The sequence below is a fragment of the Variovorax sp. MSC1_012 genome, assembly GCF_023667525.1.
GTDB lineage: Bacteria > Pseudomonadota > Gammaproteobacteria > Burkholderiales > Burkholderiaceae_C > Variovorax > Variovorax beijingensis_B.
The window spans coordinates 1,352,123-1,407,304 of record NZ_CM174443.1 but is presented as its reverse complement, the minus strand read 5'-3'; the positions used below and the strand labels follow the sequence as shown (position 1 = coordinate 1,407,304).

The 55,182-nt window shown below is 67.7% G+C and carries 55 protein-coding genes and 2 tRNA genes (3 of these 57 cut by a window edge); 15 read left to right on the top strand and 42 right to left on the bottom strand.

Translation table 11 applies throughout. The annotated features are described in order from the left end of the window. From ispC to rpsB, 7 genes are all read right to left on the bottom strand, one after another. Positions 1-276, bottom strand: partial view of a 1-deoxy-D-xylulose-5-phosphate reductoisomerase gene (gene ispC, locus L1081_RS06585; RefSeq protein WP_489415722.1) — the 5' end (the start) only. It extends 912 nt beyond the left edge of the window; the window shows 276 of its 1,188 coding nt (coding positions 1-276); the start codon lies at positions 274-276; its stop codon lies off the left edge, out of view. After that, positions 273-1,118 (bottom strand): phosphatidate cytidylyltransferase, encoded by an 846-nt coding sequence (locus tag L1081_RS06580; RefSeq protein ID WP_489415721.1) that lies wholly within the window; start codon positions 1,116-1,118, stop codon positions 273-275. Before L1081_RS06580 ends, ispC begins: the two co-directional genes overlap by 4 nt. Before the next feature lie 36 nt (positions 1,119-1,154). After that, positions 1,155-1,898, bottom strand: a complete 744-nt coding sequence (uppS, locus tag L1081_RS06575; protein ID WP_489415720.1) for a polyprenyl diphosphate synthase — start codon at positions 1,896-1,898, stop codon at positions 1,155-1,157. Between the two features lie 8 nt (positions 1,899-1,906). Beyond that, positions 1,907-2,476: a ribosome recycling factor gene (frr, locus tag L1081_RS06570; protein ID WP_012747710.1), complete on the bottom strand. Its 570-nt coding sequence runs from the start codon at positions 2,474-2,476 to the stop codon at positions 1,907-1,909. 13 nt (positions 2,477-2,489) lie between these two features. Then, positions 2,490-3,212: a UMP kinase gene (gene pyrH / locus L1081_RS06565; RefSeq protein ID WP_018905021.1), complete on the bottom strand. Its 723-nt coding sequence runs from the start codon at positions 3,210-3,212 to the stop codon at positions 2,490-2,492. 102 nt (positions 3,213-3,314) lie between these two features. Then, on the bottom strand, positions 3,315-4,238 hold the full coding sequence (tsf, locus tag L1081_RS06560; RefSeq protein ID WP_319426236.1) for a translation elongation factor Ts: 924 nt from the start codon (positions 4,236-4,238) through the stop codon (positions 3,315-3,317). 80 nt (positions 4,239-4,318) lie between these two features. Beyond that, positions 4,319-5,071 (bottom strand): 30S ribosomal protein S2, encoded by a 753-nt coding sequence (gene rpsB, locus L1081_RS06555; RefSeq protein WP_489415719.1) that lies wholly within the window; start codon positions 5,069-5,071, stop codon positions 4,319-4,321. A 222-nt stretch (positions 5,072-5,293) separates the two neighbouring features. Between rpsB and L1081_RS06550 the strand changes: the two genes are divergently transcribed. The 3 genes from L1081_RS06550 to L1081_RS06540 are packed head-to-tail and all read left to right on the top strand — an operon-like array spanning position 5,294 to position 9,427. Beyond that, a complete protein-coding gene (locus tag L1081_RS06550) occupies positions 5,294-6,619 on the top strand; it encodes an amidase (RefSeq protein WP_489415718.1) in 1,326 nt (441 codons plus the stop codon). 52 nt (positions 6,620-6,671) lie between these two features. Beyond that, a complete protein-coding gene (locus tag L1081_RS06545; RefSeq protein WP_489415717.1) occupies positions 6,672-7,925 on the top strand; it encodes a D-amino acid dehydrogenase in 1,254 nt (417 codons plus the stop codon). A 44-nt stretch (positions 7,926-7,969) separates the two neighbouring features. Further along, positions 7,970-9,427 (top strand): NAD(P)H-hydrate dehydratase, encoded by a 1,458-nt coding sequence (locus tag L1081_RS06540; protein WP_489415716.1) that lies wholly within the window; start codon positions 7,970-7,972, stop codon positions 9,425-9,427. A 6-nt stretch (positions 9,428-9,433) separates the two neighbouring features. On the opposite strand, the gene L1081_RS06535 is transcribed toward L1081_RS06540, so the two are convergent. After that, a complete protein-coding gene (locus L1081_RS06535) occupies positions 9,434-10,198 on the bottom strand; it encodes an SDR family oxidoreductase (RefSeq protein ID WP_018905025.1) in 765 nt (254 codons plus the stop codon). A 58-nt stretch (positions 10,199-10,256) separates the two neighbouring features. Beyond that, on the bottom strand, positions 10,257-12,524 hold the full coding sequence (gene rnr / locus L1081_RS06530; RefSeq protein WP_049808409.1) for a ribonuclease R: 2,268 nt from the start codon (positions 12,522-12,524) through the stop codon (positions 10,257-10,259). A gap of 80 nt (positions 12,525-12,604) precedes the next feature. Between rnr and L1081_RS06525 the strand changes: the two genes are divergently transcribed. The 3 genes from L1081_RS06525 (at position 12,605) to L1081_RS06515 (ending at position 13,963) form a co-directional block, all read left to right on the top strand. Beyond that, positions 12,605-12,689 (top strand) — tRNA-Leu (locus tag L1081_RS06525). A 504-nt stretch (positions 12,690-13,193) separates the two neighbouring features. After that, positions 13,194-13,586: a DUF1232 domain-containing protein gene (locus L1081_RS06520; protein ID WP_489415715.1), complete on the top strand. Its 393-nt coding sequence runs from the start codon at positions 13,194-13,196 to the stop codon at positions 13,584-13,586. Positions 13,587-13,666: 80 nt separating this feature from the next. After that, positions 13,667-13,963, top strand: coding sequence for a hypothetical protein (locus L1081_RS06515; RefSeq protein WP_489415714.1), 297 nt, complete (start codon positions 13,667-13,669; stop codon positions 13,961-13,963). 269 nt (positions 13,964-14,232) lie between these two features. Here L1081_RS06515 and L1081_RS06510 read toward each other — a convergent pair whose 3' ends face one another. The 7 genes from L1081_RS06510 to L1081_RS06480 form a co-directional block, all read right to left on the bottom strand. Then, a complete protein-coding gene (locus L1081_RS06510) occupies positions 14,233-14,514 on the bottom strand; it encodes a hypothetical protein (protein ID WP_489415713.1) in 282 nt (93 codons plus the stop codon). A 150-nt stretch (positions 14,515-14,664) separates the two neighbouring features. After that, the gene (gene rimO, locus L1081_RS06505; protein WP_124960532.1) at positions 14,665-16,071 is read right to left on the bottom strand and encodes a 30S ribosomal protein S12 methylthiotransferase RimO; all 1,407 of its coding nucleotides are present in this window, start codon (positions 16,069-16,071) and stop codon (positions 14,665-14,667) included. Positions 16,072-16,112: 41 nt separating this feature from the next. Next, positions 16,113-16,673, bottom strand: coding sequence for a polyhydroxyalkanoate synthesis repressor PhaR (gene phaR / locus L1081_RS06500; RefSeq protein ID WP_041946121.1), 561 nt, complete (start codon positions 16,671-16,673; stop codon positions 16,113-16,115). Between the two features lie 72 nt (positions 16,674-16,745). Beyond that, positions 16,746-17,114, bottom strand: a complete 369-nt coding sequence (locus L1081_RS06495; RefSeq protein ID WP_319426243.1) for a hypothetical protein — start codon at positions 17,112-17,114, stop codon at positions 16,746-16,748. A gap of 170 nt (positions 17,115-17,284) precedes the next feature. Continuing rightward, positions 17,285-17,361 (bottom strand) — tRNA-Val (locus L1081_RS06490). 48 nt (positions 17,362-17,409) lie between these two features. Beyond that, positions 17,410-19,554 carry a RelA/SpoT family protein gene (locus L1081_RS06485; RefSeq protein WP_489416744.1) on the bottom strand — a complete coding sequence of 715 codons (2,145 nt, stop codon included), beginning with the start codon at positions 19,552-19,554 and terminating at the stop codon, positions 17,410-17,412. A gap of 106 nt (positions 19,555-19,660) precedes the next feature. Continuing rightward, a complete protein-coding gene (locus tag L1081_RS06480; RefSeq protein ID WP_489415712.1) occupies positions 19,661-20,620 on the bottom strand; it encodes an alpha/beta fold hydrolase in 960 nt (319 codons plus the stop codon). Between the two features lie 68 nt (positions 20,621-20,688). Here L1081_RS06480 and L1081_RS06475 point away from each other — a divergent pair, with 68 nt between their 5' ends. Continuing rightward, positions 20,689-21,459, top strand: coding sequence for a 3-hydroxybutyrate dehydrogenase (locus tag L1081_RS06475; protein WP_489415711.1), 771 nt, complete (start codon positions 20,689-20,691; stop codon positions 21,457-21,459). Positions 21,460-21,465: 6 nt separating this feature from the next. Here the strand turns inward: L1081_RS06475 and L1081_RS06470 are convergent, their stop codons facing one another. After that, positions 21,466-22,176 (bottom strand): SIMPL domain-containing protein, encoded by a 711-nt coding sequence (locus L1081_RS06470; RefSeq protein WP_489415710.1) that lies wholly within the window; start codon positions 22,174-22,176, stop codon positions 21,466-21,468. A 61-nt stretch (positions 22,177-22,237) separates the two neighbouring features. Continuing rightward, on the bottom strand, positions 22,238-22,594 hold the full coding sequence (locus tag L1081_RS06465) for a hypothetical protein (RefSeq protein ID WP_489415709.1): 357 nt from the start codon (positions 22,592-22,594) through the stop codon (positions 22,238-22,240). A gap of 173 nt (positions 22,595-22,767) precedes the next feature. Here L1081_RS06465 and ompR point away from each other — a divergent pair, with 173 nt between their 5' ends. Together ompR and L1081_RS06455 are read left to right on the top strand one after the other, a co-directional pair. Beyond that, positions 22,768-23,499 (top strand): osmolarity response regulator transcription factor OmpR, encoded by a 732-nt coding sequence (gene ompR, locus L1081_RS06460; RefSeq protein ID WP_012747691.1) that lies wholly within the window; start codon positions 22,768-22,770, stop codon positions 23,497-23,499. Between the two features lie 76 nt (positions 23,500-23,575). Then, the gene (locus L1081_RS06455) at positions 23,576-24,985 is read left to right on the top strand and encodes a sensor histidine kinase family protein (RefSeq protein ID WP_319426248.1); all 1,410 of its coding nucleotides are present in this window, start codon (positions 23,576-23,578) and stop codon (positions 24,983-24,985) included. 1 nt (position 24,986) lies between these two features. Here L1081_RS06455 and ispF read toward each other — a convergent pair whose 3' ends face one another. Together ispF and ispD are read right to left on the bottom strand one after the other, a co-directional pair. Continuing rightward, positions 24,987-25,481: a 2-C-methyl-D-erythritol 2,4-cyclodiphosphate synthase gene (gene ispF, locus L1081_RS06450; RefSeq protein WP_124960525.1), complete on the bottom strand. Its 495-nt coding sequence runs from the start codon at positions 25,479-25,481 to the stop codon at positions 24,987-24,989. Continuing rightward, positions 25,478-26,191, bottom strand: a complete 714-nt coding sequence (ispD, locus tag L1081_RS06445; protein ID WP_489415708.1) for a 2-C-methyl-D-erythritol 4-phosphate cytidylyltransferase — start codon at positions 26,189-26,191, stop codon at positions 25,478-25,480. The genes ispF and ispD overlap by 4 nt, the downstream gene beginning before the upstream one ends. 115 nt (positions 26,192-26,306) lie before the next feature. On the opposite strand from ispD, the gene mfd reads away from it, so the two are divergent. From mfd to L1081_RS06430, 3 genes are read left to right on the top strand one after another with little or no spacing between them, the layout of a single operon-like run. Beyond that, entirely contained in the window at positions 26,307-29,789 is a 3,483-nt protein-coding gene (gene mfd, locus L1081_RS06440) for a transcription-repair coupling factor (protein WP_489415707.1), read from the top strand. Continuing rightward, complete coding sequence (gene serB / locus L1081_RS06435; RefSeq protein ID WP_489415706.1) at positions 29,786-30,499, top strand: phosphoserine phosphatase SerB; 714 nt, start codon at positions 29,786-29,788, stop codon at positions 30,497-30,499. Before mfd ends, serB begins: the two co-directional genes overlap by 4 nt. Continuing rightward, positions 30,496-31,563 (top strand): Ldh family oxidoreductase, encoded by a 1,068-nt coding sequence (locus L1081_RS06430; RefSeq protein ID WP_489415705.1) that lies wholly within the window; start codon positions 30,496-30,498, stop codon positions 31,561-31,563. The genes serB and L1081_RS06430 overlap by 4 nt, the downstream gene beginning before the upstream one ends. Positions 31,564-31,570: 7 nt before the next feature. Here L1081_RS06430 and L1081_RS06425 read toward each other — a convergent pair whose 3' ends face one another. Beyond that, complete coding sequence (locus tag L1081_RS06425) at positions 31,571-31,897, bottom strand: DUF6172 family protein (RefSeq protein ID WP_489415704.1); 327 nt, start codon at positions 31,895-31,897, stop codon at positions 31,571-31,573. Between the two features lie 63 nt (positions 31,898-31,960). Between L1081_RS06425 and L1081_RS06420 the strand changes: the two genes are divergently transcribed. Further along, positions 31,961-32,188, top strand: a complete 228-nt coding sequence (locus L1081_RS06420; protein WP_012747682.1) for a hypothetical protein — start codon at positions 31,961-31,963, stop codon at positions 32,186-32,188. 9 nt (positions 32,189-32,197) lie between these two features. On the opposite strand, the gene L1081_RS06415 is transcribed toward L1081_RS06420, so the two are convergent. Beyond that, a complete protein-coding gene (locus L1081_RS06415; RefSeq protein ID WP_489415703.1) occupies positions 32,198-33,385 on the bottom strand; it encodes an aminotransferase class I/II-fold pyridoxal phosphate-dependent enzyme in 1,188 nt (395 codons plus the stop codon). A 105-nt stretch (positions 33,386-33,490) separates the two neighbouring features. Between L1081_RS06415 and nth the strand changes: the two genes are divergently transcribed. Then, on the top strand, positions 33,491-34,138 hold the full coding sequence (gene nth, locus L1081_RS06410; protein WP_489415702.1) for an endonuclease III: 648 nt from the start codon (positions 33,491-33,493) through the stop codon (positions 34,136-34,138). A gap of 13 nt (positions 34,139-34,151) precedes the next feature. On the opposite strand, the gene L1081_RS06405 is transcribed toward nth, so the two are convergent. The 10 genes from L1081_RS06405 to L1081_RS06360 all read right to left on the bottom strand — a co-directional run bounded on the left by L1081_RS06405 (position 34,152) and on the right by L1081_RS06360 (position 47,149). After that, positions 34,152-35,048 (bottom strand): SDR family NAD(P)-dependent oxidoreductase, encoded by an 897-nt coding sequence (locus L1081_RS06405; RefSeq protein WP_489415701.1) that lies wholly within the window; start codon positions 35,046-35,048, stop codon positions 34,152-34,154. A 48-nt stretch (positions 35,049-35,096) separates the two neighbouring features. Then, the gene (locus L1081_RS06400; protein ID WP_489415700.1) at positions 35,097-35,981 is read right to left on the bottom strand and encodes a helix-turn-helix domain-containing protein; all 885 of its coding nucleotides are present in this window, start codon (positions 35,979-35,981) and stop codon (positions 35,097-35,099) included. Positions 35,982-36,025: 44 nt separating this feature from the next. After that, a complete protein-coding gene (locus tag L1081_RS06395) occupies positions 36,026-36,577 on the bottom strand; it encodes a histidine phosphatase family protein (RefSeq protein WP_489415699.1) in 552 nt (183 codons plus the stop codon). Beyond that, positions 36,574-37,368 carry an adenosylcobinamide-GDP ribazoletransferase gene (locus L1081_RS06390; protein ID WP_489415698.1) on the bottom strand — a complete coding sequence of 265 codons (795 nt, stop codon included), beginning with the start codon at positions 37,366-37,368 and terminating at the stop codon, positions 36,574-36,576. The genes L1081_RS06395 and L1081_RS06390 overlap by 4 nt, the downstream gene beginning before the upstream one ends. A gap of 4 nt (positions 37,369-37,372) precedes the next feature. Then, on the bottom strand, positions 37,373-38,422 hold the full coding sequence (gene cobT, locus L1081_RS06385) for a nicotinate-nucleotide--dimethylbenzimidazole phosphoribosyltransferase (RefSeq protein WP_489415697.1): 1,050 nt from the start codon (positions 38,420-38,422) through the stop codon (positions 37,373-37,375). After that, positions 38,419-39,924 (bottom strand): cobyric acid synthase, encoded by a 1,506-nt coding sequence (locus L1081_RS06380; protein WP_489416743.1) that lies wholly within the window; start codon positions 39,922-39,924, stop codon positions 38,419-38,421. Before L1081_RS06380 ends, cobT begins: the two co-directional genes overlap by 4 nt. Positions 39,925-40,029: 105 nt before the next feature. Further along, a complete protein-coding gene (locus L1081_RS06375; RefSeq protein ID WP_489415696.1) occupies positions 40,030-41,517 on the bottom strand; it encodes an efflux transporter outer membrane subunit in 1,488 nt (495 codons plus the stop codon). A gap of 33 nt (positions 41,518-41,550) precedes the next feature. Further along, on the bottom strand, positions 41,551-44,826 hold the full coding sequence (locus tag L1081_RS06370) for a multidrug efflux RND transporter permease subunit (protein WP_489415695.1): 3,276 nt from the start codon (positions 44,824-44,826) through the stop codon (positions 41,551-41,553). Positions 44,827-44,866: 40 nt separating this feature from the next. Further along, positions 44,867-46,117 carry an efflux RND transporter periplasmic adaptor subunit gene (locus L1081_RS06365; RefSeq protein WP_489415694.1) on the bottom strand — a complete coding sequence of 417 codons (1,251 nt, stop codon included), beginning with the start codon at positions 46,115-46,117 and terminating at the stop codon, positions 44,867-44,869. A gap of 150 nt (positions 46,118-46,267) precedes the next feature. Next, positions 46,268-47,149 (bottom strand): alpha/beta hydrolase fold domain-containing protein, encoded by an 882-nt coding sequence (locus L1081_RS06360; RefSeq protein ID WP_489415693.1) that lies wholly within the window; start codon positions 47,147-47,149, stop codon positions 46,268-46,270. 183 nt (positions 47,150-47,332) lie between these two features. On the opposite strand from L1081_RS06360, the gene L1081_RS06355 reads away from it, so the two are divergent. After that, a complete protein-coding gene (locus L1081_RS06355) occupies positions 47,333-48,247 on the top strand; it encodes a LysR substrate-binding domain-containing protein (RefSeq protein WP_489415692.1) in 915 nt (304 codons plus the stop codon). Between the two features lie 17 nt (positions 48,248-48,264). Here the strand turns inward: L1081_RS06355 and L1081_RS06350 are convergent, their stop codons facing one another. Continuing rightward, positions 48,265-48,741: an OsmC family protein gene (locus L1081_RS06350; protein WP_489415691.1), complete on the bottom strand. Its 477-nt coding sequence runs from the start codon at positions 48,739-48,741 to the stop codon at positions 48,265-48,267. Positions 48,742-48,782: 41 nt separating this feature from the next. Continuing rightward, positions 48,783-49,514 (bottom strand): LrgB family protein, encoded by a 732-nt coding sequence (locus L1081_RS06345; RefSeq protein ID WP_489415690.1) that lies wholly within the window; start codon positions 49,512-49,514, stop codon positions 48,783-48,785. A gap of 63 nt (positions 49,515-49,577) precedes the next feature. Then, positions 49,578-49,931, bottom strand: coding sequence for a CidA/LrgA family protein (locus L1081_RS06340; RefSeq protein ID WP_012747666.1), 354 nt, complete (start codon positions 49,929-49,931; stop codon positions 49,578-49,580). A gap of 16 nt (positions 49,932-49,947) precedes the next feature. Beyond that, a complete protein-coding gene (locus L1081_RS06335) occupies positions 49,948-50,973 on the bottom strand; it encodes an aminotransferase class I/II-fold pyridoxal phosphate-dependent enzyme (protein WP_489415689.1) in 1,026 nt (341 codons plus the stop codon). Continuing rightward, positions 50,970-51,914 carry an adenosylcobinamide-phosphate synthase CbiB gene (gene cbiB, locus L1081_RS06330; RefSeq protein WP_489415688.1) on the bottom strand — a complete coding sequence of 315 codons (945 nt, stop codon included), beginning with the start codon at positions 51,912-51,914 and terminating at the stop codon, positions 50,970-50,972. Before cbiB ends, L1081_RS06335 begins: the two co-directional genes overlap by 4 nt. Positions 51,915-51,918: 4 nt before the next feature. Then, complete coding sequence (gene cobO, locus L1081_RS06325; RefSeq protein ID WP_489415687.1) at positions 51,919-52,488, bottom strand: cob(I)yrinic acid a,c-diamide adenosyltransferase; 570 nt, start codon at positions 52,486-52,488, stop codon at positions 51,919-51,921. Positions 52,489-52,512: 24 nt separating this feature from the next. Next, positions 52,513-53,292: an ATP-binding cassette domain-containing protein gene (locus tag L1081_RS06320; protein ID WP_489415686.1), complete on the bottom strand. Its 780-nt coding sequence runs from the start codon at positions 53,290-53,292 to the stop codon at positions 52,513-52,515. Continuing rightward, positions 53,289-54,299: an iron chelate uptake ABC transporter family permease subunit gene (locus tag L1081_RS06315; protein ID WP_489415685.1), complete on the bottom strand. Its 1,011-nt coding sequence runs from the start codon at positions 54,297-54,299 to the stop codon at positions 53,289-53,291. The genes L1081_RS06320 and L1081_RS06315 overlap by 4 nt, the downstream gene beginning before the upstream one ends. A gap of 15 nt (positions 54,300-54,314) precedes the next feature. Further along, positions 54,315-55,182 carry the 3' portion of a helical backbone metal receptor gene (locus tag L1081_RS06310; RefSeq protein WP_489415684.1) on the bottom strand. It continues 2 nt past the right edge of the window, so the window shows 868 of its 870 coding nt (coding positions 3-870); its start codon straddles the right edge of the window (only 1 of its three bases is visible, at position 55,182); its stop codon occupies positions 54,315-54,317. Then, positions 55,181-55,182, bottom strand: a 2-nt sliver of a protein-coding gene (locus L1081_RS06305; RefSeq protein ID WP_489415683.1) for a bifunctional adenosylcobinamide kinase/adenosylcobinamide-phosphate guanylyltransferase. 574 nt of this gene lie beyond the right edge of the window; only 2 of the gene's 576 nt are visible here; the start codon falls outside the window, past its right edge; its stop codon straddles the right edge of the window (only 2 of its three bases are visible, at positions 55,181-55,182). Before L1081_RS06305 ends, L1081_RS06310 begins: the two co-directional genes overlap by 4 nt.

Sequence of the window (55,182 nt, the reverse complement as noted above, 5' to 3'; positions counted from 1 at the left end):
TATTTTTTCAATAGCATCGCCGCCACTCAGCACGGTGGTCTTGAGATTGTTCTGTTCTAACTTTTCCGCCAGCAGCGCCGCATGCGGCGCGCTCGCCATGACCGCATAGCGCGGCGAAAACCGCGCGCATTGCGCCAGCAGCTCGTCGACCTTGGTCGATGCGGAAAGCGCGAAGACCTCGAAGCGCTCCGGGTGCCGCGAAATGACATCGAGCGTGCTGACGCCGACCGAACCGGTCGAGCCCAGCACCGTGATGCGTTGTTTGGGTGTGTTCACAGGAAAGCCAGCATCATTGCAATGGGAAGTGCCGGCAAGAGGGCATCCACGCGGTCGAGCACGCCGCCGTGGCCCGGCAGCAGGCTGCTGCTGTCCTTGGCGCCGGCACTGCGCTTGATCAGCGATTCGACCAGGTCGCCAACGACGCTGATGGCGGCGAGAAACAGCACCCCGACCAGCAGCAGCCACCAGCCGCGCTCGTACAGCCGTGTGTAGAGGCTGGCCACCGTCGCGCCGGCAGCCCTGTCGGCCCACACCCACGCAAAAGCCAGCACCACGACGCCCGCCATGCCGCCCCATACGCCTTCCCAGCTCTTGCCGGGACTGATGGCGGGCGCGAGCTTGCTGCGCGTGAACTTGAGGCCGAAGGCGCGGCCCGCGAAATACGCGAAGACGTCCGCCACCCAGACGAGCACGAGGATCGAAAGCAAAAAGTTGATGCCGACCATGCGTGCCTGCACGGCCGCGAGCCACGCCACCCAGAGTGCCAGCAACCCGCCGACCAGCCGCAGCCCGCGGGGAATACGGGGCCAGCCCGGCACGGCCACCCGCAGCAGCGCGGCACCGCCGAGTACCCAGGCCGCACCGGCCAGCAGCCACATGAGCAGCAGCGACCGATCGAGCAGCCCGAGCCACCAGGAGAGCGCACACAGCGCCACGGTTTCCACGCCGAGGAAGACCGACAGCCGCTGGCCATAGCCGTTGAGGCGGCCCCACTCCCATGCGCCGGCGCCGATCAGCACCAGCATCACGCAGGCGAAGGGAACGTGCGACGGGTAGAAGAGCGCCGGCAGCAGGATCGCCAACAGGACGATGGCCGTAAGGATGCGTTGTTTGAGCATGCGGCTGGGCGGCTGGAGGGGCGGGCCGTGAAGCCCTCAGGCCAGCTGGCGATCGGGTGCGGAGCCGCTGCCGGCCGTGACTTGCGCCGAGGTCTTGCCGAAGCGGCGCTCGCGCGCCTGAAATGCGGCAATTCCCGCATCGAGTTCGGCCTGGTCGAACTCGGGCCAGAGCTTGTCGCTGAAGAAAAGCTCCGCGTAGGCGCTTTGCCACAGCAGGAAGTTCGACAGCCGCTGCTCGCCGCCGGTGCGGATGAGAAGGTCGGGGTCGGGCACGTGCGCGAGGGCCATCGCGCGGTCGAGATTCGCTTCGGTGAGCGCCTCGCCCTGCTCGGCCAGCTTGGCCGCGGCGCGGGCAATGTCCCAGCGGCCGCCGTAGTTGAAGCACACGTTCAGGACCAGCTTGGTGTTCTGCGCGGTGGCGGTCTCGGCGTCGACCAGGCCTTGCACCATTTTCTTGGAGAGCCCGGCGCGCTCGCCGACGAAATGCAGTTGTACGCCGTCCCGGCTCAGCTTGGGCACTTCGCGCGCGAGTGCGCCCACCATGATTTCCATGAGGCCCGAAACTTCTTCGGGTGGACGGTTCCAGTTCTCCGACGAAAAAGCGAAGACCGTGAGAATGCCCACGCCGCGGTCGACACACGCCTTGACGCAGCGCCTGAGCGACTCGACGCCCTGCTTGTGTCCTGCCACGCGAGGCAGGAATCGCCGCGTGGCCCAGCGTCCGTTGCCATCCATGACGATGGCAATGTGGTGGGGAATCTGCAGCGAAGACGAGGCCATGCGCAGCCTCAAACGGCCATGATCTCCGCTTCCTTGGCCGCGACCAGGCGGTCGATTTCCGCGATGTGGCGGTCCGTGACCTTCTGGATCTCGGCTTCGGCGCGCTTCTGGTCGTCTTCGGAGGCGAGCTTTTCCTTCACCAGCTTCTTGACCGACTCGTTCGCATCGCGGCGCAGGTTGCGCGTGGCGATCTTGGCGCTTTCGCCTTCGTTGCGGACCAGCTTGGTCATTTCCTTGCGGCGCTCCTCGCTCATCGCGGGAAGCGGCACGCGGATCAGGTCGCCCATCGAGGCCGGGTTCAGGCCCAGGTCGCTTTCGCGGATGGCTTTCTCGATCTTGGCGCCCATGCCCTTTTCCCAGGGCTGGACGCTGATCGTGCGCGAGTCGAGCACCGACACGTTCGCCACCTGGCTCAGCGGAACCTGCGAGCCGTAGTACTCGACGTGGATCGAGTCGAGCAACGCGGAGTTGGCGCGGCCGGTACGGATCTTGGTGAGGTTGTTCTGGAACGCAGCAAGCGACTGGTTCATCTTGGCGTCGGTCGCGCTGCGGATTTCTGCAATGGTGGGGGTCGTCATCTCAAATTACTCCTCAGGCATGCACCAGCGTGCCTTCGTCCTCGCCCATGACGACGCGCTTGAGCGCGCCGTTCTTGAAGATCGAGAACACCTTGATCGGCAGCTTCTGGTCGCGGCACAGCGCGAAGGCCGTGGCGTCCATGATGCCGAGATTCTGCGCGATAGCCTCGTCGAAAGTGAGCGACGAATAGCGCGTTGCATCGGGATGGGTCTTCGGATCGGCGGAATAGACGCCGTCGACCTTGGTGGCCTTGAGCACCAGCTCGGCGCCGATCTCGGCACCGCGCAGCGCGGCAGCCGTGTCGGTGGTGAAGAACGGATTGCCGGTGCCCGCGGCAAACACCACGACCTTGCCCTCCTCGAGGTACTGCAGCGCCTTGGGCCGCACGTAGGGCTCGACCACCTGCTCGATGGCAATGGCGGACATGACGCGCGCCACCAGCCCCTGCTTGTTCATGGCATCGGCCAGGGCCAGCGAATTCATGACGGTGGCCAGCATGCCCATGTAGTCGGCCGTCGCGCGGTCCATGCCGACCGAGCCTCCCGCGACGCCGCGGAAGATGTTGCCGCCGCCGATCACGACGGCGACTTCCACACCCATGTTCACCACTTCCGCCACTTCTTCGACCATGCGGACGATGGTGGCGCGGTTAATACCAAAGGCATCGTCTCCCATCAATGCCTCGCCCGACAGCTTCAACAAGATTCGCTTGTGGGCTGGACGGGGATCAGACATGGGCAATTTCCTTACTTGGGTTGGCGGGGGCGAGTGTAGAACGAGGCGGTGAAAAAGCGGCGGCACACACGGGTGCACCGTCGCTTTGGGGCGTAACAGTTTTTACGCGGCGGCCTTGGCGGCAGCCACCTGGGCTGCAACTTCGGCGGCGAAGTCGTCGACCTTCTTTTCGATGCCTTCGCCGACCACGTAGAGCGTGAAGCCCTTGATGCTGGTGCTGGCGGCCTTGAGCATCTGCTCGACGGTCTGCTTGTCGTTCTTCACGAACGGCTGGTTGTGCAGCGAGACTTCCTTGAGGTACTTCTGCACGCCGCCTTCGATGCGCTTGGCAACGATGTCGGCAGGCTGCGGCTTCTTGCCTTCGGCTTCGGCCGTCTTGCGGTCTTCCTCGGCCTTGCCAGCGGCCACGGCACGCTCTTTTTCGATCAGGTCGGCTGGCACGTCGGCGGCCGAGATGGCAACCGGCTTCATGGCGGCGATGTGCATTGCCACGTCCTTGGCCGAGGTGTCGTCGCCTTCGAACTCGACCATCACGCCGATGCGCGTGCCGTGCAGGTACGAAGCCAGCTTGCCGTTGCCGGCAAAGTGCTTGAAGCGGCGGAAGCTCATGTTCTCGCCGATCTTGCCGATCAGGCCCTTGCGCACGTCTTCGAGCGTGGGACCGAAGCCGTCCTGCTCATAGGGCAGCGCGCCGAGCGCGGCGATGTCCGCGGGGTTGTGCTTGGCGACCAGCATCGCGGCAGCGTTGGCCATGGCCAGGAAGCTGTCGTTCTTGGTGACGAAGTCGGTTTCGCAGTTGATCTCGATCATGCCGCCGGCAGCGCCATCGACGAACGCCGTGACCACGCCTTCGGCGGTAATGCGGCCCGAGGCCTTGCCAGCCTTGTTGCCGAGCTTGATGCGCAGCAGCTCTTCGGCCTTTTCCATGTTGCCGTCGGCCTCAGTCAGGGCCTTCTTGCATTCCATCATGGGCGCGTCGGTCTTTGCGCGCAGTTCGCCGACCATGCTTGCGGTGATTGCAGCCATTGTTCTATCTCCGTGTCCAAAAAATCAGATTAAAAAAAAGGGGCACCAAGCCCCTTCTTCAGGCGCGTGAGAGCACTCGATCAGGCCGAGGCACCCTCTTCGACTTCGACGAATTCATCGCTGCCTTCGGCAATGGCCTTGACCACGTCACCGGTGGCGCTGTTGCGGCCTTCGATGATCGCGTCGGCGATGCCGCGAGCGTAGAGCGTGACGGCCTTCGACGAGTCGTCGTTGCCCGGGATCACGTAGTCGATGCCTTCGGGCGAGTGGTTGGAGTCGACCACGCCGATCAGCGGAATGCCCAGCTTCTTGGCTTCGGCCACGGCGATCTTGTGGAAGCCCACGTCGATCACGAAGATGGCGTCGGGCAGCGCGGTCATGTCCTGGATGCCGCCGATGTCCTTCTCGAGCTTCTCGATTTCACGGGTGAAGGTGAGCTGCTCTTTCTTGCTCAGGCTGTCGAGGCCGGCTTCCTGCTGGGCCTTCATGTCCTTCAGGCGCTTGATCGAGGTCTTGACCGTCTTGAAGTTGGTCAGCATGCCGCCGAGCCAGCGGGTGTCGACGAAAGGCACGCCGGCGCGGCGGGCTTCGGCAGCCACGATTTCACGGGCCTGGCGCTTGGTGCCGACCATCAGGATCGTGCCGCGGTTGGCGGTGAGCTGCTTGGCGTACTTCATCGCATCCTGGAACATCGGGAGCGACTTTTCCAGGTTGATGATGTGAATCTTGTTGCGATGGCCGAAGATGTACGGGGCCATCTTGGGGTTCCAGAAGCGGGTTTGGTGACCGAAGTGGACACCGGCTTCCAGCATTTCGCGCATGGTGGTGGACATTGAAAATTACTCCAAAGGTTGGGTCTAAAATCCAGCCCGTTTTGTGCTTCCTTCGAATGGAATCACAACACCTTGATTGGGCCGGTTTGCGGATGTGTTTGGCTGGGTGCGACGAAAGCCGTCACATGTTCAGCGAAACCCAAAGAGTATAGCACGGCCCTCCCTGCCCTTTCTCCTTGCCCCACCCCGGAACCGAGCCGTCCGCGCCCTCGCAGCCCACCCATGAACGATCTCCACGCCACCCGTCTGAATCTTCTGGCAGGTGGCACCGATACATGCACCGAATTGGAGCGCGCCATCGGCATTGCCCAGTCCCCCGCGTGCCGCCACGTGTTCACCCGCACGCTCTTCGACGAAGCCCGCCGGCAGGTCGCCGGCACGGTGCCGCAGAGCCGGCTCGCCGGACTCGCATTCACCGCCAAGGACCTGTTCGACATCGAGGGGCAGCCGACTCCGGCGGGCTCCGTGGTGCTCTCGCACGCGCCGGCCGCCAAGGCCGATGCCGTCGCCGTGGCGCGGCTGCGCGCCGCGGGCGGCGTGCTGACGGGCCGCACCAACATGACGGAATTCGCGTTCTCCGGCGTGGGCGTCAACCCGCACCACGGCACGCCGGCCAACGCGAGCGATGCCGCCATGCCGCGCATCCCGGGCGGCTCGTCCTCCGGCGCCGCCGTTTCGGTCGCCACCGGCGCGGCCTTCATCGGCCTGGGGTCCGACACGGGCGGCTCGATCCGCATTCCCGCGGCGCTAAACGGCATCGTTGGCTTCAAGAGCACCGCCCGGCTGGTGCCGACCCAAGGCGCCCTGCCGCTGTCGACTACGCTCGACACCGTCTGCGCCATGACGCGCTCGGTGCGCGACGCCATCACGGCGCACGAGGTTCTCGCGGCACGCCGCGTGACCGCCGGTGCGGCCACCCTGGAGGCGTACCGGCTTGCCGTGGTGAAGAACGTGTTCTTCGACGGCATCGAGCCCGCGGTGGCGCGGGCTTTCGAAAATGCACTGCAAACACTGCGCGACGCCGGCGCCCGGATCGAGGAGATCCAGCTGCCGGAACTCGCGCAGCTGCAGGCCATCAACGCCACGGGCGGTTTCTCGGCGGCCGAGTCGTACGCCTGGCACCGGCTGCTGCTCGAGCGCAGCGGCGCCGGCTACGACCCCCGCGTGGCCCAGCGCATCCTCAAGGGCGCCGCCATGAAGGCGCACGAATACATCGATCTCGTGCATGCCCGGCAGGCCTGGATCGCCCGCGTCGAAGCAGCGCTGTCGCCCTTCGACGCGGTGCTGTCGCCCACCGTGCCGATCACCGCGCCCGCCATCGCGAGCGTTGCGCCGGGTGCCGAGCGCGACGACGAATTCTTCCGCATCAATGCGCTGCTGCTGCGCAACCCGTCGATCGTCAACATGCTCGACGGCTGCGCCATCTCGCTGCCCTGCCATGCCGCCGGCGAGCTGCCGGTGGGCCTGATGCTGTGGCATGCCGCACTACGTGACGACGCCGTTCTGGCGGTTGCGCTGCAAGCGGAACAAGCGCTGCAAAAACAATAGCTTCACGCACCGATCGACGGGCGCCGGCCATCTCTTCTTACTCAAAAATTCAATGAAAATCGCGATCGTGGGCGCCGGCATCATCGGCGTCACAACCGCCTGGGAACTGGTTTCGGACGGCCATGAAGTTTCCGTGTTCGAGCGCCGCGGCGCCGCTGCCGAGGAAGCCAGTTTTGCGAATGCGGGAGTGGTCGCGCCGGGCTATGTCACGCCCTGGGCGGCGCCGGGCATGCGCGCCAAGGTGCTGCGCTCCCTGCTGTCGCCGCACGGTGCCATCAAGCTGCGCTGGCCGCTGAGTTCGCGCGACCTCGGCTGGATGTCGCGCTGGCAGAAGGCCTGCAAGCTCGAAACCTACCTGGCGAACCGCGCCCGCATGCAGCGCCTGGCGTTCTACAGCCGCACCCGGCTGCACGAAGTGACCGAAGCGCGCGAACTGAGCTACGAGCGCAGCGACGGCTACCTCGTTCTGCTGCGCTCCAAGCGCGAGAAAAAACTGGTCCAGCCGGGGCTCGAGGTGCTGCGCGCGGCGGGCAGCGTCTTCAGGGAGGTCGACGCAGACGAGGCCCGCCGCATCGAGCCTGCCCTCAGCACCGACACGGCGCTCGCGGGTGCGATCCACCTGCCCGAGGACGAAGTGGCCAACTGCCGCCAGTTCGCGCTGCTTCTCAAGTGGGAAGCCGAGGCGCTCGGCGCCCAGTTCCATTTCAATTGCGACATCGCGCCGCTGAGCCGCGCGGAGCCCACTTCCGTCTCGCTCGCAAGCGGCTCGCCGCCGCTGCGCTTCGATGCGGTTGTGGTGTGCGCCGGCCTCGCCTCGGCGACGCTGCTGCGGCCGCTCGGGCTGCGGATTCCATTGGCGCCGGTGTACGGCCATTCGATCAGCGCACCGATCCGCGAATCGCTCAACGCGCCGCGCAGCGCCGTGATGGACGAACGCTACAAGGTCGCGATCTCGCGCCTGGGCCAGCGCGTGCGCGTGGCCGGCAGCGCCGAGATCGGCGGCTCCCTGAGCACCATGAACCCCTCCGCCGTGCAAACGCTCTACAAGGTGCTGCACGACTGGTTTCCGGGCGCGGCAACGCTGCAATCGGGTGTGCAGCAATGGAAGGGCGCGCGCCCGATGCTGCCTGACGGGCCCCCGGTGCTCGGCGCCAGCGGGGTGCCGGGCGTCTGGCTCAATCTGGGCCATGGTTCGAGCGGATGGGCGCTGTCATGCGGCAGCGCACGCGTGGTGGCCGACCTGATCGGCGGCCGCGACGCAGGCGTCGACCTCGAGGGCCTGGGCATCGAGCGGCTCGGCCAGTAGGCACAACGGCGGCTGCGCACGCGCCAGGCGGGCAGAATCGGCCCATGCAACGCATCACGCCCGCCACCGTCTGCGGCTTGTTCGACATCGCGGCAACGCGTCGCATCGAACAGAAAGCGGCAGCCGCCCTGCCTCCTCACGCGCTGATGCAGCGCGCAGGCCTGGCCGTGGCGCGGCTCGCGATGGCGCTGGCGCCGCATGCGCGGACGATCTGGATTGCCTGCGGACCGGGCAACAACGGCGGCGACGGATTCGAAGCTGCTGCGCAGTTGCGGCACCGCGGCTTCCTGCCGATCGTCACCTTCGCGGGCGATGAGACCCGGCTGCCACCGGATGCCGGCGCCTCGCTGCAGCGGGCCCGCGATGCCGGCGTGATCTTCGCGCCGGAGCCGCCTGCGAGTTGCGAGCTGGCGATCGACGCGCTGCTCGGCATCGGATCGAGCCGGCCGCCCGCGAATGCCATGGCCGATTGGCTGCGGCGGATGCATGCGATGGCCGCTCCGGTGCTCAGCGTCGACGTGCCATCGGGGCTGAATGCCGACACTGGTGTTTCAAGCGCCGCGCCTCATGCGGCCGTCGCTTCGCGCCGCTTCTGCCTGACTTTCCTGACCCTCAAGCCCGGCCTGTTCACGGCGCAGGGCCGCGACGCGGCGGGCACCATCTGGTTCGACGAACTGGGCTGCAGCGGCACCGGCGAAGCACCGGCCGCGCGCCTGGCGGGAGCACCGGCGGATGCCCAGCGCAGCCACGCCTCGCACAAGGGCAGCTATGGCGATGTCGCGGTGATCGGCGGCGCATCCGGCATGGCGGGCGCCGCGCTGCTGGCTGGATCCGCTGCGCTGCATGCGGGCGCGGGACGCGTGTTCGTCGGACTGCTCGACGCGAGCGCAGCCCCGGTCGACCCGGCCCAACCCGAACTGATGCTGCGAGACGCCAGGTCGCTCGATCTCTCGGGCATGACGGCGGTCTGCGGATGCGGCGGCGGCACGGACATCCGTGCGGTGCTGCCGCGCGTACTGGCGACAGCGGCCGCGCTGGTGCTCGACGCCGATGCATTGAATGCCATCGCAGTCGACGGCGCGCTGCAGGCCCAGTTGGCATCGCGTGCGCGGCGTGGCAGGCCGACGGTGATCACTCCGCACCCACTCGAAGCCGCACGCCTGCTGGATTGCGCGGCCGCCGACATCCAGGCCGACAGGCTCGCAGCCGCCCGCGAGCTCGCGTCACGCTTCGGTGTGGTTGCCGTGCTCAAGGGTTCGGGAACGGTGATCGCCGAGGGCGGCACGCCGCCGACAGTCAACCTGACCGGCAACGCCAGGCTCGCAACCGCCGGCACGGGCGACGTGCTCGCGGGAATGATCGGCGCCGTATTGGCGGCGCGGCGGCCGCCGTTCGAAGCGGCCTGCGAAGCCGTCTGGCGCCACGGCCACATCGCCGACACCTGGCCGGCCGGCGCGCCGCCGCTGACGGCCAGCGCGCTGGCGCGGCAGGCGCCCTGCTGACGAGTTCTAGCCGCGTCCGACGAAGGGCATCTTCGTCGCCATGACCGTATGGAACAGCACATTGGCTTCCAGCGGCAGGTTCGCCATGTAGAGCACCGACTGGCCCACGATCTTCACGTCCATCAGCGGCTCGATCGCGAGTTCGCCGTTGGCTTGCGGCACGCCCTTGGCCATGCGCGCGGCCAGTTCCGTCATGGCGTTGCCCACGTCGATCTGGCCGACCGCGATGTCGTACTTGCGCCCATCGAGCGAAGCGGTCTTGGTGAGGCCCTCGACCGCGTGCTTGGTCGCGGTGTACGCCGCGGAATTGGGCCGTGGCGCGGTGGCCGAGATGGAGCCGTTGTTGATGATGCGGCCGCCGCGCGGCGTCTGCGCCTTCATCGTGCGGAACGCCTGCTGGATGCAGAAGAACATGCCGCTCAGGTTGATGTCGACCACGCCGCGCCACTGCTCGGGCGTCCAGTCTTCGAACGGACCCGGCGGATTGCCCACGCCGGCGTTGTTGAACAGCAGGTCGACGCGGCCGAAGCGCTCCACCGCGGCGGCGAACAGCGCCTGCACCGATTCCGCATTGGCCACGTCGGTGGGCACTGCGAAGGCACGCGCACCGGCGCCAGACTCTTCCGCCACCTGTTCCAGCGGCTCGAGGCGGCGCCCCGCCAGGGTCACGCTCCAGCCATCGGCCAGCAGCGCCAGCGCTGCGGCGCGGCCGATGCCGGTGCCGGCGCCCGTGACGATCGCGATGCGGCCCTTGTTGTTTTCCACGCTCATGCTCGGTGTCTCCTTCTCGGTTTGTCTGTATGGACGGGATGCAGTGCTGCGTTGCGCATCATGCGCGCCGCGGCTTGCGGCCCTTCATCTTGTTGGCAGCCTTCTTGACGGCCGACTTGAAAGCCTGCATTGCCGACTGGGGGCCCGCCGCCGCGACGGTCGCGCTGCGCTCGACGCGCTGCTCGGACACGGCTTCGGCCTTGTGGCGCGAGCTGCGCTTGGCCGATGCCTTGACCGGCACGCCGGCCGGGGCTGCGCCCTTGTCCTTCATGGCGCGCGTGGTGAGGTCTTCGCCTTCGCGCACGAGGCGGAAATCGATCTTGCGCCCGTCCAGGTCGACGCGGCTCACCTGCACCCGCACGCGGGTGCCGATGGCGTAGCGAATGCCGGTGCGCTCGCCGCGCAACTCCTGGCGCATCTCGTCGAACTTGAAGTATTCGCCGCCGAGTTCGGTGATGTGCACCAGGCCCTCGACGTACATCGCATCGAGCGTCACGAAGATGCCGAAGGTCGTGGCCGCCGTGACGACGCCGCCGTACTCTTCGCCCAGGTGCTCGCGCATGTACTTGCACTTGAGCCAGGCTTCGACGTCGCGGCTGGCTTCGTCGGCACGGCGCTCGTTGGCGCTGCAATGCAGGCCGGCCGCTTCCCAGGCCAGCACTTCCTTGGTCGGCGCGACGGTGGCTTTCTGCGGCTTGGTGGTCGGCGCCTTGACGCGCGAGGCCAGCCGCTTGGCGAGCTTGGCATGCGCCTCGCCCGGCGTTGGCAGCATCGGCAGCTGATAGCGCGTCTTGCCGAGAATGGCCTTGATCACGCGATGCACCAGCAGGTCGGGGTAGCGCCGGATCGGGCTCGTGAAGTGCGTGTAGGCCTCGTACGCAAGGCCGAAATGGCCGCTGTTGATGGGCGTGTAGATCGCCTGCTGCATCGAACGCAGCAGCATGGTGTGGATCTGCTGCGCGTCGGGGCGCTCCTTGGTGGCTTCGGCAATCGCCTGGAATTCGCCGGGCCGCGGATCGTCGGTGATGCTCAAGCCCACGCCCATGGCCTTCAGGTAGCCGCGCAGGATTTCCTTCTTCTCGGGCGTCGGGCCTTCGTGCACGCGGAACAGGCCCGGGTGCTTGCCTTCGGCGATGAAGTCGGCGCTGCACACGTTGGCCGCGAGCATGGCTTCTTCGATGAGGCGGTGCGCCTCGTTGCGCGTGCGGGGCACGATCTTCTCGATGCGGCCCGCGTCGTCGCAGATGATCTGCGTCTCGGTGGTTTCGAAGTCGACCGCGCCGCGCTTGCCGCGCTGCTTGAGCAGCGCCTTGTAGACGTCGGCCAGGTTCAGCAGGTCTTTGACGCGGTCCTTGCGCTTGGCGGCCTCGGGGCCGCGCGTGTTGCCAAGAATGGCGGCCACTTCGGTGTAAGTGAAGCGCGCATGGCTGAACATCACGGCCGGGTAGAACTGGTAGGCGTAGATCTCGCCATCGGCCGCCACGAGCATGTCGCACACCATGCACAGGCGTTCGACCTCGGGGTTCAGCGAACACAGGCCGTTCGAGAGCTTCTCGGGAAGCATCGGAATCACGCGGCGCGGAAAGTAGACGCTGGTGGCGCGATCGTAGGCATCGATGTCGATGGCCGAGCCGGTCTGCACATAGGCGCTGACGTCGGCAATGGCCACCAGCAAGCGCCAGCCCTTGCCGCGGCCGACCTTGGCGGGTTCGCAGTACACGGCGTCGTCGAAGTCGCGCGCGTCCTCGCCGTCGATGGTGACCAGCGGAACGTCGGTCAGGTCGATGCGCCCTTTCTTGTCGGCGGGGCGAACCTTCTCCGGCAACGCCTTGGCTTCGGCCAGGCAGGCCTCGGAAAACTCGTGCGGCACACCGTACTTGCGCACTGCGATCTCGATCTCCATGCCGGGATCGTCGATCTCGCCCAGCACTTCCTTCACGCGCCCGACCGGCTGGCCGAACAGCGCCGGCGGCTCGGTGAGCTGCACCACGACCACCTGCCCCACCTTGGCGGGCCCGGTGGCACCCTTGGGGATCAGGACGTCCTGTCCGTAGCGCTTGTCTTCGGGCGCAACGAGCCACACGCCACCTTCATGCAGCAGGCGGCCGATGATCGGCTGCTCGGGGCGCTCGACGATTTCGACCACCCGTCCCTCGGGACGTCCGCGCCGATCCTGCCGCACCACGCGCGCCTTGACGCGGTCCTTGTGCAGCACCGCACGCATCTCGTTCGGGGGCAGATAGATGTCGGCTTCGCCGTCGTCGCGCTGCACGAAACCGTGTCCGTCGCGATGCCCTTGAACAGTTCCTTCAAATTCATCCAGCAGACCGCTGGAATGGCCATTATTTTTGATATGATTCTCTCTTTCCTGAAATTCAAAACATAACTGCTTCGGCAGCTATGTGGGCCCAGATGGCGGAATTGGTAGACGCACTAGTTTCAGGTACTAGCGAGTAACATCGTGGAGGTTCGAGTCCTCTTCTGGGCACCACCCCTACCAAGCTGAAACCCCTGTGAATCATCGATTTACAGGGGTTTTTTCTTTTCCCTGGGAACATGATCGAGGGATGCTCTCCCTCACGGATGCCGATCGCGGCCAAGCCAGGCCACACCGACGGTTGTGTGCCGCGTTCGCGCACAGCTTCGTGATCCTCGGATGGAACATTCTGCGAAGCGCTTGTCGGCGGCACGGATTCGAACAAATGGAACGGGCTTCGTCTCATGAAATGATGCAGCAACCCGCTCGTGGGGAAGCGGCTTCCCACCATTCTGACGCAGTACATCGACGAATGATCGCGCAGAGTCTCGAGAAGCAGAGCAACCGAATCAATAACACCGTGTTGGCAGTAGAGGTGAACCGCGAAACCCAACCTGAGGAGCGCGGCATTCGGCTCGCAGCAGGGGATCGCAGGCGGATCTGCGGGGTTGCGACGGCTTTGAAGCCGAGGTGCACCTTAACACGCGAAGCAATGCACCGGTTCGACAGCGTGTGAGCATGGCCATTTTCCAACGCATCAGGCAATGGGCCTCGCGCATCAAGCGCGATGCCGTCACCCTGTGGTTTGCCTATCGCCATCCGGGCACGCCCTGGTTCGCCAAGCTGCTCGCCGCATTCGTCGTCGCCTATGCGCTGAGCCCGATCGACCTCATCCCGGATTTCATTCCCGTTCTTGGCTACCTCGACGACGCATTGCTGCTGCCCGGCCTGATCTGGCTGAACATCCGGCTCATTCCGGCCGATGTGCTCGAGGAATGCCGCCAGCGCGCCGACCTGTGGATGAAAGAACAAGGAGCGAAGCCGCAAAGCATTGCCGGTGCCGTGCTCGTCCTGGCAGTCTGGATCGGCCTGGGTGCCGCGCTCTGGGCCTGGTTCAACACGCAAAATTGATCCTCGGCTCGGCGGCGGCATCCCTGCCCATGTGAATTTTACTGTATATTTATACAGTCTTTTCACGAAGGATAACCGCCATGTCGACATCCGAACCCACCACCTCCCCCGCTCGCAACCATGCGCTGGCCGAAGCACTGGCATGGATTTCAAAGTTCGCGCATGCATGGAAGGCCATCGAGCCAGCACCCCACTCGCTGAGCATCGATGGATTCATCATCTGGGGTCCCGTGCTCTATGAAAAGCACCGCGAAGAGGATCCCGTGGAACTCGCGGCGCAGCTGTACGGCAAGTCGGGCGAGTATTTCAGGTACCTGTATCCGGGCCGTCCGCCCAAGAGCAGCGATGCGCTCCCGACTTTCGCTCCCAAGGTGTAGCAAAAGTCACACTTTCACATCAAAAACGATTCAAAAAGTAACTTGAATGCGTACACAAGGTTACGTTTGATTTGAAAATATCAAATTTAGCGGAGACCATTGTGATTACAGCATTTACCTTGTTAGTCGGCATGTTCCTCGGGGCGTTGTTCATGAGCCTCCTGGTGGTTTCTCGCTCGGATGACTGAGAAGAAGAACTGCCGGGCCCTTGCAGCCCTGTCCATGCCCGTTGAAAAGCCCGCATCCAGCGGGCTTTTCCTTTTCTTGAACTATGTCAGCAGGTTCGACTTGGGCCTGCGATTGCTCTCGATCGAATAGATCGCCGGCTTGTCCTGCTCGGTCTTCGTGCCTGCTGCCTCGCCACTGGGAGCGGGAAGCGGATAGACCTCGCCGGAAAGGCGCTTCACGCGCTCCGCATACATCTTGGCCAGGGCCGCGTGATGCTCCGCCGCAGCCTGGTGCTCGATACGCGCCATCTGGGCTTCCTGAAGCAGCGTGGCAGCCCTTTTGAGATGAAGGCTGGATCCGGGTTGAAAGAGCTGGAAGAACATGGGACCTCCTGGAGAACACAAGCCGCCACGTTCGAGCTCCAGGCTGCGTGCGTCTGTAGGCGTACAACTTTTTCGCCTGTCGCTCAGCCCGTGGTTCGCAAGTCGGCGATCGCCGCCCTGCTCTCTCGCTCCCGCCAGGATGACGACGGTTCAGATCGGCAGCGCGATCAGGTCGTGGCCCTCGGCACCCACGATGCGGGCCCGGGTGAATTCACCCACCTTGAGCGTCTTGCTGATCTTCTCGGGCGGCAGCAGGCGCACGGTGCCGTCGATCTCGGGGGCGTCGGCATAGGTGCGGCCCACCCCGCCCTTGCGGCCCATGCCGGGCGCCGAGTCCACAAGCACCTGCATGGTCGCGCCGACACGCTGGCGCAGCTTGGCGATCGACACCGCTTCGGCCACTTCCATGAAACGGGCGCGGCGCGCTTCGCGTTCCGCCGGCGGCAGCATGCCGGGGATGTCGTTGGCGGTGGCACCTGCTACAGGGCTGTAGGCAAAGCACCCGGCACGATCGATCTGCGCCTCGCGGATGAAGTCGAGCAGATGCTCGAATTCCTGCTCGGTTTCGCCAGGGAAGCCCGCGATGAAGGTGCTGCGGATCACCAGCTCGGGGCAGACCTCGCGCCACCGCGCCAGGCGCTCCAGATTCTTCTCGCCGCTGGCCGGCCGCTTCATGCGCTTGAGCACGTCGGGGTGGCTGTGCTGCAGCGGCACGTCGAGGTAAGGCAGCACCTGACCACTGGCCATCAGCGGAATGATTTCGTCCACGCTCGGATACGGGTACACATAGTGCAGCCGGACCCAGGCGCCATAGGGCTCGGCAATTTCGCCCAGCGTGCGCACCAGTTCGAGCATGCGCGTCTTGACCGGCTTGCCGTCCCAGAAGCCGGTGCGGTACTTGACGTCCACGCCATAGGCCGAGGTGTCCTGGCTGATCACCAGCAGCTCTTTCACGCCGCCTTCGAACAGGGCCTTGGCCTCGCCGAGCACATCGCCCACCGGGCGCGACACCAGGTCGCCGCGCATCGAGGGAATGATGCAGAAGGTGCAGCGGTGATTGCAGCCTTCGCTGATCTTCAGGTAAGCATAGTGCCGCGGCGTGAGCTTGAGGCCCGCGATGCCGAAGGTGTTGGGAACCAGGTCGACGAAGGGGTCGTGCGGCTTCGGCAGGTTGGCATGGACCGCGTCCATCACTTCCTGCGTGGCGTGCGGACCGGTCACGGCCAGAACGCTCGGGTGCATTTGCCGCACCAGGTTGCCGCCCTGGTCGCCGGTCTTGGCGCCCAGGCAGCCCGTGACGATCACGCGGCCGTTTTCCGCCAGCGCCTCGCCGATGGTGTCCAGGCTTTCCTTCACGGCGTCGTCGATGAAGCCGCAGGTGTTGACGATCACCAGATCCGCACCCTCGAAGGTCTTGGCGGTCTGGTAGCCCTCGGCGCTCAGCTGCGTCAGGATCAGTTCGGAATCGGTCAGGGCCTTGGGGCAGCCCAGGCTCACAAAGCCGACCTTGGGGGCGGCCGGCGTGGCCATGCGTTCGGGGGAGGCAACTTCACTCATATATGCCCCTATTGTCCCAGCTATCGGCCGGGGACGGGATTTCAGGGGCGTTTGATGCCGAATGCGCCCAGGACCTGCTCGGTATTTTTCTGCATCTGCTCTTGCATCTGCAGGAACACGTTCTTGGACTGCTCGACGTAGTTGCCCATGAGTCCCTGGAGCATGGGCGACTGCATGGTCATGAAGCGCGACCACATCTCGGGCGTGAGGCCCTCGGCCTTTTCGGCAAGCTGGGCCTGCACCTCGGTCATGGCCTGGATGTTCTTCTCTAGATAGGGGCCCATGTAGCCCTGCATCGCCTGTCCGTAGAAACGGATGATGTTGGCCAGCACCTGCTCGGTGAACATGGGCGCACCGCCCGCTTCTTCCTCGAGGATGATCTGCAGCAGGATGCTGCGCGTGAGGTCGTCGCCGGTCTTGGCATCGCGCACCACGAACTGGGCATTCTGTATGACCAGCTGCTTCACCTCGGTGAGCGTGATGTACGTGGATGTCTCGGTGTCGTAGAGCCTTCGGTTGGGGTACTTCTTGATTACACGTTGCACCGGCTTGACCCCGGACTTCTTGCTCTGCACTGCGGACTCCTTCACATGGATGCCCATGTCATCCGATGATTCTAGGTAGCGGTTTTGCTGCATCGCGACAAGGTTTACCCTGACCGTGCCTGCGCCGCTTCAACCAAGCGTTGTTGCGTATTCGGCGCCGCAGGCGCTGCAGGTGGCGGTCTCGGGGCGTTCTTCGGCGGCTTCCCTGAAACGCAGCGGACTCTTGTGGCCATAGACCACCCAGCAGCGCGGACAGTGCTCCTGGCCGGCGGTGGGCAAGTAGGCGCGCGAGCGCTGCTCGGCGCGCTCCTGCGTGACGGGCGTGCCCTGCCGGATCGCGCGGGCTATTTCGCGTGCCGCCATGGTGTCGGTACGGCCGCTTGCGTGGTCGTTGATGCCATAGACCGCGCGCGCAAATTCGATGGGAGCCTGCCGGAGCAATGCGGCCAGGCGCATGTCGGCATGAGCCCGATCAACCAGCGTTGATCGCGTATTCATCAGATCGCTTGTCAAGAAATTTGGAAAAGGTTTGCAGAGCGGCCAAGGTAGCACAACAACATGGCCATGGTCTTTGTCTGCTTCACCGCAAGGACGATTGAAACACCGGGGAACCCGGTGGAAGCTCTGTTCGACAGACCCGGTGGTTGGCCGGAAGTCGAAACAGAAATTGGTAGGCGCGATTGGACTCGAACCAACGACCCCCACCATGTCAAGGTGGTGCTCTAACCAGCTGAGCTACGCGCCTAAGGATGTGTCCGAGAAGCAGCTATTGTAGCAGGAGAAAACGCGCTTTTCAGCGCCGACGTGCAGATCGCACGCCAGCAACTGCCGTCACCACGCCAAGCACCTGCGTGAGCCGCGCCGCATCGGAGATTTCCACGGTGAAAGTCATCCATGCCGTGCCCTTGACCGATTGGGTCTGCACGCCGATCACGTTCATCTTCTCGCGTGCGAACACATCGGAGATGTCGCGCAGCAGGCCCTGGCGGTCGGTCGCTTCGACGGCCACGTCGACTGCATAGACCGGCGCTTCGCCGCCCTTCGCGGCACCCCATTCGACATCGATCACGCGCTCGCCGTCGCGCGAGGCCATCATCCGGAAATTGCTGCAGTCGACGCGGTGCACGCTCACGCCATGGCCGCGCGTCACAAAGCCGCGGATGGCGTCGGGCGGCGCGGGCTTGCAGCACTTGGCGAGCTGCGTCATCAACGAAGACACGCCCACCACCAGCACACCGCCCTTGCCAGACTTCTCGCTCGCGCGCGGCTTCTTGATCTGCACGCCGTCGTCGGGGTTGGGCGCGGGCTCGGGCGGACGCAGCAGCACCTCGATATTGCGCAGCGAGAACTCGTCCTTGCCGACCACTTCGAACAGATGGTCCGCCGACTTGAAGCCCAGCTGCGAAGCCAGGTCCTCGAGCCGCGTGGAGGTCTTGCCTTCGCGCTGCAGCAGCCTCTCGACCGCCTCGCGCCCGCGCGCCACGGTTTCGTGCGTGATCTGCGCGTTGAACCATGCGCGCACCTTGGCGCGCGCGCGGTGGCTTGCAAGGTAGCCGAGCTCGGCGTTGAGCCAGTCGCGCGAGGGGCCGCCCTCCTTGGCTGCGATGATCTCGACCGTCTGGCCGTTCGACAGCGGCGTGTTGAGCGGCACCATGGCCCCATCGACGCGCGCTCCGCGGCAGCGGTGGCCCAGGGTGGTGTGCACGGTGTAGGCAAAGTCGACCGGCGTGGCGCCCTGCGGCAGTTCGACGATGGCCGCGTCGGGCGTGAGCACATAGATGCGGTCGTCGAAGAGCCCCTGGCCCTGCGAGCCGCCCGAAAGGTCACGCTCCCATGCCAGCAGTTGCCGCAGCACGGCGATCTTCGCGTCGTATTCGCCGCTCGCCCACACGCCCGCATAGCCCTTGTGTCCCGCTTCCTTGTAGGCCCAGTGCGCCGCCACGCCGTGCTCGGCATGGTCGTGCATTTCTTCCGTGCGGATCTGGATCTCGATCGGCTTGCCGGGCTTGCCATCGACCATCTCGCGCACCACGGTGTGCAGCGACTGGTAGCCGTTGGGCTTGGGCCGCGCGATGTAGTCGTCGAACTCTTCGTCGATCGGCAGGAAGTGCGAGTGCACCCAGGCCAGCGCCGCGTAGCAGTCCTTCACGTCGGGCACCACCACGCGCAGCGCGAGGATGTCGAACACCTGCGCGAAGTCGAGCGACTTGCCGCGCATCTTCTTGACGATGCTGTAGATGTTCTTGGGCCGCCCCTGCACCGTGGCGCGCACGCCTTCGGCCTGCAGCTCGCTTTCGAGCTGCGAGCGCAGCTGCTCGACATGGCCTTCACGCTCGACCCGCTTCTCGTCGAGCAGGCGCGCGATCAGCTTGTAGGTCTCGGGCTCCAGGAAGCGGAACGAAAGGTCTTCGATCTCCCACTTCACCTGCCAGATGCCGAGCCGGTTGGCGAGCGGCGCAAACACCTGCAGCGATTCGCGCGCCACGCTTTCGGGCGCCGGCTGCTTGCTGGCGGCGGCATGCCGCAGGGTCTGCAGCCGCGATGCGAGGCGCAGCATGACCACGCGCAGGTCGCGCGAGAACGCGAGCAGCATCTTGCGCACGTTCTCGGTCTGCGCGCCCGCCGCGCCTTCGGCCAGGTGATGGCCCTGCGAAGCCGAGCGGGCCTGCTCCTGCACGCGCACGAGCTTGGTGGTTTCGACCGCCAGCGCCGCGAAGTTGTCGCCGAACACCTTGGCAATGACCTCCTGCGGGCGGTTGAGATGCTGGCAGGCGTAGACCAGGTAGCTCGCGGCCTGCATGGCCTCGGAGCCGCCCATCTTCGCGACGATGGCCGCGACGGCGTCGGCATGCGCCAGCGTGTTCTCGCCGGTGTCGAGCTTTTCGTCGGCGATCAGCGGCTCGGCGAAAGCGCGCGCACGGGCGAGCATGTTCTCCATCACCGGCGTGCGGTCGGCCGTGGCGGCGGACAAGGGATAGTCCACCACCGCCGTATCGGAGGCGTGCGCCGTTTGAAGACTCGAAGACTCGCGCTTCACGTTGGCCTCAATCGAACAGGAAGTTGGTGACGGCGCCCACCTGCCCGGGGTCGACGAAGGTGGGCGCATGGCCCACGCCCTCGAACTCGATCAGCGCCGCGCGGGGCCCGCGCTGCGTCATGGCCAGGGCCGTTTCGCGCGACAGCAGGTCCGACTGGGCGCCGCGCGTCACGAGCGTGCGCGCATCGATGGCGTCGTAGAGGCTCCACATCACGGCGCCGCCCTGGGCCGCGGCCTCGGGCGTGATGGCGCGCAGCGCAACGGCGATGGCCGGATCGTAGTGAAGCAGCCAGGGGCCGGCTGCGTTGCTCTGGGATTCACTGGGCTCCACCTTGCCGGCGCCATCGGCCGTGCGCTGCGATGCGGGCACCACCATGTGCTCCGACAGCGAGAGCCACTGGGCCGGTGTATGGGGGCCGAAGCTGGTCGAGATCGCCCACATGGCGTCCGCCGCCGACTGCCGGCTTTCGTAGCGGCCGCCCTGCCCCACGTAGGCGCCGATGCGCTGCAGCGCCGCGGTCTCGATCGTCGGGCCCACGTCGTTCACGATGAAGCGACGTATCGGACGGGCCAGCGGCAATTGCTTGTGACCCGCCAGCACGAAGCCGATCAGCCCGCCCATGCTGGTGCCCAGGTAGTCGAGCGTATCGATCGGTTGTTCGCGGTGCAGCTGCGCAACGAGCGCCAGCATGTCGGCCGCATAGACCGGCACCTGGTAGAGGGCCGGATCGCGCAGCCAGTCGCTTCGGCCACGCCCCGCCACGTCGGGGCAGATCACGCGCACGTCGCCGGCGGCGCGTGCCACGAGGGCCTGCGCAAGCACGTCGAAGTCGCGTCCCTGCCGCGTGAGGCCGTGCACGCAGACCACCACGCGCGCGCTGCGCGCGTCGCCCCATTGCCAGTAGGCCATGCGGTGACCGCCCTGGGCGTCATCGCACGCCACGTAATGAAGCGCCGGTTCTGTCATGAAAACGAAGTCGTCCTGGTGCGGATAATGGTCTCGTCGCATCCTAATTCATCCGGAGATTGATCTTCATGCTCAAAGGCAAAACCGCGCTTGTCACGGGGTCCACCAGCGGCATTGGCCTTGCCATTGCCAAGGCGCTCGCGCAACAGGGCGCGCACATCGTGCTCAACGGCTTCGGCGACGCCGAAACCCCCAAGGCCCAGATCGAGGCGCTCGGCGTGCGCGCTGAATATCACGGCGCCGACATGAGCCAGCCCGGCCAGATCGAGGACATGATGAAGTTCGCCGCGTCCAAATTCGGCCGCATCGACATCCTCGTCAACAACGCCGGCATCCAGCACGTGGCAAAGGTCGAGGACTTTCCGCCGGAACGCTGGGACGCCATCATCGCAATCAACCTCACGAGCGCGTTCCACACGACCCGGCTCGCCATTCCCGCGATGCGCGAAGCCAACTGGGGCCGCATCATCAATGTCGCATCGGCCCATGGGCTGGTGGCCTCGGCGCAGAAGTCGGCCTACGTGGCAGCCAAGCACGGCATCGTGGGCTTCACCAAGTCGGTGGCGCTCGAAACCGCGACCACCGGCATCACGAGCAATGCGATCTGCCCGGGCTGGGTGCTGACGCAACTGGTGCAAAAGCAGATCGACGACCGCGCGGCGCGCGAAGGCATCTCGGCCACGCAGGCGCAGAACGAACTGCTGGGGGAAAAGCAGCCTTCGCTGCAGTTCACCACGGTCGAGCAGCTCGGCGGCCTTGCGGTGTTCCTGTGCTCGCCGGCCGCCGACCAGGTGCGCGGGGTAGCCTGGCAGATGGACGGCGGCTGGACCGCTCAGTAGAAGAAGCTACTTGAGCTGCACCGATCCCGAGACGTTCACGACCACGCTGGTCTTCCCGGCTTCCACCGGCACCGGCGCATCGGCCGCATAGGATTTGGCCGCCGCCGCCATGACGCGCGGCCGGATCGGACCGCTGTCGTTCGCGTTCACCGACACTTCGCGCAGCGTGTAGCCACCGAAGCCGAAGCCCTTGGCCAGTTCGGTGGCCTTCTGCTTGAAGTTCTCGATGGCGATGGTCTGGGCCTCGGTCTCGCTTTTGGCGCGCTGCTCGCGGCTCAGCGCGAAGCCCACATTGCCGACGTTGAGCGTGGTGATGCGCCCCGCGGTCTGCGTGATGCGCGGGAAGTCGCGGCCCTCGAGCACCATTTCGGCGGAGCCCTGCCAGCCGTTGATCTTGCCCTCGCGGGTATAGCGCGGCGACAGGCTGAAATTGCCGGTGCGCACGTCGAGCTGGCCGGGCTGGGCGTTCTTCTTCGCCTCGACCAGGGCCGCGTCCACCGCGGCCTTGAGCTGCGACTGGACCGTGGCGGCATCGGCTGCGTCGCGCGTGGTGGTGAGCGTCATGCTGAGCATGTCCTGCTGTACTTCCACCGTGCCCGAGGCCGTGAGCTGCAGCACGTTCTGCGGCGGCGGGACCATGTTCTGAGCCATGGCCGTGCTTGCGGCGCCTGCCGCAGCCAGTGCGACGCAAGCCGCGATCAAACTGATTTTTTTCAAGACGAGTTAACTCCCTGGGTTGGTGTATTCAAGAATGCGAGAGCGCGCAGCCCTTGCCGCTTCAGCGGCGCTGACTGCGAGGCAAGGTCAGGGCGCGCGCAGCCGACATCGGCTCCGGCACCATTCGCTCGGCCGGTTGCGATTCTGCCGAATTCAGCACGTTGGGTGTGCCGGGCGGCGTCCATTGCCTTCGCACCTGCTGGCGCAGCTCGAAGAGTTCGGCCGCCGTGAGACGCCTGCCGGCCACGGCCTCCTCCCGCCGGATTTCGTCGCGCTGCGCGGCACGGTGGGCCGCTACCGCCTCACGTACCTCGCTGCGTCGCGAATCACCGACCCTGAGAAACTCGCCGGCGTTTGCCAAGGCAGGGCCGCAGCTGCAGGCAACAAGGATCGGCAGGACGGGAAGAAGGGTTCTCATTGAACAAAAGTCGTAACGCTGGCCGGACTTTGCCACTGCCGGGCGAACGTCGGATGACTAGACAGCTAGCGACCGCAAGTTTTGTAACTTAGTGTCAAACCATAAGTAAAACCGGCTCAACGGGGGCTCAACGCCTTCAGAATCGGCGCTGTTACAAATTCAACGTTGTAGAAATGACTCAAGTTCCCGCCCGCACTGACAAGATCGTGATCGTCGACGATGACGCCCGCATCCGCGACCTGCTTCGCCGCTACCTGACCCAGGAAGGTTTCGAAGTGATCGTGGCCGAGGACGGCAAGGCGCTCAACCGCATCCTGTTGCGCGACACGGTCGACCTGATCGTGCTCGACCTGATGATGCCCGGCGAAGACGGCCTGTCGGTCTGCCGCCGCCTGCGTGCCGCCAACGACCGCACGCCAATCATCATGCTCACCGCCAAGGGCGAGGACGTCGACCGCATCGTCGGCCTCGAGGTCGGCGCGGACGACTACCTGGGCAAGCCGTTCAACCCCCGCGAACTGCTGGCGCGCGTGCACGCGGTGCTGCGCCGCCGTCCGCCGCTCGAAGCGCCCGGCGCCCCTTCCACCGAGAACGAGACCGTGACCTTCGGGCCCTTTGCCTTCGACCTGGGTTCGCGCACGCTCAAGAAGGACGGCGAGGAACTCTCCCTGACCACCGGCGAATTCGCGATGCTGAAGGCGCTGGTGCGCCATCCGCGCCAGCCGCTCTCGCGCGAGAAGCTGGCCCAGCTGGCCCGCGGCCGCGAGTTCGAACCCTTCGACCGCAGCCTCGACGTACAGATCTCGCGCCTGCGCAAGCTGGTCGAGGCCGACGCGGCGGCGCCCCGCTACATCCAGACCGTGTGGGGCGTGGGCTACGTGTTCGTGCCGGACGGCACGGCCTGAACGACAACCTGAGGTGGCCATCGGCCTGCAATCCGCCAGACCCAGCCCAGCCCAGGAGGACGGCGCGCAGGTCACCATGCCAAGCCCCCTGGAGGGCAGCGGCCAGCGTGACCGGCGACCGGGCCTGAAGCTCGGCTTCAGCCTTTTCTGGCGCACATTCTTCCTGCTCGCGCTGCTGCTGATCGGCTGTACGGTCGCCTGGCTGCAGACCTTCCGCTCGCTCGAATACGAGCCGCGCGCCATCCAGACCGCACATCAGATCGCCTCGCTCGTGAATCTCACGCGCGCGGCGCTGGTGTATTCGGATGCGATCACGCGGGTGTCGCTGATCAAGACGTTGGCCGACCAAGAGGGCGTGCGCATCCTGCCGCGCGAGCCCAACGACCGCTTCGAGCCCTACACAAGCGGCGCGCTCGACCAGCGCGTGACCGAGGAGCTGATCGACCAGCTCGGCGAAGGCACCACGGTGGCCAGCCGCGTCAACGACGAGCCGGGCCTGTGGATCGGCTTCACCATCGAGAGCGACACCTACTGGCTGCTGCTCGACCCGACCCGCTTCAGCCGCGTGGGCGGACGCACCTGGCTGGTCTGGCTCAGCACCGCCATGGCCCTGTCCCTGGCCGGCGCGGCGCTGATCACGCGGCTCATCAACCTGCCGCTCAAGCAGTTGTCGCGCGCCACCATGCAGGTGCGCGAAGGCGAATACGAAGCGCACCGGCTCGACGAGAGCGCCCGCACCAACGAGATCCGCGCGGTCAACATCGGCTTCAACCGCATGGCCGACCAGCTCGCCAAGATCGAGCAGGACCGCGCCATCATGCTGGCCGGCATCTCGCACGACCTGCGCACGCCGCTCGCGCGGCTGCGGCTCGAAACCGAGATGAGCGTGTCCGACGAGGACGCGCGCGACCACATGGCGGCCGACATCGCCCAGCTCGACGCCATCATCGACAAGTTCCTCGACTATGCGCGCCCCGACCATGTCGACCCCAAGCCCGTGCTGCTGCGCGACGTGGTCGATGCCTGCACCTACGCCGTGCAGGACTACGAAGAGATGAACATCCGCGTCGACGTGCCGCCCGACCTGCGCGTGCTGGGCGACGAGGTCGAGCTCACACGCGTGATCTCCAACCTGGTGGAGAACGCGCGGCGCTACGGCAAGACGCCCTCCACCGGCATTGCCGATGTGGTGATCCAGGCGCAGTCGAACAACGACGCGGTGTTGATCAAGGTGCGAGACCACGGCGCGGGCGTCGAGCCCGCCCTGCTCTCGCAGCTGACCAAGCCCTTCTTCCGCGGCGACGTGGCGCGCACCTCCGCGGCTGGCGCCGGGCTCGGTCTGTCGATCGTGGCAAAGAACATCGAGCGCATGGGCGGAACCTTTGCGCTCACCAGCACGCCGGGGCGCGGCCTCGCGGCGCACATCCGCATGCCGCGCGCCATGCCCGAGCCGAGGCCGGCGGAAGCCCAGGGCCGTCGGGCCTGATTCAGCCCTGGCGGTGCAGCAGCACCACCGCGCGGGCTTCCATCGCGCGGCCTTCGCCGACCGGGCCGAGCTTCTCGGCCGTTTTGGCCTTCACGTTGACCTGATCGGGCGCGAGGCCCAGCACCTGGGCGATGCGCCGGCACATGGCCGGGATGTGCGGTGCCAGCTTGGGCGCCTGCGCGATCACCGTGCTGTCGACATTGCCGATCTCCCAGCCCGCGGCGCGCACGCGGCGTGCCGCTTCGCCGAGCAGCACCGCCGAATCGGCGCCGCGGAACTGTGCGTCGGTATCGGGAAAATGCCGGCCGATGTCGCCCAGGCCCGCCGCGCCGAACAATGCATCGGTGATGGCATGCAGCAGCACGTCAGCGTCCGAATGCCCCAGCAGGCCGGTCGTGTGCGGAACCTCCACGCCGCCGAGGATGAGCTTGCGCCCCGCCACCAGCTGGTGAACGTCCCAGCCCTCGCCCACGCGGATGTTGAACGCGGCCGTCATGTGATGGCTTTCCTGCGGCCGAGCAGCACCGCCTCGGCCAGCGCGAAGTCCTCGGGAAAGGTCACCTTGAAGTTCTGCGCGCTGCCCGGCACCAGCAACGGGGAAAGGCCGATGGCCTCGATGGCGCCAGCTTCGTCGGTCACCGCGTCGCCCGCCCGCTCCAGCGCATCGAGCAGCATGCCGATGCGGAACATCTGCGGCGTCTGGGCCAGCCACTTGTCGGCCCGCGAAAGAGTCTGGGAGACGCGGCTGTCGGCCGAGGACGCCTTCAGCGTGTCGGCCAGCCGCTGCGCCAGCAGCCCGCCGACGGCGTCGTGCTCGCAGGCCGCAATCAGCGCCTCGATCTGGCTCGAGGTGACCAGGCAGCGTGCCGCGTCGTGCACCAGCACCCAGTCGTGCGCCCCGGCGCCCTTCTGCCGCAGCGCCGCGAGGCCGTTGCGCACCGTGGCGGCGCGGGTGACGCCCCCCACGCGCAGCAAGAATTCGTTGTCCGCCGGAAAGCGCGGCAGCGCCGCCTGTACCTCGCGGTCGTCCGGCGACACCACCACCGCCAGCCCCGCGAAGCGGCCCGCCAGCGCGCGGAACGCAGCCACCGTGTGAGCCACCATGGACGATCCCGCCAGCCGCTGGTATTGCTTGGGCTGAACACCACCTGCACGGTGGCCGAAACCGGCACAAGGAATCAGCACGAAAAATCGGGAAGAAGACATGGGGTGCGGCACGGCCGTCGGCCGGCAAGCGGATAAAGGGCCGCCATTCTAGAATCGACCGTCTCACACACCCCTCGCCCTCAGCGCGGGGTGTTCTGCATTTTCAAAGCGTTCCATGGACCTCCCCCACCTCACGGCGGGCAAGCGATTCACGCTGCCGCGTCCCCCTCTGTCGGCCGATGCCCTGCTGCTGGCGCAGCTGGGCATGCGCGAGAAGGCCGCGGGCCGCGCCACCGCGATGTTCACGGCCGACGCCAACGACGCGCAGCGGCTGATCGACGAAATAGCGTTCTTCGCGCCCGAACTGCGCTGCGCCCTGTTCCCCGACTGGGAAACGCTGCCCTACGACAGCTTCTCCCCGCACCAGGACCTGATCAGCGAGCGACTCGCCACGCTCTGGCGCATCAGCCAGAAAGAAGCCGACGTGGTGCTGGTGCCCGCCACCACCGCGCTCTACCGGCTCGCGCCGCCGGCCTTCCTGGCCGGATACACCTTCCACTTCAAGGCCAAGCAGAAGCTCGAGGAATCCAAGCTCAAGGCGCAGCTCACGCTGGCCGGCTACAGCCACGTGACGCAGGTGGTGAGCCCGGGCGAGTACGCGGTGCGCGGCGGCCTGATCGACCTGTTTCCCATGGGCTCGCTGGTGCCGTTCCGCGTCGACCTGTTCGACGACGAGATCGACTCGATCCGCACCTTCGACCCCGACACCCAGCGCAGCCTCTACCCGGTGCCCGAAGTGCGGCTGCTGCCGGGCCGCGAGTTCCCGATGGACGACGATGCCCGCGCGCGCTTTCGCAGCCGCTGGCGCGAACTGCTCGAAGGCGACCCGACCAAGAGCCGCATCTACAAGGACATGGGCAACGGCGTGGCCACCGCCGGCATCGAGTACTACCTGCCGCTGTTCTTCGACGAGACGGCCACGGTGTTCGACTACCTGGGCGCAGACGCAACAGTGGTGCTGCACGGCGAGCTCGAACCCGCGTTCCAGCATTTCTGGCAGGACACCAACGAGCGCTATCGCCTGGTGCGCGGCGACCCTGAACGCCCGGCGCTGCCGCCCGAGGCGCTGTTCCTGAGCGCCGAACAGTTCTACCAGCGGGCCAAGCCGCACGCCCAACTGGCCATTCGAGGCGACGTCGCCACCGACACGCCCTACGCCGAGTTCGACAGGCTGCCACCCTTCGCGGTGGTGCGCGGCGCCGAGGATCCATTGGTCGGCCTCAAGGCCCACATCAAGGCCACGCCGCACCGCGTGCTGCTGATCGCCGAAAGCGAAGGCCGGCGCGAGAGCCTGCTCGACTTCCTGCGCGCCAGCGGCGTGAGCCCGCCGGCCTTCGATTCGCTGGCCGAGTTCGAAGCGTCCGCCGACGAGAAGATCGGCATCGCCACTGCTGCGCTGGCCTCGGGCTTCGCGTGGCGCGAACAGGGCATCGACCTCGTCACCGAGACCGAGCTCTTCGCCACAGCGCCCACCACGCGCCGCCGCAACAAGAAGCAGGAACAGGTCAGCGATGTCGAGGCGCTGATCAAGGACCTGTCCGAGCTCAACGTCGGCGACCCGGTGGTTCACACCGCGCACGGCATCGGCCGCTACCGCGGGCTGATCCACATGGACCTGGGCCAGGGGGTCGATACCGAAGGCAAGCCGCTGCTGCAGGAAATGCTGCACCTGGAGTACGCCGACAAGGCCACGCTCTACGTGCCCGTCTCGCAGCTGCACCAGATCAGCCGCTACACCGGCGTCAGCGCCGACGAGGCCCCGCTGCACAGGCTGGGCTCGGGCCAGTGGGAAAAGGCCAAGCGCAAGGCCGCCGAGCAGGTGCGCGACTCGGCCGCCGAGCTGCTCAACATCTACGCCCGCCGCGCCGCGCGCCAGGGCCATGCCTTCCGCTATTCGGCCGCCGACTACGAAGTATTCGCCAACGATTTCGGTTTTCAGGAAACCGCCGACCAGAAGGCCGCGATCCATGCCGTGGTGCAGGACATGATCTCGCCGCAGCCGATGGACCGCCTGGTCTGCGGCGACGTGGGCTTCGGCAAGACCGAAGTGGCGCTGCGCGCCGCGTTCATCGCGATCACCGGCGGCAAGCAGGTGGCGTTCCTTGCGCCCACCACCCTGCTGGCCGAGCAGCACTACCAGACGCTGGTCGACCGCTTCGCCAAGTGGCCGGTCAAGGTGGCCGAAATGAGCCGCTTCCGCTCGACCAAGGAAATCAACACGGCTGCCAAGGGGCTGGCCGAGGGCACGGTCGACATCGTGGTCGGCACGCACAAGCTGCTCTCGCAATCGGTCAAGTTCAAGAACCTGGGCCTGCTCATCATCGACGAGGAGCACCGCTTCGGCGTGCGCCACAAGGAGGCGATGAAGGCCATGCGCGCCGAGGTCGACGTGCTCACGCTCACCGCCACGCCGATTCCGCGCACGCTGGGCATGGCGCTCGAGGGCCTGCGCGACCTGAGCGTGATCGCGACCGCGCCGCAGCGGCGCCTCGCCATCAAGACCTTCGTGCGCAACGAGGGCACCGGAGTGATCCGCGAAGCCGTGCTGCGCGAACTGAAGCGCGGCGGGCAGGTCTACTTCCTGCACAACGAGGTCGAGACCATCGAGAACCGGCGCCAGAAGCTCGAGGAGATTCTTCCCGAGGCCCGCATCGCCGTCGCCCACGGCCAGATGCCCGAGCGCGAGCTGGAGCGCGTGATGCGCGACTTCGTGGCGCAGCGCTACAACCTCCTGCTGTGCTCGACCATCATCGAGACCGGCATCGACGTGCCGACCGCCAACACCATCGTGATGAGCCGCGCCGACAAGTTCGGCCTGGCGCAGCTGCACCAGTTGCGCGGGCGCGTCGGGCGCTCGCACCACCAGGCCTATGCCTACCTGATGGTGCCGGACACCGAAGGCCTGACCAAGCAGGCGGCGCAGCGGCTCGACGCCATCCAGCAGATGGAGGAACTGGGCTCGGGCTTCTACCTTGCGATGCACGACCTGGAAATCCGCGGCACGGGCGAGGTGCTCGGCGAAAACCAGAGCGGCAACATGATGGAGATCGGCTTCCAGCTCTACAACGAGATGCTCAGCGAGGCCGTGCGCGCGCTCAAGGCCGGGCAGGAGCCCGACCTGCTGGCGCCGCTGTCGGTCACCACCGAGATCAACCTGCACGCCCCCGCCCTGCTGCCCGACGACTACTGCGGCGACGTGCACCTGCGCCTGTCGTTCTACAAGAAGCTGGCCACCGCAAAGACGCCCGAGCAGATCGACACCTTGCTCGAGGAGATCGTCGACCGCTTCGGCAAGCTGCCTCCGCAGGCGCAGACGCTGATCGACACGCACCGGCTGCGCGTGCTGGCACGGCCCTACGGCGTGGTGAAGGTGGATGCAGCGCCGGGCGTGATCCACATCACGTTCAAGAAGGATCCGCCGGTCGACTCGATGGCCATCATTCACCTGATCCAGAAGAACAAGCACATCAAGCTCGCGGGCAACGAGAAGCTGCGCATCGAGCGCGAGCTGAAAGAGCCCAAGGAACGTGCGCAAATGGTGCGCGACGTGCTGCGCAGCCTCGGACAACCCATCGTCAAGGAAACCGCCCCCGCATGAGCGCAATCACAGAAATCTCTCCCGGCCTCGCCATCCAGCGCCTGAAGCCGCCGCTGAAGCTGGCCGACTTCAAGCTGATCGCGTTCGACATGGACTCGACGCTGATCAACATCGAATGCATCGACGAGATCGCCGATGCCGTCGGCAAGAAGGCCGAGGTGGCCGCGATCACCGAAGCCACGATGCGCGGCGAGATCAAGGACTTCAAGGAAAGTCTGCGGCGGCGCGTGGCGCTGCTGAAGGGCGTGCCGGTCGAGGCGCTGCAGCAGGTCTACGACGAGCGGCTGAAGCTCAATCCGGGCGCCGCCGAACTGGTGGCGGCCTGCAAGGCGGCCGGGCTCAAGGTGCTGCTGGTGTCGGGCGGCTTCACCTTCTTCGCAAACCGCGTGAAGGACCGCCTGGGCATCGACTTCGCTCGCTCCAACCTGCTCGACGAGGCCAACGGCAAGCTCACCGGCCAGGTGGTGCAGCAGAGCTGGGGCGACATCTGCGACGGCGCCGAGAAACGCCGCACGCTGCTCGAGGTTGCATCCCTCCTCGGCATTTCTCCGCACGAAGCCATTGCCGTGGGCGATGGCGCGAACGACCTGCCGATGATGGGCGAAGCCGGTCTTTCGGTGGCCTACCACGCGAAGCCGAAAGTCCGCGAACAGGCCATGGTGGCCATCAACGAAGGCGGGCTCGACCGCCTGCTGGATGTACTGAAATGACCGACACAACCGCCCCCCTCTACCGCGCCGACGCGCTCAAGGATTACGCCAGTGCCCTGCTGCAGAAGGCCGGGCTCGCCGCCCCGATGGCCGATAGCGTCGCCCGCACCCTGGTCGAAGGCGACCTGCTGGGCCACGACACGCACGGCCTCGCACTGCTGGCCGGCTATGTGAAGGAAATCGAATCGGGCGGCATGACGCCGGGCGGCGCGCCCGAAGTGCTGTCGGACCGCCCCGCCGCGGTGCTCTGGGACGGCAAGCGCCTGCCCGGCCCCTGGCTCATGGACCAGGGCATGGACCTGCTGATTCCGCGCGCCCGCGAACTCGGCACCGCCTCGCTCGTGATCCGCCGCAGCCACCACATCGCCTGCCTCGCCGTCTACATGCTGCGCGCGCTCGAGGAAGACATGCTGATGCTGCTCGCCTGCTCCGACCCCAACACCGCCAGCGTCGCGCCCTTCGGCGGCACGCAGGCGGTGTTCACGCCGAATCCGCTGGCCATGGGCTTTCCGCTCTCGCAAGGCGGCGTGATGGTCGACATCTCGGCCTCCATCACCACCAACGGCATGAGCAACCGCAAGCGCGCGGCCGGCGAAACTTTTGCGGAGGAATGGCTGATCGACGCCGCCGGCAAACCGTCGAACAACCCGCAGGTGCTGTTCGACCAGCCACCCGGCACGCTGCTGCCGGTGGGCGGACTGAGTCACGGGCACAAGGGCTACGGCATGGCGCTGCTGGTCGAGACCTTGACTGCCGGCCTCGCTGGCCATGGCCGGGCCGACCCGCCCGAAGGCTGGGGCGCGACGGTGCACGTCACGCTGCACGATCTGCATGCCTTCGGCGGCAAGGAGGCTTTCCTGCGCCAGATGGACCATGTGGCGGCCCAGTGCCGCAACAACACGCCGATCGATCCGGCCAGGCCCGTGCGGCTGCCGGGCGAAGGCGGCTTGAAGCGCCGTGATGCGCAGTCGAAGAACGGGGTGCGGCTGCACCCCTCGATCGCACGTTCGCTGCAGGATGCGGAGCAGCGCCACGGGCTGCGGCTCGCGCAGGCGCTGCTCTGAGGGCGGGCTAGATTTCTTCGGGCGGTTCTTCTTGCGCCGGCTCGCCGGCCGCGCGCGGCTTGCGCTTGCCGGGCTTGGCCAGGATTTCGACGTAGAACTGCTTGCCGGCGTCCTTGACGATGCCGTCGATCAGTCCGGTGATGGCCGACAGGTGCACGGCTTCGGCAGTTTCCGCCGAGGCGCCGAACCTGCAGTCGAAGTCCCAGAAGTCGCTGCCTTCAGGCAATTCGCGGCGCCGCTCGCGCTTGATGTACTTGCGGATTTCGTGCTTGATGGCTTCGAGGAGGCGGTCGGGGTGCTTGCCCTCGACCTGAAGCTGAAAGGTTTTTCTCATGGTCGATCCTAACCCGCGGCCTGTGTACAGTCGGCGGTGGTTCAAACGAAAGCAGGTGAAGACATGGCGCGCGCAAACGACTGGGCAAGCAAGGTGATGGCATTGGTCAACGGCGGCAACGCATCGGCGGCCATCGCACAGATCAAGGTCGCACCCTCGGTCAAGGACCTGAAGGCGCTGCAAACGATCATGACGCTATCGAAAATGAAAGGCCGCTATCCGAACGTGGATGCGGCCATTGCGGACAACCTGGCGCTGCTGGCGGCGCCCCGCCTGCACCGCTCGCCCTGAACCGAAGGCCTACAGGGCCTGGCCCAGGCGCTTCACGCCCTCTTCGATCCGGGCCACATCGGCCGTCGCAAAGCTCAGCCGCAGCGTCGCCAGGTCGGGCTTCTCGGCATAGAACGGCGCCCCGGGCACGAAGGCAACGAGCTTCTCGATGGCGCGCTTGGCCAACTCGCTGGCATCGGCCAGCTTGCCGTTGGCCCCCGTGAGGCGGGCCCAGAAGAACAGGCCGCCCTGCGGCTGCGTGAAGCTCACCGCATCGCCCAGTTCGCGCTTGAGCGCCGCCCCCATGGCCTGCGCGCGCTGGCCGTAGACCTCGCGCACGTGCGCCAGCGTGGCCGGCATGCGGCCGCTCTTGAGGTATTGCGCGGCCGTGGCTTGCGAGAAGGTGCTGGTGTGCGCGTCGCTGAACTGCTTGCACATGGTGGCCTTGGCCAGCAGTTCGGCCGGGGCGATCATCCAGCCGATGCGCAGGCCCGGGCTCAGCACCTTGCTCAGGCTGCCGCAATGCGCGAGCAGTTCGCGGCTGCCCGGCACGTCCTTGGCTAAAGCCAGGATCGAAGGCGGCGGCGCTTCGCCGAAGTAGAGGTCGCCGTACGGGTCGTCCTCGACGATCAGCGTCTGGTACTTGACCGCGAGTTCGAGCACCTTCTTGCGGCGCTCCAGGCTCAGCATGGCGCCGCTCGGGTTGCCGAAGGTGGGAATCAGGTAGACGAACCTGGGCTTGTGCTCGGCGATGAGTTTCTCGAGCTCGTCGGTCTTCACGCCGTTGGCGTCGATGGGCGCGCTGATGAGCTGCGCGCCGTACAGGCGAAAGCACTGGATGGTGGCCAGGAAGGTCGGGCCTTCGACGATCACCTTGTCGCCGGGCGAGATCATGGTCTTGCCCAGCAGGTCGAGCGCCTGCTGGCTGCCGGTGGTGACGATCAGGCCGCTCGGGTCGACGTCGACGCCCTTGGTCTTCATGAAGGCGCTCAACTGCGTGCGCAGCGGCTCGTAGCCTTCGGTGGCACCGTACTGCAGCGCGCCGCCGGGCTCCTCGGTCAGCGCCTTCTGGCTCGCCTCCTTCAGGCCCTCCACGTCGAACATGGCGCTGTCGGGGAAACCGCCCGCGAAGCTGATGATGCCGGGCTTGCCCAGCAGCTTGAAGAGTTCGCGGATGGCGGAGGTTTCGACGTTGTCGAGGCGGGAAGCGAATTGCATGGGAAGTCTCACTTTCTGGGCGCTATTGTGGCGAAAGTGCGGCGGCGTGCCGCACGGTGGGCTTTGGGCCGCCGACGATATATTGGGCGCCTTGCCCGGAACCCCATGAAAAAAGACAACATCCCCCTCTTCTTCGCCACTTTGCAGGCGGCCAACCCCACGCCCGAAACCGAGCTCGAGTACGCCACGCCCTTCGAACTGCTGGCCGCCGTGCTGCTCTCCGCGCAGGCGACCGACGTGGGCGTGAACAAGGCCACGCGCAAGCTGTTTCCGGTGGCGAACACGCCGCAGGCGATGCTCCGGCTGGGCGTGGAGGGCCTGGAGGACTACATCAAGACCATCGGGCTGTACCGCAGCAAGGCCAAACACCTGATCGAGACCTGCCGCATCCTGGTGGAGAAGCATGGCGGCGAAGTGCCCCGCACGCGCGCCGAGCTCGAGGCGCTGCCGGGCGTCGGCCGCAAGACCGCCAACGTGGTGCTCAACGTGGCGTTCGGCGAAGCGACGATCGCGGTCGATACGCACATCTTCCGCGTCGGCAACCGCACCGGGCTTGCGCCGGGCAAGACGCCGCTCGAAGTGGAGCTCAAGCTGGAGAAACGCGTTCCGTTCGAATTCCGGCTGCATGCGCACCACTGGCTCATCCTGCACGGGCGCTACATCTGCGTGGCACGCACGCCGAAGTGCTGGGAATGCGCGGTGGCACCCTTTTGCGACTACAAGCCGAAGACGCCGCGGCCCAAGTCAGCCTGAAACCGTACTCCCGCTATAGCTCGAACGCTTCGACCTGCCGGCCATCGATGTCGGTGAAGCCGTATTCGCACGCCAGGTCAGCCACGCGGTGCACGCCGCCGCTTTTTTCCAGCACCCGCGCATCGCCCGCGAGCGCGGCCACCGCGCGGCCGAGATAGCGCGGCGACTCGGTTCGCGCCAGCGCCGGGCGCTCGTGCCAGTGCGCCTCGTCGGTCTTGTGGCCGGCCAGCACGAACTCGGTACGCATCCAGCCCGGCGACACGGCGAGCGAAGCGACGCCGTGCGGGCGAAGTTCCTGCGCCATGCCGAAGGCCAGCCGGGTCATGGCCGACTTGGCCAGGTCGTAGAACAGGTTCCCGCGCAGGTAGTTGCCGCGGTCCCAGAAGGTGGTGGTCACGATCAGCCCGCTCTTTTGCGCCACCATCAGCGGCGCGGCGAAGCGGCTGGCCAGCAGGTGGTTGCGCACGCCGCGGTCGAACATCGAGTCCCAGTTGGAAAGCGGATGCTCCCAGAACGGCGCCTCGAACACGCCGTTGAAGGTCTCGTGGCCGCCCCAGGCATTGTTCACGAGCAGATCCACACGGCCTTGCTCGCGCTGCACCTGCGCAAAGAGCTGCTTCACCTCGTCTTCCTGCGTGTGGTCGCAGCGCACCGCAATGCCTCGTCCACCCATGCGCGCGACCTCGTCGGCGGTTTCGTCGATGCTGCCCGGCAGGGCTTCGAGCTCCGAGAGCGCGAGCAGCTGGCCATAGCTTCTTGCCGGCTGCCCGCGCGTGCTTCGCCCGGTGACGTACACAATGGCGCCCGCGGCGCCCAGTTCCGCCGCAATGCCGCGGCCGGCGCCGCGGCTCGCTCCGGTCACCACGGCCACGCGGCCCTTCAGCGGCCGCTCCCTGCTTTCAGATGGCATCGTCCTGTCCTTTCGTTGCGAGTGAGAGGCGACGACGGTAAGGCCGCGTCAATCCGCCGTCTTGGAAGAACCCGAAACCGCCCGCCCCAGAAACTCCGTCGGCGTAAGGCCGCAAAGCGCCTGGAACTCGTTGATGAGGTGCGATTGGTCATAGAAGCCGCCATCCAGCGCAAGGCTTGCCCAGGCGGGCTCGCGCTGCAGGCGCAAGGCGCGCACGCAGGCATGCAGCCGCGCGAGCCGGCTCCAGGCCCGCGGCGACAGCCCCACCTGTTGCCGAAAGACCTGCTGCAGCCGCCGCTCGCCAAGGCCGACGGTCTGCGCCACCTCGCGCAGCGGACGCCGCCCGCCCGACATGGCGATGAGCTGCGCCGCGCGCATCGCCGCCGCGTGGACGGCGCCGTCGCCATCGGCCAGCCGGCGCTGCAGGGCCGCACACAGCACCGACACGCGCGACGCGTCGTCCGGCTGCAGCGCGATGCGCTCCAGCAGTTCGGCGCCACGGCCGCGCCACAGCTCGTCCAGGTGCACGGCGGTGCCTGCGACCTCGCTGGCCGGTCTTCCCAGCAGCGCCGCAGCCGCACCGGGGCGCAGGGTCACCGACAGCCCTTCCATCTTCCGGCGCAGGCGCACGAGGGCCGGCGCCGCCGACGCGCCGATGGCCTCGACCGCATGCCCTGCACTCTCGTCCGCCGAGGGTGCATCGCCGAGATTGAAGACCAGCCGCACCGCCCCATCGGGCAGCACGCGCTCCAGGACCTCACGGCCCTCGGGCAGCGTTTCCCTGTAGAGAAGAATGTGCGCAACGTGCATCCGCAGCGGCTCGGCGACCGGAAAGGCGCGTAGCGTCCCCGCAGGCATGCCGGCCTCCGGCCCGTGCAACGGGTCGTCGTCGAGGCGCAGGTACAGGCGTTCGTTCTTGGGCGGTGTCGGCATCGCGTTGGCGGACAGTGGCGCGCGGCGGCGGGTGCCACCGCGCATCAGCCGCATTCGATCAGCTGGCACGCCCCATAGTCAATGGGCGCCGACGGCCACTGCGCGGCATCGTCGACGCGCCGCACGCCGCGGTGCAGCAGTTCCACCGCCCGCATCACGCCTGCATGCGTGACCCACACCGCATCCTGCCCCGACGCGCGCCAGTCGTCGAAGGCCGCGCCAATGCGCTGCATGAAGCGGGCCGTGCTTTCGCCATGCCCACCCGGGCACCCTTCAGCGAAATTGCAGGTCCACGCCTCGAACTCGGCACGCGCAATCGACGACCAGGGCCGGCCTTCCCAGGCGCCGAAATCCATCTCGGCGAGGCGCTGATCGACGCGCGTGGCAAGGTCCGGACGCAGCCTGCCGATGGCTTGCGCGAGTTCGGCGCAGCGCCGGAGCGGCGAGTGGGCCAGCGCAAGATCTGCGGGCAGGCGCGAAGCCACCGCATGCGCCGCCGCCTGCGTCGCCTCGGCCGGCACGCCCACGTCCGCGCTGCCGTAGCAAAGGCCCGGTGCGGCCTCGGTCTGCGCGTGGCGCACCAGCCACAGCTTCATGCCTGCCAGGCCAGCGCCAGGTAGATCGCAAGCTCGCACAGCTGCTGCGTCGCGCCGAGCCCGTCGCCGGTGAATCCCTGCAGCCGGCGCCGGAACATGCGCGCCATGACCAACGCCGCCAGAGCGCATGCCACCGCCATGGCCATCGTTCGTACAGGGCCCTGTGTCGCCAGCATCAGCAGGGCAGCGGGCACCGACCAGAGCACGCCGACCAGCAAGGCACCGCCGCCGATCGCATCGGCCAAGGGCTTGGCCTTGCTTGCGCCGCTATCGCCCACGTAGGGCAGCCAGCGGATCAGGAAGAGCGGCGCCAGCCGCGACAGCACATGCGCGCCCACGATGGCGCCGGCCACGGCCTGCGCGCCCTGCCCCGCCATCGACGCGAGCAGCGCGGCCTTGAGCCCGAGCGCCAGCATCAGCGCAATGGCGCCGAAGGCACCGATGCGCGAGTCCTTCATGATCTCGAGCGCGCGGCTGCGGTCGGCCGAACCGCCCAGCCCGTCGGCCACATCGGCGAGCCCGTCTTCATGAAAGGCGCCGGTCAGCAGCACCGTTGCAGCCATGCTCAGCAGCGCCGCGGCCAGTGCACCGGCCACGCCGGGCAAGCCCTGCAGCGCGAGCACGAAAACGGCCGCGCCCACGCCGCCCACGAGCCAGCCCACACCCGGAAAATGCGCCGCGCTTGCACGCAGCATCTGTGGGCTGAAGCCGATCCACTCGGCGAGCCGGCCGGTCACCGGCACGCGCGTGAAGAACTGCAGCGCCAGCAGATAGTTGCGGACACCGTTCATGGGTTCAACTGTCCTTGCGCGACACGCCGGCGGCTTCGAAGCTGGCCATCTCGCGCAGGATGCGGCAAGCCGATTCGAGCAGTGGCCAGGCCAGCGCGCCGCCCGAGCCCTCGCCAAGGCGCAGGTCCAGGTCCAGCAAGGGCTCGAGCCCGAGGTGCTTCAGCAACAGCGCATGCCCGGGTTCCGCCGAACTGTGCGCGGCCACGCAGCGCTGCGCCACATGCGGCTGCAGCGCCTGCGCGACGAGCACCGCAGCGCTCGCGATGAAGCCATCGACCACGATCACGCGCCGCTCCTGCGCCGCCTGCAGCACCGCGCCGACCAGCGTGGCAATCTCGAAGCCGCCGAACGCAGCGAGCGCATCGAGCGGCTCGCTCGCAGCCGCATGCAGCGCCAGCACGTCGCGCAGCACCTGCCGCTTGCGCGCGAGCCCCGCGGTGTCGAGGCCGGTGCCGGAGCCGGTGCAGCCGTCGATGTCCAGCCCCGCAAGGCGCGCCAGCAGCAGCGCCGCGGCCGAGCTGTTGCCGATGCCCATTTCGCCGAGCAGCAAGGCATTGCCCGGCAGCGCGCTCACCACCTCGCGCCCGTTGACGATGGCTTGCGCACATTGCTCCGCGGTCATGGCGGGCCCGGCCGACGCATCGGCGGTACCGGCGGCGATCCGGCGCGACACCAGCCCCGGGCGGGCCTGGAAGTCGCGCCGCACGCCGCAGTCGACCACGGTGAGCGCCAGCCCGTGCTGGCGCGCCAGCACGCTGACGGCCGCGCCGCCGACCAGGAAGTTCTCGACCATCTGCCAGGTCACGTCGCTCGGAAAGGCCGACACGCCGCGCGCCGCCAGGCCATGGTCGGCCGCGCACACCAGCATTTGCGGTGCTTCGAGCACGGGCGTTTCGCTGCCCAGGACGAGGCCGATCCGCAAGGCCAGGCTCTCGAGACGGCCGAGCGCGCCGAGCGGCTTGGTCTTGTTGTCGAGCGCCGCCTGCAGGCGCGACGCAAGTGCGCCGTCATGGATGTCGGAGATGGAAGGAATGGTCTGGTTGTTGTCGGTCATGCGATCAGGCCTTGCAGGACGCCGGCCTCGAAGTGGTTGTCTATGAAATCGGCCAGGCCGTCGAAGGTCGCGTCGAGCGTGGGTGCCGCGGCGCCGAAGAGGGCCTGCAGTGCGGCCGCGTCCTCGAACAGGCCATGCAGGTAGAGGCCCAGCACGTTGCCACGCGCGTTCTGCCAGGCCAGGCCCTCGGGCATCACGGCACGGCCGTCCTGCGCCATCTGGGGGTGAATCGCGGTCTGGCCGTGATGGATCTCATAGCCCGTCACCGCCGCGTTCGAGAGCGAAGCCCATGCACCGCCCAACTGGCCGAAGACTGCCGCCCTGTGGCGCACGGTCTTTTCGCGCTCGAACACCGTCACCAGCGGCAGCAGGCCCAGGCCGGGCGCATTGCCGTCGATGCCGTGCGGATCGACCAGCGCCTCGCCCAGCATCTGCAAGCCGCCGCAGACACCCAGCACGGCACCGCCGGCGGCCGCGTGCGCCGCGATGACGCGGTCCAGGCCCTGCGCGCGCAGCCATGCGAGATCGCCGCTGGTGTGCTTGGAGCCGGGCAGCACGATCCAGTCGGCGCCGGCCAGCTCCGCCGGCGTGCGCGCCCAGACCAGGCGGATGCCCGGCACGTTCTTGAGCGGCTGGAATTCGTCGAGGTTGCTGATGCGCGGGTAGGCCACGACGGCCACGGTGCGTGTGACGGCACCGCTCGCACCGAGCGCCGCCGGGCCGCCCCAAGGCGCGAGCGCCCCCTCGGGGGGCAACGAGGACACGCCAGTGCCGAGCGTGGGGGTCCAACTGGTCCGGTCGTCGAACACACCGTCTTCCTCAGGCAGGCCGTGCTCCCGCCACATCGGCAGCGTCGCGACGGTCGCGATGCCGGTCAGCGCCTGCAATTGTTGCGGTGCCGGCGCCAGCAGCGAGGCATCGCCGCGGAACTTGTTGAGCACGAAGCCGCGCAGCAGCGCGCGGTCGCTCTCAGGCATCAATGCCCAGGTGCCGTACAGGTGCGCGAAGGCGCCGCCGCGGTCGATGTCGGTCACCAGCAGGCAGCGGGCGTTCGCGTGGCGGGCCACGCGCAGGTTGACGATGTCGCTTGCCATCAGGTTGATTTCGGCCGGCGAGCCGGCGCCTTCGATCACCACCACGTCGTTCTCGGCACGCAATGCGTCGAGCGCCTGCGCAATCTGCGGCCAGACGCGCTCGCTGCGCCCGCGCCAGGGCATGGCCGTGAGTTCCGCGCTCACCTGCCCCATCAGCACCACCTGGCTGTGGGTGTCGCGCTCGGGCTTGAGCAGCAGCGGGTTCATGCGCACGTCGGGCACGGCGCGCGCGGCCAGTGCCTGGAAGTACTGGGCGCTGCCGATTTCGCCGCCGTCGACCACGCGGGCGTTGTTGCTCATGTTCTGCGCCTTGAAGGGCGCCACCTTGAGGCCCTGGCGCGCATACCAGCGGCACAGCGCGGCGGTCAGCCAGCTCTTGCCGGCGCCACTGGTCGTGCCCAGAACCATCACGCATCGGGTTGTCATGCGGCTATTGTCCGTTGTCGCCGCAGCCCTCTTGCGGCAGCCGCGAAGAGGCAAAGAAAAAGGGGCTTGCGCCCCTTGGTGTTTCTTTCAGCGTGCCGCGGTCTGTAGCGCGCCTGCCCCGCCCTGGGGCTGCGCCCCTGCGGTGGCCGCCGGCACCTCCCATCCGCCGCCGATGGCGCGGATCAGCCCGACGGCCGCCTGGTACTGCGCCGACTTCACCTGCAGCGCCTGGCGCCGGTTGCGCAATTCGCTGCGGCGGGCATCGAGCAGGTCGAGCTGGCTGATGTAGCCGTTGCGGTAGCGCGTGTCCGACAGGCTGGTCGCGCGCTGCGCCGAAGTGACGGCCTGTGCCTGCACCACCGACTGCTCTTGCAGGATGCGGATGGCGGACAGCTGGTCTTCGACCTCCTGGAACGCCACCAGCACCTGGTTGCGGTAGTTCGCGAGCGCGCCGTCGAGCTGGGCATTGGCGCCCTGCACGCCGGCTTCGCGCCGGCCGCCGTCGAAGATCGGCAGCGAGAGCAGCGCACCGACGCCCCACGAGCGGGCCGACCACTTGAACAGGTCGCCGATTTCGGGCGATGCGTAGCCGGCGGCCCCGGTCAGCGAGATGTCCGGGAACCAGGCCGCCTGCGCCACGCCCACGCGAGCCTGTGCCGACAGCACCGCGTTCTGCGCGGCCGAGACGTCCGGGCGGCGCGTCAGTACCGTGGCCGGCACGCCGGGCGGCACGGACGGCAGCGCGGTGGCCCAGTCGTCGGTGCGCAGGCCGAAGCTCGAGGCCGAGTCGCCCACCAGCACCGCCAGCGCATGCTCGACCTGGGCGCGCTGCCGGTCGAGCGCGAGCGCGTCCGACTCGGTGGACGACACCTCGGTCTGCACGCGCGCCACGTCGAGCTCGGCGATGTCGCCGGCCTGCTGCCGGCGCTGCGAGAGGCGCAGCGTGTCACGGTACGCCTCGACCTGTTCGCGCACCAGCGCGCGCTCGGCGTCGAGTGCGCGCAGCTGCAGGTAGGTCTGGGCCACCTCGGCCTGCACCGCGAGGCGCGTGCTCTGCAGCAGGGCCTCGCGGCTCTGTGCATCGAGCTTGGCCGCGTTGCTCGCGCCCGAGAGGCGGCCGAACAGGTCGACCTCGTACGAGAACGTGGCGCCGATGTTGGTCATGGTGGCCGGCCTGGTGCTGGCCGTGGCCTTGTCGAGCCCGGCGCCGCGATTGGCGCCCGCGCCCAGGCCGATCTGCGGCATGCGGTCGGCGTTGGCGCTGCGCGCCAGGGCGCGGGCCTCGGCCAGCCGCGCCGCCGCGGCCTGGATGTTGTTGTTGTTGACGTCGGCCTTCTCGACCAGCGCATCGAGCACCGGGTCGTTGAACGCCAGCCACCAGGCGCCGCGCGCCTGCGCTTCGGAGGGCACGGCACGCGTCCAGCCCGCGGGCGGGGCGGCGCCCTGCTCCTTGAACTGGGCGGTGGTCTGGATCTCCGGCACGCCGGAGGGCACGGTCGCGCAGCCGGCCAGCGCCAGGGCTGCCACCAGCGGCAGCAAGGCAGTACGGGCCCAGGGTTGAAATGCGAATTTCATGATGATGAACTTTCTTCTTGATCGACCATGCGATCAGTCGTGCGAAGGACGCGGCGAGGCCGGCACCGGGTGCAGCCCGCCGCCACCCGAACCACCGTGCGACGAGGGTGCCGGGGCGACCGGATGGCCCGCAGAGACAAACTCCTCGCCATGCGGCACTTCGCCATGCAGCTTGAGCGCGCGGTTACCCGCCAGGCGGCGCAGCAGCACATAGAACACCGGCGTCAGGAACAGGCCGAAGGCCGTCACGCCGATCATCCCGGCGAACACCGCCACGCCCATGGCCTTGCGCATCTCCGAACCCGCGCCGGTCGACAGCACGAGGGGCAGCACACCCATCACGAAGGCCAGCGAGGTCATGAGGATCGGGCGCAGGCGCAGGCGGCTGGCTTCGATCGCGGCTTGTACGGGCGTTCTGCCGGCAAACTCGAGCTCCCGCGCAAACTCCACGATCAGGATCGCGTTCTTCGCACTCAGCCCCACCAGCACGATCAAGCCGATCTGCGTGAAGACGTTGTTGTCACCCCCCGATATCCATACGCCCGTCATCGCGGCCAGGATGCCCATCGGCACGATCAGGATGATGGCGATCGGCAGCGTCAGGCTCTCGTACTGCGCGGCCAGCACCAGGAACACCAGCAGGATCGCCAGCGGGAACACCAGGAAGGCGGAGTTGCCGGCCAGGATTTCCTGGTAGGTCAGCTCGGTCCACTCGAAGCTCACGCCCTTGGGCAGCGTCTCGGCCGCGATCTTGGTGATCGCGTCCTGCGCCTGGCCCGACGAATAGCCCGGGGCCGGGCCGCCGTTGATGTCGGCCGCCAGGTAGCCGTTGTAGCGCATGGCGCGTTCCGGCCCGAAGGTCGAATTGACCTTCATCAGCGCCGACAGCGGCACCATCTCGCCCGTGGTCGAGCGCACCTTCAGCATGCCCACGTCTTCGGCGCGGGCGCGGTACGGCGCATCGGCCTGCACGCGTACGCTGTAGGTGCGGCCGAACTTGTTGAAGTCGTTCGCATACAGGCTGCCGAGGTAGATCTGCATGGTGTCGAAGATGTCCGTCACCGGCACGCCGAGCTGGCGCGCCTTGGTGCGGTCGATGTCGGCATAGAGCTGCGGCACGTTGACCTGCCAGCTCGTGAACATGCCCGCGAGCTCCGGCGCGGCATAGGCCTTGGCCATGAAGGCCTTCACCGCCGCGTCCATCTGGTCGTAGCCGACCGAGGCGCGGTCTTCGATCTGCAGCTTGAAGCCGCCCGTGGTGCCCAGGCCCGCCACCGGCGGCGGCGGGAACATCACGATGAACGCGTCCTGGATGCTGGCGAAGGCGCCGTTGAGCTGCCCGGCCACCGCACCGCCGCTCTGGTCGGCGCGCTTGCGCTGGTCGAAGGGCTTGAGCGTGGCAAACACGATGCCCGAGTTCGAGCTGTTGGTGAAGCCGTTGATCGACAGGCCCGGGAAGGCGATGGCGTCTTCCACGTTCGGGTTCTTCTTCATGATCTCGCCCATGCGCTGGATCACTTCGTCGGTGCGGTCGAGCGTGGCGCCGTCGGGCAGCTGGGCAAAGCCGATCAGGTACTGCTTGTCCTGCGCCGGCACGAAGCCGCTGGGCACGGCCTTGAACAGGCCGAAGGTCACGCCGATCAGCGCGAGGTAGATCGCCAGCATCAGCGTCTTGCGCGAGATCACGCTCTTGACGCCGCCGCTGTAGGCTTCCGAGCCGCGGCTGAAGAGCTTGTTGAAGCCGCGGAACAGCCAGCCGAAGGCCTTGTCCATGCCGCGCGTCAGTGCATCCTTGGGCTCGTCATGGCCGCGCAGCAGCAAGGCGGCGAGCGCGGGCGACAGCGTGAGCGAGTTGATCGCCGAGATCACCGTCGAGATCGCGATGGTCACCGCGAACTGCTTGTAGAACTGGCCCGTGAGGCCGCTGATGAAGGCCAGCGGCACGAACACGGCCACCAGCACCAGCGCGATCGCGATGATGGGCCCGGACACTTCGCGCATCGCCCGGTAAGTGGCTTCGCGCGGCGTCAAACCCGCCTCGATGTTGCGCTCGACGTTCTCCACCACCACGATGGCGTCGTCCACCACGATGCCGATCGCCAGCACCAGCCCGAACAGGCTCAGCGCGTTGATCGAGAAACCGAGGACGTGCAGCACCGCGAAGGTGCCGATCACCGACACCGGCACGGCCAGCAGCGGAATGATCGACGCGCGCCAGGTCTGCAGGAACAGGATCACGACCAGCACCACCAGCAGGATGGCTTCGAGCAGCGTGTGGATCACCGATTCGATCGATGCGCGCACGAACTGCGTCGGGTCGTAGGCAATGCGGTATTCCAGGCCTTCGGGCATGTTCTTGTTGAGCTCGGCCATCGTCTTGCGAACGTTGGACGAGATGTCGAGCGCGTTGGAGCCCGGTGCCTGGAACACGCCCATGCCGACGGCCGGGTCGTTGTTGAGCAGCGAACGCAGCGAGTAGTCGGCAGCCCCCATCTCGAGGCGGCCGATGTCGCGCAGGCGCGTCACGGCGCCGTCGGTGCCGCTCTTGACGATGATGTCGCCGAACTCTTCCTCGCTCTGCAGGCGCCCTTGCGCATTGATCGAGAGCTGCATGTCCACGCCCGACAGGCCCGGCGAAGCGCCGACCACGCCGGCCGCAGCCTGCACGTTCTGGCCGCGGATGGCAGCCACCACGTCGCTGGCCGAGAGGCCGCGCTGCGCGACCTTCTGCGGGTCGAGCCAGACGCGCATCGAGTAGTCGCCGCCACCGAAGATCTGCACCTGGCCCACGCCTTCGATGCGCGCGAGCGGGTCCTTGACGTTCAGCACCGCGTAGTTGCGCAGGTAGTTGATGTCGTAGCGGTTGTTCGGCGAAACGAGGTGGACCACCATCGTCAGGTCGGGCGCGCTCTTGACGGTCGTGATGCCGAGGCGGCGCACTTCTTCCGGCAGGCGCGGCTCGGCTTGCGAGACGCGGTTCTGCACCAGCTGCTGGGCCTTGTCGGGATCGGTGCCGAGGCGGAAGGTGACCGTGAGCGTCATCACGCCATCGGTGGTGGCCTGGCTGCCCATGTAGAGCATGCCTTCGACGCCGTTGATCTGCTCTTCGAGCGGCGTGGCCACGGTTTCGGCGATCACCTTCGGGTTCGCGCCCGGGTACTGGGCGCGCACCACCACCGAGGGCGGCGCGACTTCCGGGTACTCAGAGATCGGCAGCCCGCGCAGCGCGATCAGGCCGGCTATCAGGATCAATAGCGACAGCACGCCGGCAAAGATCGGCCGGTCGATGAAGAATTTAGAGAGATTCATGTTGTTTCTCCGGCGAGCGCCAGGGCGCTCCCCTCCGAGTTCAGGACTTCGCGGCTTCCGCGACGCGTTCCGGTTGTTGTTGCTTGGTGTCGGCCTTGGCGTCCATCGTCACGCTCTGCGGCACCACCAGCGCGCCGGGGCGGATGTGCTGCAGGCCGTTGACCACCACGCGGTCGCCGGCCTTCAGGCCCTTGCTCACGACGCGCAGCCCGTTGATCGATGCGCCGAGCGTCACTTCGCGGTACGTGGCCTTGTTGTCCTCGCCCACCACCATCACGAACTTCTTGTTCTGGTCGGTGCCGATGGCGCGCTCGCTCACCAGCAATGCGGAGTCGTTGCGCGCCTGGCCCATGCGGATGCGGGCGAACTGGCCGGGAATGAGGCTGCCGTCCTTGTTGTCGAACGAGGCCCGCACACGCACGGTGCCGCTGCGCGCATCGACCTGGTTGTCGATCAGCTGCAGCTTGCCGGTGAAGGGCGTGCCCTCGAGGCCGGCGGTGCCCATCTGCACGGGAATACTCTCGATCTGGCCACGGGCACTGGCGCCGCTCGGCAGGTCCTTCAGAGCCCGCGTGATCACCTGCTCGTCGGCATCGAAGCTCGCATAGATCGGGCTCACCGACACCAGCGTGGTCAGCACCGGCGCGCCGGGGCCGGCGGCCACCAGGTTGCCCATCGTCACTTCGAGCTTGCCGATGCGCCCCGCCACCGGCGCCCGCACCTGGGTGTAGCCCAGGTTCAGCCGCGCCGACTGCAGCGACGCTTGCGCGGCACGCAGGTTGGCCTCGGCTTCACGGGCGGCGTTCACGCGCTCGTCGTATTCGCGCTGGGCGATGGCCTGCTGATCCCACAGGCGCTTGGCGCGCTCCTGCTCGCTGCGGCTGAAGGCCTGGCGCGCCTGGGCCGAGGCCACCTGCGCTTCGGCGCGCTCCACTTCGGCCGCGTACGGCGCGGGGTCGATGGTGATCAGCAGGTCACCCTGCTTCACCAGTGCGCCTTCGCGGAAGTGCACCGACTGCACGGCGCCCGCCACGCGGGAGCGCACGTCGACGCGCTGCACCGCCTCGAGCCGGCCCGAGAACTCGTCCCAGGCATTGATCTCGCTCGATGCCACGGTGGCCACCGACACCGGCGTGCCCTGCTGCGCCGCGGCCGGGGCCGTGGCCTCGGCCTTGAAGCTTTGCATGCCGAGCACCGCGGCGGCCACCGCCAGCAGTGCGGTGAGGCCGGTCACGGCGGGCCACAGGCCCTTGCGGGCGGCGGAAGAAAGGTTTTGCTTGTTGTTCGACATGATGGTTCGTCCTTCTCGATGACTTCTTGGGATGCAACAGGCCATCCCGGCGCTTTTGGCGCCAGGAGGCGGAACTCGAAAATGACCGGGGTTACCGGTGGGCCGAGGGGCGGCGTCGCGTCGTCAGCAGGGCTGCCGCGACCGGCCCGCCTAGCTGGGCTTGGGTGCTACCGGGGGCGGCGTGGTGGCACTGAAAAATTCGCGGAAGTGCTGCTGCACGCTGGCTTCGCAGGTCTTGCAGCCCGAAGGCTCGGGGTCGTACAGGGCCTTGGGCCAGTTGGCGGCACCAGGCAGCACGCTGCTGGTGACGTCGATGCCGGCCGCGCGCAGGCGCCCGGCAAAAGTCATCGCCTCGTCGCGCATCGCATCGTCGGGCCCCACCAGCACCAGGGCGGGTGCCAGGGCCGACAGCCGCAGCGATCCGCTCGGCACCGCATACGGGTGCATCGCGTTCGACGGGCAGCTCAGGTACTTTTCCCAGCCCGTGGCCCAGCGGCATTCGGCCGAGTCGTTGGTGGCCTTGCGCAGCGATGCCGTGCCCGCGCACGGGTCGAGCATGGGCGACAGCAGGATCTGCCCGGCCAGCGGCGGATGCGCCCGGTCGCGGGCGATCAGCGCCACCCCGGCGGCCAGGTTGCCGCCGGCCTCTTCGCCGGCCAGGTACACCTGGGCACCCTTGCCGCCGAGCTTCACGCGCTGCTTGTAGAGCCACTCGAGCGCGGCATAGCCCACTTCGATGGGCTCGGGGAACGGCGACTCGGGCGCCAGCGGATAGTCCACCGACACCACCACCGCGCCCGCGCCGGCCAGCAGCCGGGCCACGTTGCGGCCGTTGTCCAGGTTGCCGCAGATGAAGGTGCCGCCATGGAAATGCAGCACCAGCGGCACCGTCTCACCGCGCGGGCGCAGCCCGTAGACCCGGGCGCCCACGGGCTCGCGGCCGGGCAGCTCGATCGCAAGATCGGCTTCCACGCCTTGCGCCGCGGCGAGAGCAGCGGCTTCGGCAGAGCGGGACGATGGGCGGGGTGACATGGAGGCAACCTCAGGAGGATTGGCGATAGTCGAAATATAAGGCGGCCAGTGTGGCGTTAAACAGGCAACCCGCCCCTACTCTGTTTCCAAACAGCTAACAATCCAGGAAACGCCGGGGATTGTCACCTTGTGTGAGAATCCGCGTCCTCTCGGCAATGGCCGGGCTCCCAGGAACAGTCATCAATGGATCAAATCCAGGCAATGCGGATCTTCGTCCGTGTGGTGGAAGCGGGCACGTTCACCCGGGCCGCGGACTCGCTCGCCCTGCCCAAGGGAACGGTCACCAAGCAGATCCAGGCGCTGGAATCGCGCCTGCGGGTGAAGCTGCTGAACCGCACCACGCGGCGCGTCACCGTCACGCCGGACGGCGCCGCCTACTACGAACGCGCGGCGCGCTTGCTGAACGACTTCGACGACATCGAAGCGAGCATGACCAACGCGCAGGCCAATCCCACGGGACGGCTGCGCATCGACGTCGGCACCTCGGTGGCGCGGCAGATCATCCTGCCCGCGCTGGCCACCTTCTGCGACCGCTACCCCGAGATCCAGGTCGACCTGGGCGTGAGCGACCGCACGGTCGACCTCATCAGCGACAACGTCGACTGCGTGATCCGTGCCGGCGAACTGAGCGACCAGTCGCTGGTGGCCCGGCGCATCGGCACGCTGCATTTCGTGACCGTGGCGTCGCCCGCCTACGTCAAGCGCTACGGCATTCCGCAGCATCCGAACGACATCGAGAAGCGGCACCACGTGGTGAGCTACTTCTCGGGCAGCACGCGGCGCATCTACCCGCACGAGTTCAGGAAGGGCGACGAGTACATCGAGCTCAACGGCCCCTACCGCGTGTCGGTCAACGAGAGCAACGCCCACATGGCGGCGGTGCTCGGCGGCTTCGGCATCTCGCAGTGCATCACCTTCATGGCCGAGCCGCTGCTTGCAAGCGGCGAGCTGATCGAGGTGCTGCCCGACTGGCAGCGCGAGCCGTTGCCGATCCACGTGGTCTATCCGCCCAACCGCCACCTGAGCGCGAAGGTGCGGGCCTTTGTGGACTGGGCAGCGGAGCTGTTCGCGAAGAACCCGCGGCTGCAGCGGCGCTGAAGTCCGCCTGACGCTCCTCAACCGGCCGGAACGAACACCGGCTCGCAGCGCACCTCGGTCTTCACCGAATTGGCGATGAAGCACTCTTCGTGCGCGCGGTGGTGCATGTGCTCGACCTGCTCGCGCGTGGGCAGGTTCTCGCCCGAGAAACTGACCTCGGGACGCAGCGTGACCACGGTCATCGCGAGCTTGCCCTCGGCGTTCTTTTCCATGAGGCCGCTCGCCGCGTCGAAGTAGCGGTCAACGATGAACTTGCGCTTCACCGCCATGGTGAGGAACCACAGCATGTGGCAGCTCGACAGCGATGCGACAAAGGCTTCTTCGGGGTCGACCGCCGCCGCATCGGAAAACGGCAGCGGCACCACGTGCGGCGACGAGGAGCCCGGCACTTCCGCGCCGCCATCGAAGCGCAGCGAATGCCTTCTGCTGTAGTTATTGCCGAGGAAGTCCTGGTCGCCACGCTGCCAGAGGATTTCTGCGGTGTACTGGGCCATGCCTTGCTCTCCAGAGCCAAAAGAGAAGGCGCCATTCTGCGTCAGAAGAAGCCGGCGAGCCTGATCAGCAGCGGCACCAGCAGTGCCGTCGCGATGCCGTTCAGCCCCAGCGCCAGCGCGGAGAAGGCGCCCGCCGTTTCGTTCACCTGAATGGCTCGCGCGGTGCCGATGCCGTGCGCCGCCATGCCCACTGCAAAGCCGCGCACCGCGGGCTCCTTGATGCGCAGCAGGTTCAGCAGGCCCGTGGCCATGATCGCGCCCGAGATACCCGCCACGGCGGCCGCCACCGCGGCCAGCGATGGCAGCCCGCCGATCTTCTCGGCCACGCCCATCGCGATCGGCATGGTGGCCGACTTGGGCGCGAGCGACATCAGCAGCTCTTGCGATCCGCCCAGCGCCCAGGCAATGCCGATGGTCGACACGATGGCCGCCGCCGAGCCCACCAGCAGCGCCACTCCGATCGGCAGCCACAGCCGCCGCAGCCGCCCGAGCTGGCCATACAGCGGCACGGCCAGCGCCACGGTGGCCGGCCCGATCAGGAAGTGCACGAACTTGGCGCCTTCGAAATACGTGTCGTAGGGCGTGCGCGTGACGAGCAGCACGCCCACGATGACGACCACCGACACCAGCACCGGATTGACCGCCGGGTTGGCGCCGCTGCGCCTGTGCAGCCACAGCGCGCCCAGGTAGGCCAGCAGCGTGAGCGACAGCCACAGCAGCGGCGACTGCGCCAGGAAGACCCAGATCTCGGACAGCTTTGCCGGTGGGGTCATGCTAGAGAACCTCCGCGCTTCGCGCTGCGGTGCGAGCTTGCTTGGGGCGGCCCGGCGCGGCGCTCATTCGGCATCCTTGCCGGTAATGCGGATCATCCAGCGCAAGGTGAGCGCGGTCACGGCCATGGTGAAGGCCGCGCCCACGATGCCGGCCGCAAGGAACGGAAGCCATTCGCGTCCTACCCGTTCGAAATGCAGCATGACGCCGGTCACCGCGGGAATGAACAGCAGCATGAGGTTGCGCAGCAGATGGCCGGAGGTCTCGTTCAGCGCCTCGGGCACGCCGCCGCGCACGAGCAGCACGATGAATAGCAGCAGCATGCCGATCAGCGGACCTGGAATCGGCAGGCCCAGCCACTGCACGAGCAGTTCGCCGGCCAGTTGGCAAAGAAAGAGCGTCGTGATGGCGTAGAGCATGCGGATGTCCTGGCTTTCAAGGTTCGGTCGAAGCCGCGGCGCGCGTCCAGGCCTCTTTGAGCGCCTGCTGGCTCTGCGGCGGCAGCACGCCGAGCCGCACATGGCCCGGCAGGCCGAATGATGCACAGTCTCGCAGCTTGATGCCTTCGGTGCGCAGCCGGGCGGCCAGCCGCGGGTAAGGCGCATCGGTGCGCGCGCAGAAAAAGTTGGCGTCGCTCGGCAGGCACTGCCATCCCATCGATTCGCAGAGGGCGCGCTGCTGCGCCTTCCATTCGCGCAGCGTGCGCAGGCTTCGGGCGAGCCAGGCTTGCGCGGCGTCGCCGATCCAGGTCTCGAGCAGCGCCACGCCGTGCGCGCCCACCGGCCATGAGGGGGCCAGCCGCTCGAGGCGCTGCTTGAGCGGCGAGGCGGCATTGCCTTCGGGCGCAATGGCATAGGCGGCGCGAATGCCCGTCAGCCCCATGGCCTTGTTGGGCGTCCACAGCTGCCAGACGCGGTTGCGCTGCGCCGCGTCGAGCGATGCCGCGCCTTCGAGGCGCAGCGCTTCGTAGGCCAGGTCGAGCACGCAGGCGCCGGCGGCCGCGGCGTGCAGCGCGAGATCGGCCTCAGGCTGGCCCAGCGGGCTCGAAGGCTCGCAGCACCAGCGCAGCACCTCTTCGCCGTGCAGCGCCGGCGGCCGCAGCACCTGCAGGCCCCAGGCCGACGCCGCGCGCTCGTAGTCGCCATAGCTGTGCGCCGGCAGCACGACCTGCCGGCCGCCGCCCTGTGCAAAGGCCGCGCTGATGCGGTGAATGAATTCGCTCGCACTGGCCGCGATCACGATGCGTTCGGCGGCCACGCCGTGAAACTTTGCCAAGGCGTGGCGCAGCGCCGTGTAGCCCGGGTCCGGATAGTGCGCCGCGTCGGCCGCACGCAGCGCGGCAAGCACCACGGGGCATGAGCCCGTGGCATTGCCGTTGGTCGAGAAATCGTGCCAGGCGGTGCCGGTGGCGTCGGGGCCGCCATGCAGCAGGCCGGTGGATGTCGTTTGTTCCTGTGTCATGCCCCGTGGGTTGCCGCGAAGAAGATGGCCAATGATGCACAAGCGGCCGTTGCCAGCACCGCCCTGCCGCCCCATCGCGCGGCCTGCTGCGTATCGGCCGCCTCGGCGGACCGCCCTTCGGCATTCAAGGCATAGACGCCGGGCTTGGCAAGCCGCACGCCGAGCAGCAGCGCCATCGCCGCCATCGGCCAGCCGCTGTTGGGGGACGGCGTGCGGCGCGCCTCGCGCGCCACGTCTCGCGGCCAACGCCATGCCGCAAGTGCAAGCAGCAGCGCCGTGAGCCGTGCCGGCAGCCACGAGAGCAGGTCGTCGGCGCGCGCGGCCCATTTGCCGAACCAGCTCCAGTCGCGGCCATTGCGTTCGCCGCGGTAGCCCCACATCGCATCGGCCGTGTTGGCGAAGCGGTAGACCGCCGCGCCCGGCAGCCCCAGCAGCACGAACCAGAACAGCGGTGCCACGAGCGAATCGTTGAGGTTCTCGGCCAGCGACTCGATCGCGCTCTCGCGCACCTCGCACTCGCTGAGCGCCGAGACGTCGCGGCTCACCAGCAGGGCGAGCTGCGCGCGGCCCGCTTTCAGCGACATGGCCAGCGCCGCCTCCACGGCAAGCACTTCGGCGCGCAGCATGCGCCATGCGAAGAGCGGCTTCAGCGCAAGGGCCAGCACCAGGGCCGCCGCCCAGCCAGGCAGCCATTGCGCGGCGCTTGCCTGCAATGCCAGCGCCAGCGCGCCAACCAGCATCGCGCCCACGCCCCAGGCCAGCGCCCCGGCCAGGAACAGCGGCAGATCGCGCGGCTTCGCATCGGCCGGCCGTGGCGCCATGCGGGAGCCGATCCAGCCGAGGTAGCGCCCCATCCACACCACGGGATGCCAGCGCGCAGCAGGTTCGCCCAGCCAGCGGTCGATGGCCAATGCGAGCCACAGCGCGGCGGCGGCGGCCACCCGATCAGTCCTCGATGCCGCGCTGCGCCGGAATGCCGGCCTTGAACGCGTGCTTGACCATGGCCATCTCGGTCACGGTGTCGGCCAGCTCGACGATCTCGGGCGGGCAGCGCCGGCCCGTGAGCACCACGTGCACGTGCTTCGGCCGCGTGCGCAGCGTTTCGAGCACGCCTTCGAGCGGCAGCCAGCCGTAGATCAGCGGATAGGTGATCTCGTCGAGCACCACCAGGAAGAACTCGCCCGAGAGAATGGCCGCCCCGGCTTTCTCCCAGCCGTCGCGCGCGAGCTGGGCCGAGCGTTCGAGGTCCTGGCTCTTCCAGCTGAAGCCGTCGCCCAGCCCCTCGATCGGAATGCCGATCTGCTCGAACATGCGGTGCTCGCCGAAGCGCGCCGAAGGCACTTTCATGAACTGGTAGATCTTCACCGCCTTGCCGCGGCCGTGCGCGCGCAGCGCCAGGCCGAAGGCCGCGGTGCTCTTGCCCTTGCCGTCGCCGGTGTTGACGATGACGATGCCGCGGCGTTCGCCTTCGGCCTTGTCGTACGGCTTCTCGCTGGGGGGAGTTTCGATTTGCATGAGGCGGGCCCTTGTTGATGTTCGTCAGTTCGGCAGCGCGATCCACTGGTCGGCCACGCGGTGCACGCGGATGCGGTGGTCGAACACCTGTTCGAGCGCGGCGTGGGTGGCCGGTTCGCTGCTGCCGCCGTGGTGCACCACGCGGCCATGGTTCATCACCACCAGCTCGTCGGCGGCCAGCGCCATCGGCAGTTCGTGCAGCACGCTGACCACGGTGCGGCCCTCGGCCACCAGGGCGCGCGTGGTCCGCATCCAGTCGGCCTGGTGCGGCGGGTCGAGGTTGGCGAGCGGCTCGTCCATCAGCAGCAGTTCGGCCTCGACCGCGAGCGCGCGCGCCAGCAGCACGCGCTGGCGCTCGCCGCCCGAGAGCTGGCCGAGCGGCCGTTCGCGCCACTCCCAGGCCTGGGTGCCGCGCAATGCGCGCTCGACCGCCGCGCGGTCGGCCGTGCTCGGCGCCGCGAGCCAGCGCTGGTGCGGCAGGCGGCCGAGCATGGCGATGTCGTAGACCATGAGGTCGTCGGCGCTGCCCTCGCCCGCCGCGCCGCTCTGGCCCAGCCACGACAGGCGCTGCGCGCGAAGGCGGCCCGGCACCTTGGCCGACGGCTCGCCGAAAAGAAAGACTTCGCCGCGGTGCGCGAGCAGGCCCGCGAGCGCCTTGAGCAGGGTCGACTTGCCCGCCCCGTTCGGCCCGACCACGCTGGTCCAGCGCGCCGCACCGAGCTTCAGGTCGATGCCGTGCAGCACCTCGGTGTTGCCGAGCGTGGCGCTCAGCCCGCGTGCTTCGACTGCGGGAACCTGGTTCATGCCACCCCGCCCCGCGCGCTGCGCCTGTGCATCAGCCACAGCAGGTAGCTGCCGCCGAGCACCGCCGTGAGCACGCCCACGGGCAGTTCCTGCGGCGCGATGAGCCAGCGCGCCAGCAGGTCGGCCGCCATCAGCAGCAGGCCGCCCATTGCGGCCGACAGCACGATCAAACCGGCGTGCGTGGTCTTGACCACGGAGCGGACGAGGTGCGGCGCGGCCAGGCCCACGAAGGCGATCAGCCCGGTCTGCGCCACCGCTGCGCCGGTGGCCAGTGCGAGCACCACCACCAGCGTGGCGCGCATCGCGCCCAGCGGCAGGCCGAGGCTGCGGGCGGTCGCTTCGCCGAGTGCAAGGCCGTCGAGCACCGGCGCGAGCGCCCAGCCCAGCAACAGGCACGCCGCGCCGACCGCCGCCATCACCGCGCATGCGCTCCAGCCGACCAGCCCGGTGCTGCCGAGGATGAAGCCCTGGATGGCCTGCAGGATGTCGGCCGAGGCGATGGTGATCAGGTCCTTGGCGGCGCCGAGCACCACGCCGACGATCACGCCCGCGAGCAATAGACGCAGCGTCTGCTGCACGCCGCGCGCGAGCACCAGCGTGAGCATTACCGCGAGCACCGCGCCCACGAAGGCCGCGCCCGTGAGCCCCAGGCGCATCGCCCATTGCGTGCTGGCGGCCGAGCCGCCGAACAGCAGCAGCGCCACCGCCACGCCGAGCGAAGCGCCCGAGGCACTGCCCAGCAGATAAGGGTCAGCCAGCGGATTGCGGAACAGCCCCTGGGCCACCGAGCCCGCGAGCCCGAGCAATGCGCCCGCGAGCCAGGCGCCGAGGGTGCGCGGCAGCCGGATGTCCCAGACGATGCGCAGCGCGACCGGATCGCGCCACGCCGCGAGCAGGCTTTCGAAGCCGGTGCTGCCGATGCCCAGGCCGAACACCGCCAGCGCACCGCCCAGCACCAGCAAGGCGATGCCGAAGAGCCAGACGCGGCGCTGATGGCGTGTGTGCATGAAGTCCACCCGGGCTCAGCCGGCCTTCTCCGCGATGCAGCGCGCCATCAGCCGTGCGGCCTCGTCCATGCGCGGCCCGGGACGCACGAGCACGTCCGACTGCGCGGCGTCGAAGCGGCAGATGCGCCCTTCGCGCACCGCACGGATGCCGCTCCAGCCCGGCCGCTGCTCCATGCCCGCCGCGCTGCGCACGCTGACCATGATGAGATCTGGATCGGCGCGCACCACGTATTCGGGGTTGAGCTTGGGAAAGGGCCCGAGCGAAGCCGGCACGATGTTCCTCATGCCCAGCCGCGCGAGCGTCTCGCCGATGAACGACGACTCGCCGGCCGCATAGGGCGCGCTGTTGACCTCGAAGTAGACGCGCTGGCCTCTTGCACTGGCCGGCAGCGATTGCGCCGCGGCCGACACGCTCGCATCGATCGCGCGCCAGATGCTCGGCGCCTCGCGGGTGCCGAGCACCTGGTCGAGCTTGTCGAGCACGCGCCGCACATCGGCGTGGCTCTTGGGTTCGAGCACCAGCACCCTGAGACCCAGCGCCTCGAGCCGCTGCGTCACGCGCGAGGACTTGGCGAGCAGCACCGCATCGGGCCGCAGCGCCACGATGGCTTCGACGTTCGGGTCGAGCCCACCGCCCAGCTGCGGCAAGGCGCGCACCGCGTCGGGCGAGTTGGAATAGTTGTCGACGCCCACCAGCCGGGAGCACGCACCGAGCGCGCAGACGCCTTCGGTCAGCGACGGCAGCAGCGTGACGATGCGCTGCGGCGGCTGCGGCAGGCTCACCGTCACGCCGCGCTCGTCGACCACGTCGAGGGCATGCGCGGCCAGCGCGAAGAAGCCAAGCCCGAAGGCCGCGGATAGAAATCGAATCCAGCGGGCTGTC

Bases quoted from the DNA above. Each gene is read 5' to 3' on its own strand.
- L1081_RS06580 (WP_489415721.1), bottom strand. From the start codon at position 1,118: ATGCTCAAACAACGCATCCTTACGGCCATCGTCCTGTTGGCGATCCTG.
- uppS (WP_489415720.1), bottom strand. From the start codon at position 1,898: ATGGCCTCGTCTTCGCTGCAGATTCCCCACCACATTGCCATCGTCATG.
- frr (WP_012747710.1), bottom strand. From the start codon at position 2,476: ATGACGACCCCCACCATTGCAGAAATCCGCAGCGCGACCGACGCCAAG.
- pyrH (WP_018905021.1), bottom strand. From the start codon at position 3,212: ATGTCTGATCCCCGTCCAGCCCACAAGCGAATCTTGTTGAAGCTGTCG.
- tsf (WP_319426236.1), bottom strand. From the start codon at position 4,238: ATGGCTGCAATCACCGCAAGCATGGTCGGCGAACTGCGCGCAAAGACC.
- rpsB (WP_489415719.1), bottom strand. From the start codon at position 5,071: ATGTCCACCACCATGCGCGAAATGCTGGAAGCCGGTGTCCACTTCGGT.
- L1081_RS06550 (WP_489415718.1), top strand. From the start codon at position 5,294: ATGAACGATCTCCACGCCACCCGTCTGAATCTTCTGGCAGGTGGCACC.
- L1081_RS06545 (WP_489415717.1), top strand. From the start codon at position 6,672: ATGAAAATCGCGATCGTGGGCGCCGGCATCATCGGCGTCACAACCGCC.
- L1081_RS06540 (WP_489415716.1), top strand. From the start codon at position 7,970: ATGCAACGCATCACGCCCGCCACCGTCTGCGGCTTGTTCGACATCGCG.
- L1081_RS06535 (WP_018905025.1), bottom strand. From the start codon at position 10,198: ATGAGCGTGGAAAACAACAAGGGCCGCATCGCGATCGTCACGGGCGCC.
- L1081_RS06520 (WP_489415715.1), top strand. From the start codon at position 13,194: ATGGCCATTTTCCAACGCATCAGGCAATGGGCCTCGCGCATCAAGCGC.
- L1081_RS06515 (WP_489415714.1), top strand. From the start codon at position 13,667: ATGTCGACATCCGAACCCACCACCTCCCCCGCTCGCAACCATGCGCTG.
- L1081_RS06510 (WP_489415713.1), bottom strand. From the start codon at position 14,514: ATGTTCTTCCAGCTCTTTCAACCCGGATCCAGCCTTCATCTCAAAAGG.
- rimO (WP_124960532.1), bottom strand. From the start codon at position 16,071: ATGAGTGAAGTTGCCTCCCCCGAACGCATGGCCACGCCGGCCGCCCCC.
- phaR (WP_041946121.1), bottom strand. From the start codon at position 16,673: ATGGGCATCCATGTGAAGGAGTCCGCAGTGCAGAGCAAGAAGTCCGGG.
- L1081_RS06495 (WP_319426243.1), bottom strand. From the start codon at position 17,114: ATGAATACGCGATCAACGCTGGTTGATCGGGCTCATGCCGACATGCGC.
- L1081_RS06485 (WP_489416744.1), bottom strand. From the start codon at position 19,554: ATGGAGAACATGCTCGCCCGTGCGCGCGCTTTCGCCGAGCCGCTGATC.
- L1081_RS06480 (WP_489415712.1), bottom strand. From the start codon at position 20,620: ATGACAGAACCGGCGCTTCATTACGTGGCGTGCGATGACGCCCAGGGC.
- L1081_RS06475 (WP_489415711.1), top strand. From the start codon at position 20,689: ATGCTCAAAGGCAAAACCGCGCTTGTCACGGGGTCCACCAGCGGCATT.
- L1081_RS06465 (WP_489415709.1), bottom strand. From the start codon at position 22,594: ATGAGAACCCTTCTTCCCGTCCTGCCGATCCTTGTTGCCTGCAGCTGC.
- ompR (WP_012747691.1), top strand. From the start codon at position 22,768: ATGACTCAAGTTCCCGCCCGCACTGACAAGATCGTGATCGTCGACGAT.
- L1081_RS06455 (WP_319426248.1), top strand. From the start codon at position 23,576: ATGCCAAGCCCCCTGGAGGGCAGCGGCCAGCGTGACCGGCGACCGGGC.
- ispF (WP_124960525.1), bottom strand. From the start codon at position 25,481: ATGACGGCCGCGTTCAACATCCGCGTGGGCGAGGGCTGGGACGTTCAC.
- ispD (WP_489415708.1), bottom strand. From the start codon at position 26,191: ATGTCTTCTTCCCGATTTTTCGTGCTGATTCCTTGTGCCGGTTTCGGC.
- mfd (WP_489415707.1), top strand. From the start codon at position 26,307: ATGGACCTCCCCCACCTCACGGCGGGCAAGCGATTCACGCTGCCGCGT.
- serB (WP_489415706.1), top strand. From the start codon at position 29,786: ATGAGCGCAATCACAGAAATCTCTCCCGGCCTCGCCATCCAGCGCCTG.
- L1081_RS06430 (WP_489415705.1), top strand. From the start codon at position 30,496: ATGACCGACACAACCGCCCCCCTCTACCGCGCCGACGCGCTCAAGGAT.
- L1081_RS06425 (WP_489415704.1), bottom strand. From the start codon at position 31,897: ATGAGAAAAACCTTTCAGCTTCAGGTCGAGGGCAAGCACCCCGACCGC.
- L1081_RS06420 (WP_012747682.1), top strand. From the start codon at position 31,961: ATGGCGCGCGCAAACGACTGGGCAAGCAAGGTGATGGCATTGGTCAAC.
- L1081_RS06415 (WP_489415703.1), bottom strand. From the start codon at position 33,385: ATGCAATTCGCTTCCCGCCTCGACAACGTCGAAACCTCCGCCATCCGC.
- nth (WP_489415702.1), top strand. From the start codon at position 33,491: ATGAAAAAAGACAACATCCCCCTCTTCTTCGCCACTTTGCAGGCGGCC.
- L1081_RS06405 (WP_489415701.1), bottom strand. From the start codon at position 35,048: ATGCCATCTGAAAGCAGGGAGCGGCCGCTGAAGGGCCGCGTGGCCGTG.
- L1081_RS06400 (WP_489415700.1), bottom strand. From the start codon at position 35,981: ATGCCGACACCGCCCAAGAACGAACGCCTGTACCTGCGCCTCGACGAC.
- L1081_RS06395 (WP_489415699.1), bottom strand. From the start codon at position 36,577: ATGAAGCTGTGGCTGGTGCGCCACGCGCAGACCGAGGCCGCACCGGGC.
- L1081_RS06390 (WP_489415698.1), bottom strand. From the start codon at position 37,368: ATGAACGGTGTCCGCAACTATCTGCTGGCGCTGCAGTTCTTCACGCGC.
- cobT (WP_489415697.1), bottom strand. From the start codon at position 38,422: ATGACCGACAACAACCAGACCATTCCTTCCATCTCCGACATCCATGAC.
- L1081_RS06380 (WP_489416743.1), bottom strand. From the start codon at position 39,924: ATGGTTCTGGGCACGACCAGTGGCGCCGGCAAGAGCTGGCTGACCGCC.
- L1081_RS06375 (WP_489415696.1), bottom strand. From the start codon at position 41,517: ATGAAATTCGCATTTCAACCCTGGGCCCGTACTGCCTTGCTGCCGCTG.
- L1081_RS06370 (WP_489415695.1), bottom strand. From the start codon at position 44,826: ATGAATCTCTCTAAATTCTTCATCGACCGGCCGATCTTTGCCGGCGTG.
- L1081_RS06365 (WP_489415694.1), bottom strand. From the start codon at position 46,117: ATGTCGAACAACAAGCAAAACCTTTCTTCCGCCGCCCGCAAGGGCCTG.
- L1081_RS06360 (WP_489415693.1), bottom strand. From the start codon at position 47,149: ATGTCACCCCGCCCATCGTCCCGCTCTGCCGAAGCCGCTGCTCTCGCC.
- L1081_RS06355 (WP_489415692.1), top strand. From the start codon at position 47,333: ATGGATCAAATCCAGGCAATGCGGATCTTCGTCCGTGTGGTGGAAGCG.
- L1081_RS06350 (WP_489415691.1), bottom strand. From the start codon at position 48,741: ATGGCCCAGTACACCGCAGAAATCCTCTGGCAGCGTGGCGACCAGGAC.
- L1081_RS06345 (WP_489415690.1), bottom strand. From the start codon at position 49,514: ATGACCCCACCGGCAAAGCTGTCCGAGATCTGGGTCTTCCTGGCGCAG.
- L1081_RS06340 (WP_012747666.1), bottom strand. From the start codon at position 49,931: ATGCTCTACGCCATCACGACGCTCTTTCTTTGCCAACTGGCCGGCGAA.
- L1081_RS06335 (WP_489415689.1), bottom strand. From the start codon at position 50,973: ATGACACAGGAACAAACGACATCCACCGGCCTGCTGCATGGCGGCCCC.
- cobO (WP_489415687.1), bottom strand. From the start codon at position 52,488: ATGCAAATCGAAACTCCCCCCAGCGAGAAGCCGTACGACAAGGCCGAA.
- L1081_RS06320 (WP_489415686.1), bottom strand. From the start codon at position 53,292: ATGAACCAGGTTCCCGCAGTCGAAGCACGCGGGCTGAGCGCCACGCTC.
- L1081_RS06315 (WP_489415685.1), bottom strand. From the start codon at position 54,299: ATGCACACACGCCATCAGCGCCGCGTCTGGCTCTTCGGCATCGCCTTG.